The sequence below is a fragment of the Streptomyces sp. NPDC046197 genome (assembly GCF_040646295.1).
Classification (GTDB): Bacteria; Actinomycetota; Actinomycetes; order Streptomycetales; family Streptomycetaceae; genus Streptomyces.
Genome location: NZ_JBEYZY010000005.1, coordinates 186,387 through 228,297 on the forward strand (window position 1 = coordinate 186,387; position 41,911 = coordinate 228,297).

Consider the following 41,911-nt stretch of genomic DNA (forward strand, 5'->3'; position numbering starts at 1 on the left):
GCCACCCACACCCCCACCCCCGCGGGAACAGTGACCGCCGGATGAAGTGGTGGGCGCTTCGCCACCCACACCCCCACCCCCGCGGGAACAGTGACCGCCGGGTGAGGGGGCCCCGGCGGGGTGGCGGAACGGGGGTGTCCTGGGGGTGGGTGGATAGGCTCTGGCCATGGGTGCGCTTGGCCGGGCGCTCCAGGCGATGGGCATCGTCGGGATCCGGCACGGCCTCGGCACCTGGTGTCCCGGCTCGCGGGCCGGCCGGCCGCCGCGGACCTCGTTGAACTGGAATCGCTCGTCGCCCGTATGGAACAGCAGGCCGCCGACGCGTCCCAGGACCCGCGGGTCACGGTTCCGGCGATTCCCCGCGAGCGGAGGAGGCGATAGGAGACCACTTCGGCAACATCCGTACCCGACTGTCCACAACGGCTCCACAACCTCCCCACAGACGCCACAATGCGCGCGTTTGACCGGTAAACACCGCGTTTCGCATCTTGCGATCACGCGGAATGCCGTAGAACTCTGGATGCCAACATGCCGCTTTTACACGGCAGTTGGGGGGCAGGAATCCGGTTGCCGGAACTACGGGAGAGAAGGGGACCCCGTGCGTCGACGGGTGCCGAGGGGGGCAGCCATGCAACCGGAAGGTCGCGGTCACATGTCTGTACGGTGGAGAGGACGTGGTGCCTGCGACCACACCACGTAGACGTCTGTGCAGGTCAAGGGGGACCTCGAGCAGGCGAAAGAACTGACGAACACGCGCTGACCTGCGTGTGGGGGGATGACTCATGACGCCGACAGGCGCCGGGCACGATTTCGATCCTTCACAGACGACTCGGCTCAGGGTGCTCCCGCACCGGGCCGGCCACACGGGGACCATCCGCAGAATCAGGAAGACGCTGCCCAGATACGACTACGAGCACTACAGTCGCCTGGCCGGTCCCCTCACCCAGCCCGACCCGGACAAGCCCTACACGGTGCAGTACCGGTCACTGATCTCGCAGGAACCGCACCGCGTCCGCGTGGCGTTGATGCTCGCCGCGGCGCCACTGCTGTCGCTGGTCCTGCTCGCCTGGCTGCTGCAACCGGAACACTGGACCCAACGCGACTACCCGGCCTACGACTTCCTGCCGGTGCTCGACGTGGTGATGCTGGTCTCGATCGGCCTGATCGAGCTCTTCCGCTGCATGAACGTGCTCTCGAACGCGCACGCCACGCTGGTCGCCCGCGACCCGGTCCCGGTGGTGCCCGAGAACGGCACGCGCGTCGCCTTCGTGACCACGTACGTACCCGGCAAGGAACCGCTGGAGATGGTGACCAGGACCCTGGAGGCCGCCGTACGGCTGCGTCACCGGGGCCTGTTGCACGTCTGGCTGCTCGACGAGGGCGACGACCCGGAGGTGAGAAAGGTCTGCGAGCGCCTGGGCGTGCACCACTTCACCCGCAAGGGCGTCGAGCGCTGGAACCGGCCCAAGGGCCCGCACCGCGCCAAGACCAAGCACGGCAACTACAACGCCTGGCTGGAGGCGCACGGCGACGAGTACGACTTCTTCGCCTCCGTCGACACCGACCATGTGCCGCTGCCCAACTACCTTGAGCGCATGCTGGGTTACTTCCGCGACCCGGACGTCGGCTTCGTGATCGGCCCCCAGGTGTACGGCAACTACGACACGTTCGTCACCAAGGCCGCCGAGTCGCAGCAGTTCCTCTTCCACGCGCTGATCCAGCGGGCGGGCAACCGCTACGGCGCGCCGATGTTCGTCGGCACGTCGAACGCCGTGCGCATCAGGGCGATCAAGCAGATCGGCGGCCTGTACGACTCGATCACCGAGGACATGGCCACCGGCTTCGAGATGCACCGGGCCCAGAACCCGGCGACGGGCCGCAAGTGGCGGTCGGTGTACACGCCGGACGTGCTCGCGGTCGGTGAGGGTCCGGCCGCCTGGACGGACTTCTTCACCCAGCAGCTGCGCTGGTCACGGGGCACCTACGAGACGATCCTCAAGCAGTACTGGAAGGGCTTCGGCTCGCTGCCGCCGGGCAAGCTCTTCAACTACACGATGATGATCATCTTCTATCCCATGTCCGCCCTCAACTGGATCCTCGCCGCGGTGAGTTGCGCGCTGTTCCTGGGCCTGGGCGCCTCGGGTGTCGACATCGACCCGACCGTATGGCTGATGCTGTACGGCAACGCCTCGGCGCTCCAGATCGGGCTGTACGTCTGGAACCGCCGGCACAACGTGTCACCGCACGAGCCGGAGGGTTCCGGCGGTGTCGCCGGCATGGTGATGTCCGCGCTGTCGGCCCCGATCTACGCCCGGTCGCTGATGGACGCCGTGCTGCGCCGCAAGAGCAAGTTCGTGGTGACCCCGAAGGGCGAGTCGGCGAGCCCCGACACACTGTTCGGGACGTTCCGCGTGCACTGGTTCTTCATCCTGGTCTTCGGCGGTTCGATCGCCGCCGGTCTCGTCCTCGGGCACTCCCATCCCGCGATGATCACCTGGGCGGCGTTCGCGCTGCTGATCACCGCCTTCCCGATGTTCGCCTGGCGGTGGACGCTGCGGCAGGAGCGGAAGAAGCGCACGGCGGCGGCCGCCGCGCCGGAGCCGCAGGACGCGGTACCGGCGCACGGGGCACACACACCGGCGCAGGGGGTGCCGACACCGGCGGCGGAGCTGCCCTCGCCGTACGGGGCGCACGCCCCTCGGCGACGGCCGAGCTGGGCCGGGTCGTCGGACGGAACGGGCGAACACACCATGGAGATCGCCCTCGGTGGACTTGGGGGACGTAAGGAATGAGGGACCAGGCCGGCCTCCGCCGCGCCCGTCGACTCGGGATCGGCGCGGTGGTGGTACTCGCACTGGCCGGGATGAACGGGCCGTGGCTGTACCGCTTCGGCACCGAGCGCTACCACCAGTACGTGATCAACAAGCCCGAGTACAAGGCCGCCAACGGCCACTGGGACATCGTCGAGTTCCCCAAGGAGTACCGGCAGGACACCATTCACGCCGTGCTCCTGCACACGGGAAAGGTGCTGCTGGTCGCGGGCTCGGGCAACAACCAGGACAACTTCAACGCGAAGAAGTTCGACTCCCGCATCTGGGACCCGATCAAGGGCACCGTCAAGAAGGTGCCCACACCGAAGGACCTGTTCTGCACGGGCCACACGCAGCTGGCGAACGGCAACATCCTGATCGCCGGCGGCACCAAGCGGTACGAGAAACTCAAGGGCGACGTCACCAAGGCCGGCGGCCTGATGATCGTCCACAACGAGAACCCGGACAAGCCGATCACGCTGCCCGCGGGTACGAAGTTCACCGGCAAGGCGAACGGCAAGACGTTCGTGTCCAAGGACCCGGTGCTGGTACCGCGCGCCAAGAAGAACTTCGACAAGAGCGGCAGGTTCCTGGGCAACACCCCGGGCCTGGGCCGCATCTACGTCGAGGCGCAGCGCAGCGGCACCAAGTACGAGACGGGCACGCAGGACAACTACCGCATCCAGGGCCTGAGCGGAACCGACGCCCGCAACACCTACGGCATCGCGCAGAAGCTGGCCCTGGACAAGAAGGACTTCCAGGGGATCCGCGACGCCTACGAGTTCGACCCGGTCGCCGAGAAGTACATCAAGGTCGACCCGATGAACGAGGCCCGCTGGTACCCGACCCTCACCACCCTGGGCGACGGAAAGATCCTCAGCGTCTCCGGCCTCGACGACATCGGCCAGCTGGTCCCGGGCAAGAACGAGATCTTCGACCCGACGACCAGGAAGTGGACGTACACGCCGACGATCCGCCAGTTCCCGACCTACCCCGCGCTGTTCCTGCTGCAGAACGGCAAGTTGTTCTACTCGGGCTCCAACGCGGGCTACGGCCCGGACAACGTGGGCCGCGACCCGGGCATCTGGGACGTGAGCAGCAACCAGTTCACCAAGCTGCCCGGCCTGAGCGACCCCAACATGATGGAGACCTCCGGCACGGTCGTGCTGCCGCCGGCGCAGAACGAGAAGTTCCTGGTGATCGGGGGCGGCGGGGTCGGCGAGTCCAAGCTGTCCAGCAAGAAGACGCGGATCATCGACCTGAAGGCGAAGGACCCGCACTTCACGGACGGCCCGTCACTGGAGAAGGGCACCCGCTACCCGCAGTCCTCGGTCCTCCCCGACGACTCGGTGCTGATCTCCGGCGGTTCCGAGGACTACCGGGGCCGCAGCGACTCCAACATCAAGCAGGCGCGCCTTTACGACCCGGTGGGCAACACCTTCAAGCGGGTGGCCGACCCGCTGGTGGGCCGCAACTACCACTCCGGCTCGATCCTGCTGCCCGACGGCCGCGTGATGTTCTTCGGCTCCGACTCCCTGTACGGGGACAAGGCCAACACCAAGCCCGGCACGTTCGAGCAGCGCATCGAGATCTACACGCCGCCGTACCTGTACCGGGACTCGCGGCCGTCGCTCTCGGGCGGCCCGCAGACCATCGCACGCGGCGCGTCCGGCACCTTCACCTCGCAGCACGCCTCGACGATCAGGAAGGCGCGGCTGATCCGGCCGAGCGCGTCGACGCACGTGACGGACGTGGACCAGCGTTCGATCGCGCTGGACTTCAAGACGTCGAGCGACAAGGTGACGGTGACGGTGCCCAGGAGCCGGGATCTGGTGCAGTCGGGGTGGTACATGCTGTTCGTCGATGACGATCAGGGGACGCCGAGTGTCGCGCAGTGGGTGAAGGTGCCGTAGCGCTGCGTCGGCCCCGCGCCCCTAGGGGGTGTCGTCACATGCCCGTCGTCGCCCGGAGGGCCGCCTCGCGGCGTCATGGGGGTCCCCCCTGCTCGAGCGAAGCCGAGAGCTCGGGGGAGCGTGCTCTCGGCGTGCCGGCCGGAAGCCCTCGTACTGGATGTACTCGGGCTTTCGCCCGGTGCGGCGGTGGGGGCCCCGCCCGCTCGAGCGAAGCCGAGAGTGGGGGAGCGTGCATGGCGGCGTGAGGCAGACGGGCATGTGACGACAGGGCCCAGGGCGCGGGGATCCTCGCCGTTACTTCGAATCCCTGGCCAGTTTCAGCGCATAGTCCACCCACCAGTCGCCCGCCTTCGGGCCGCCCTTGCAGGTGCCGTCCGACTCCCCCGGGCGTTTGACCCAGAGGTAGGCGTCGACCAGGGGGTCCGCCGTCTTCGTCGTCGGGGGCTCGCCGAGCGCGCGGTCCGGAGGGTTGCACCAGCGCTCGTCGGGGGCGCCCTTCGTGTACGGGCCGTTGCCGTTGCGGCTGGTGTCGACGACGAAGTGCTGGGCGCCCAGCTTGGCGGAGAGCCGCTTGCCGTAGGCGACGGAGTCCTGGGTGGAGTAGAAGTTGGAGACGTTGACGGCGAAGCCGTCGGCCTGGTCGACGCCGGCGCGCCGAAGAGGCTGGAAGATCTGCTCGGGGTGGCCCCAGCCCACATTGCCGGCGTCCAGGTAGACCTTGGTGTTCTTCAGCGACTTGAGCTTGGTGATCGCGCCCTTGAGAAGGTCGTAGCGCTCCTCCTGGTACTGGGCCGGGGTGCAGCCGTCCACCAGGTGCAGCACGGCGTCCGGTTCCAGGATCACCGTGGCGGCGCGGTCCCCGATGCCACGGGCCACGGCGTCGAGCCAGGCGCGGTAGGCGTTGCCGTCGGCGGCGCCGCCCTGCGAGTACTGACCGCAGTCGCGGTGCGGGATGTTGTAGAGGACGAGGAGCGCGGTGCGGCCGGCCCGGTCGGCGGCCTCGGTGAAGCCGCGTGCCTCCCGCTCCGGGTTCTCCGGGCCGATCCACTCGCCGGTCGGCTGTTCGGCGATCTTCCGGATCTGCTCGGCGTCGGCCTTCTTGCCCGCCTTGACGTAGGCGGCGACCTGCCGGGCCGCGTTGCTGTCCGGGTTGACCCAGAACGGATCGGCCTCCTTGGGTTGCTGGGTGATCGTGGCGCTCGTGCCCTCGTCCTTGTCTCCCCCGCCGGAGGAACACCCCGCGACCAGCAGGGCCGCCCCCAGCACCAGCGCGGACGCCCGTGTTCCTGCCGAAGGGGCGCGCGACAGCGCCCCCCTCATGCCGTACATCCGACTCCCCCTTGGTGCGGCTTGGCCAACTCCCATGCTGGCACAGGTGATACGGCCGCCACGAGATCGCCCGGGCGTTGTCAAGGAGCTGTTACAGCGCCCGCCGCTCTGCCTCTAGGCCGGGGGCGCTCGTCCGTTCTAGAGTCGCTTGCGAAGGCCCCGGCCCCCGGCCGTGGTTCATCCCCTGAGGTCTTGAGGCCTCCCGCGCCGGTCGCCGGGTTACTCCCGCGGCCCGGTCGCGCGCGGTTGAGGACCGGCCCGGTCGGCGACCTCCGGGGGAGCAGGTCGTCGACCGGGCCAGGTGGGCCTCAGCGGCTGCTCCCCGTGAGGTACGCCGACACCACCACGTTCGCGGTGTAGCTGTGGCTCGCCCGGTCGAAGGTGCCGCCACAGGTGATCAGCCGCAGCTCGGCGCGGCCGGACTTCCTTTGCCCGTACGCCTGTTGGGCGTCGAAGTGGTCGCGCGGCAGGACCTTGACGTCCTCCACCGTGAAGTCGGCCACCTCGCCGTCGTCGCGCTGCACCCGGACCGTCTCGCCGGGCCGCAGCGCGCTGAGCCGGGAGAAGACGGCGGGCTTGGTCACGGTGTCGACGTGCCCGACCATCAGCGCGGTCCCGGGCGCCCCCGGTCTGGCCCCGGCGCCGTACCAGCCCACGACGTCGGCCCGGTCGAGGGGCGGCGGGTCGATCGCGCCCCGAGCGTCGAGGCCGCGGGCCTCCACGGGTGCCCGCACGCCCAGGTCGGGGATGTCCAGGCGCCGCGGCAGGGCGTCCTTCAGGGGCTTCGCCGCGGGCGGCAGCCGGTCCTGCGGGGGCCGGCCGGCCGCGGCCATGTCCCCCGTGGTCGGTCCCGACAGCTGCTGGCGTACGTCGGGCAGGTCGCAGCCCCACAGCCACAGCCCGAGCAGCAGCACCACCCAGGCCAGACCGGTCAGGAGGCGGCCGGTGCACCGGGAGCGTTCACCGTCGGACATCGTGATCGCATCCTCAGTCCGTCCCCCGGCGCCGGCGGGCGAGGGGGCATGCGCCCGCGCGGGCCGAGCCGAGAGCCCGGGGAAGCAGGACGACGGCGGCCGCGGCGGCGGCGGCGAGCAGCAGCCCGGCCACCGCGTGCCCCGCGCCCGGGGCGGCCGCGGCCAGGTGCGCGGTGCCGCCGCCACCCGCTGCCTCGGGGGCGACGGGCGAGGCGGGGGCGGTGCTCGGCCGGTCCGGCGGGGGCACGGTCGGCCGCGTCGGCCTCCGGGCCGAGGCGGACGCCGGCCCCGCTACGAGGGTGCGGGCGGGGGACGTCCGGGCCACCGGGACATCGGCCGCCTGGGCCGCCGGAACGAGCGCGGCGGCCGCCAGCAGCCCGGTACAGACAGTGAGGCGCAGTGAACCCATCGTGAGACCTCCGGGATCCAGCAGACTCCCGGAGGGCCGGACCCGCATCCGCTGCGGGCCCCCACTGCTCCGTTCGGGTGAGCGTACGTTTCAGGCGCGGTCGGCTAGGACGCGGTCGACTCAGACGCGGTCGACCAGGTCGGCGATCGAATCGACGACCCGGGACGGCCGGAACGGATAGCGGTCGACGTCGTCGGGCCGGGTCACACCGGTGAGCACCAGGAAGGTCCGCATACCGGCCTCGAGTCCCGCGAGGACGTCGGTGTCCATACGGTCGCCGATCATGGCGGAGGTCTCGGAGTGGGCGCCGATCGCGTTCAGCCCGGCCCGCATCATCAGCGGGTTGGGCTTGCCGACGAAGTACGGCTTCCTGCCGGTCGCCGCGGTGATGAGGGCGGCGACCGAGCCGGTGGCGGGCAGGGCGCCCTCGGCGGACGGGCCGACGTTGTCGGGGTTGGTGGCGATGAACCGGGCGCCGTCGTTGATGAGCCGCACGGCCTTGGTCATGGCCTCGAAGGAGTAGGTACGGGTCTCGCCGAGGATGACGAAGTCGGGCTCGTGGTCGGTCAGGACGTACCCGATGTCGTGCAGCGCGGTGGTCAGGCCCGCCTCGCCTATGACGTAGGCAGTGCCGCCGGGCCGCTGGTCGTCGAGGAACTGGGCCGTCGCCAGGGCGGAGGTCCAGATGTTCTCCTCGGGCACGTCCAGTCCCATGCGGCGCAGCCGGGCGTGCAGGTCGCGCTGGGTGTAGATGGAGTTGTTGGTGAGGACCAGGAAGGGTCGGCCGGACTCACGGAGCTTCTTGAGGAAGGCGTCGGCGCCGGGAATCGGTATTCCCTCGTGGATCAGGACTCCGTCCATGTCGGTGAGCCACGACTCGATCGGCTTGCGGTCTGCCATGTGCGGGTTCTCCTGCCGTACGCGGGCCTGCGTGAGCCCAGCCTAACCAGTGGCCGGATCTTGCCGGAACGGTCAGCTTCCGGTGGCCTGCTTCCACGCCTCGACGTACGAGGTCAGGTTCTTGTCGATGTCGGCCCAGTCCGCCCCCGCCTCGGCGGCGAGGGTGTCCGGGCAGGGGAAGCGGTCCAGGGTGACGAGACCGCGGCCGGGGGTGCGTCCCTGCCGCCGTACGCCCTCGGTGTAGCCGGCCAGGGACAGGGGCTGCTCCAGCTTGGGCCCCGCGACGACCGTGCCGCGGCCCTGGCGCCTCAGCTTTCCTTCGAGGACCAGTTCGCGCAGCGCCTGCCGCACGGTCTCGCGGGCGACCCCGTACTCCTCCGGCAGGTCACGCTCGGTGGGGATCGGCCGGCCCTCCCCCAGTTCGCCGATGAGGCGGTCGATCTGCGCCTTCACCGCGTAGTACTTGGGGATGCGGCCGTGCTCCGGGATGCCGGAGCGGACGGGGGCGCCGGGGGCCTGGTCGTTCGGGTAGTCCACGCAAGCGAGATCGTCGCAGACGCGGCCTTCGGCCTCAGCGGCGCCTCCAGGTCAGCACGATCGTGCCGCCGGCGGCGAGCAGCAGCGCGGTCGCCGTGATCACACCGAGTGGGGTGCCGAGGCCGGTGCGGGCGAGTTCCTCGGCGAACGGAAGCGGGTCGTGCGGTGCGGCGGGGCCCGCACTCGGGTCGGTCGCCGCGGTGCGGCTCGCGGTCGGGTCGCCCGGGGCGGTGCGGGCCGCGCCCGGATCGGTTCCCCCGTCGGCCATGGGTCGGGGCTCCGCGGCCGGATCGGTGCCCGGGCTCGAACCGGAGCCCGGGCCGATACGGAAGCGGTAGTCGTTGGACTGGCCGACCCAGTCGCCGTCGTCGTCGTGCCGCTGGACGACGGCGGCCTTGACGGTGACGTCGTTGGCCACGGCGTCAGGGGTGACCGCCAGCCGGACCTTCACGGTGACGGTCCTGCGCGGGGCGATGGTGAAGCCCGGCAGCCCGGCGTCGAACGGTCCGACGAGTTCCTTCTGGTCGGTGGTCTCCAGGTGCACCGGGTAGGCGCGGGCCCCGTCGTAGAACTCCAGGCGGGTCTGGCCGGCTCGGAGCACCCGCTTGGAGTCGACGAGCACGACGACCGGGTGGATGGCGGCGCAGGTGCGGTCGGTGGTGTTGGTCAGGTCGAGGGAGAAGGTGCCGTATCCGCCTCCGGGGTCGTACCTGCCGGGACCGTCGTGGATGCGGCTCGTGATGGGGAAATGACGGTCGTCCGGCCCGGCGCAGACCGGACGGGAGTCGGCCCGGGCCGGCCCGGACAGGAAGGCGGCGGCTGCGGCAAGGCAGAGGGACAGGGACGTGCACAGTCGCATGAACACATGACCTTGTCGGAGGGAGACCGCGGACGGGTGGCGCCCTGCTGAAGGCGGGCCTCGAACGGCGGTACGGATCCGCCCGACCGGCGCACCGGTTTCCGCAGTTTCCGCGGTTTCCGGCCGCCCGGAGCACCGCTCACGGTTCAGCCGTCGCCCCGCCCGAACAGCGGCGCGAGCAGCAACTGGGCCGCGCCCTCCGCGACGCCCCGGGCGCCGCCCGGCGCGACCCGCACCGGGACCGCGCCCTCCGGCGCCCCCTCCCGCCGGGCCCGGGCATCGAGCACCGCCGCGACCCCTGTCACGAACTCGTCCGGAGCCGCGGCCACCGTACGGCCACCCAGCAGCACCAGATCGATGTCCAGCAGCCCGGCCAGGTTCGCGGCCCCGGCTCCCAGCACACGCGCCGCCTCCCGGACCTCACCGCGGCCCACCGCGGCCAGGCACAACGCCTCGATGCAGCCCCGGTCGCCGCAGCCGCACCGCGGCCCGTCGAGCTGGATCACCTGGTGCCCGAACTCCCCCGCCCCGGTGCGCGCCCCCCGGTGCACGGCCCCCTCGATCACCAGCCCGGCCCCGAGTCCGGTCCCGAGGTGCAGATACGCGAAGGACGCGCCCTCGCCGGCCACCGCCAGCCCCAGGGCCGCCGCGTTGGTGTCCTTGTCGACCACGACCGGTACCCCGAGCCGCCGCCCCAGCGCGTCCCGCAGCGGAAACCCGTCCCACTCGGGGAACCCGGTGACCCGGTGCAGCACCCCGAGCCGGTGATCGAGCGGCCCGGGCAACGCCACCCCGACCCCGAGCAGCGAATCAACGCCGACAAGGGAAGCAGCACCGACAAGCGCAGCAGCACCACTCCCGCCCGACCACCCCCCGGTGAACCGCCCCGCGCCTGTCCTCCCCGTCGTCCACAGCACCTCCCCCACCAGTTCCTCGACCTCCCGCGCCACCGCCTCCACGACGGCCGGTGCCCCCGCGCCGAGGTCCAGCGGACGGCGGCGTTCCGCGGCCACGGACCCGTTGAGGTCGACCAGCACCGCCCGTAGCTCGTCCCGGTCGACATGCACCCCCACCGCGTGCCCCGCCTCCGGCACCAGCCGCAGCACGGTGCGGGGCTTGCCGCCGGTCGACGCCCGCCGGCCGGCCTCCGCCGCGAGCCCCTCCTCCCGCAGCCGCGCGGTGATCTTGCTGACTGCCTGCGGGGTGAGCCCGGTGCGCTCGGCGAGCTCAAGCCGGCTGATCCCCTCCGCCCCCGCCGCCCGCAGCAGATCCAGCACCAGCGCGGTGTTGTGGCTGCGCAGAGCCAGCAGATTCGCGCCCGCGGCCCCGCCGCCCGTCATCCCCGCCACTGTGCCTACCGCCCTTCCCACTGCCCACGCACCCCATTCTCCCCCGCGCTTGCACTTTGGCAACAGCGTTGCCAAAGTAGAGCCCATGACTGGTACGACTGGTACGCCCCTCCGCGTGGGCCTCGTCGGCTACGGCCTCGCGGGCTCCGTCTTCCACGCCCCACTGATCGCCGCGACCGAGGGCCTGACCCTCGACACGGTCGTCACCTCGAACCCCGAGCGGCAGGCCCAGGCCCGGGCGGAGTTCACGGACGTCCGCATGGCCGCCACCCCGGACGAGCTGCTGGCCCGCGCCGACGAGCTGGACCTGATCGTCATCGCCTCCCCGAACAAGACCCACGTCCCGCTCGCCACGGCCGCCCTCAAGGCCGGACTGCCGGTGGTCGTGGACAAGCCGATCGCCGGCACCGCGGCCGAGGCCCGCGACCTCGCGGCCCTGGCCGAGGAGCGCGGACTGCTCCTGTCGGTCTTCCAGAACCGCCGCTGGGACAACGACTTCCTGACCCTGCGCAAGCTGATCGCCGACGGCGAGCTGGGCGACGTATGGCGGTTCGAGTCCCGCTTCGAGCGCTGGCGGCCGCAGCCGAAGGGCGGCTGGCGCGAGTCCGGCGACCCCGCAGAGATCGGAGGTCTGCTCTACGACCTGGGGAGCCACCTCGTCGACCAGGCGCTGGTCCTCTTCGGCCGGGCCACCTCGGTGTACGCCGAGTCCGACATCCGCCGCGCGGGCGCCCGGACGGACGACGACACGTTCATCGCCCTCACGCACGAAAGCGGCGTCCGCTCCCACCTTTACGTCTCGGCGACGGCCGCCCAGCTCGGCCCGCGTCTGCGCGCACTGGGCTCGCGGGCGGGCTTCGTGAAGTACGGCCTCGACCCGCAGGAGGCGGCCCTGCGCGAGGGCAGCCGCCCCGGCTCGACGCCCGACTGGGGCACGGAACCCGAGTCCCTGTGGGGTCGCGTCGGCGCCGGGGAGTCCCCGGTGACCGGCGGCGGCCGCCCCGTACCGACCCTGCCCGGCGACTACCCCGCCTACTACGCGGCCGTGGCCGCCGCCCTCCGCGAGGGCGCGCCGAACCCGGTGACCGCGCTGGAGGCGGCCGCCGCCCTCGACGTACTGGAGGCGGCCCGCCGCTCGGCCCGCGACGCAGTGGTGGTGACCCTGTGACCGGCAACCCGAGGATCACCCCGAAGTTCGCCCCGGAGATCACCCCGAGCGTCGAGGAACTGGAGGCGCAGGAGCGCCGCCTGGTCTTCCGCCGGTTCACCCACGACGACGCCTGGGCGCTGGGTTCGCTGCTGGTGGAGCTGGCCCGGGAGCGGCAGGCGCCGGTCGCCGTCGACATCCACCGTGCCGGCCAGCAGCTCTTCCACGCGGCGCTGCCCGGCTCCACCCCCGACAACGACGCCTGGATCGCCCGCAAGCGCCGGGTGGTGGAGCGTTACGGCTGCGCGTCGTACCTGGTGGGTGCCCGGTTCCGGGCCAAGGGCACGACCTTCGAGGAGTCCTCGCGGCTCGACCCCGACCGCTACGCGGCGCACGGCGGTTCCTTCCCGGTCAACGTGGAGGGTGTGGGCGTGGTCGGCGCGGTGACGGTGTCCGGGCTGCCGCAGCTGCAGGACCACCGGTTCGTGGTGGAGGCACTGGAACAGTTCCTCGACCGTTAGTCCCGGCGGGGCATTGGTCCCGGCGGGGCATTGGTCCCGGCGGGGCATTGGTCCCGGCGGGGCATTGGTCCCGGCGGGGCATTGGTCCCGGCGGGGCATTGGTCCCGGCGGGGCATTGGTCCCGGCGAAGCATTGGTCCCGGCGAAGCATTGGTCCCGGCGGGGCATTGGTCCCGGCGAAGCATTGGTCCCGGCGGGGCATTGGTCCCGGCGGGGCATTGGTCCCGGCGGGGCGTTGGTCCCGTGGGGGGAAAGCCGGGGCCCAGGGGAATTACCTGCGGGCGCCCTCCGGTTGGGACTTGCCGTACGCGTGATGATCACAGGACAGCACCCCGCCCGGAGGGATCGGAACCGATGAGCGACACCGCAGGGCCCCTGAAGGAGAAGGTCGGCCGGTACGGCATCTGGAGCCTCGGGCTCCGATCGGAGGACCCGACCCGGCGCGGCGAACTCGCCGAGGCCGCGGCCGAGCTGGAGGAACTGGGGTACGGCGCCGTCTGGCTGGGCGGCAACAGCACGGCCCGCAACGTCGCTCCGCTCGTCGAGGCGACCTCGAAGATCGTCGTCGGCACCAGCATCCAGAGCATCTGGCAGGAGGAGGCCGCCGTCGCCGCGGCGAACTTCACGGAGCTGGAGGCGGCGCACCCCGGCCGCTTCGTCCTGGGCCTCGGGGTGAGCCACGGCCGGTTGGTGGACCGCTACCGCCGTCCGTACGCGGCGATGGTCGCCCACCTCGACGAGCTCGACAAGGCAGGCGTCCCCGCGGACCGGCGTCTGCTGGCCGCCCTCGGCCCGAAGATGCTGGAGCTGTCCCGGGACCGGGCGGCCGGCGCCATCCCGTACCTGGTCACGCCGGAGCACACGGCCCAGGCCCGCGAGATCCTGGGCGCCGGCCCGTTGCTGGCCCCGGAGTTCAAGGTCGTGACGGAGACCGACCCGTCCCGCGCCCGCGAGGTCGCCCGCGGCTACCTCGCCATGTACCTGGCGCTGCCCAACTACACCAACAACTTCCTGCGTCTCGGCTTCACCGAGGCGGACATCAGCGACGGGGGCAGCGACCGCCTGATCGACGCCGTCTTCGCCTGGGGCGACGAGTCCCGGATCCGCGCCCGTATCGAGGAGTTCCGGCAGGCGGGCGCGGACCACGTGGCCCTCCAGGTGGTGACGGACAACCCCCGCGAGGCCCTCCCCAGGGAGGAGTGGCGCCGCCTGGCCTCCGTGCTGGCGTGACCGGACCGGGCTGAAGGGGGCGCGGGGGGCCGCGCGACCGGCCGCCGCGAACCAGCGGCCGCTCGCCGCGGCCTTCCGCCCCTCAGGCGTCCTTGAGTTCCTGCCTCTGCCGGCCGAGCCCGGAGATCTCCAGCTCGACCACGTCCCCGGCCCGCAGATACGGCTTCGGCTCGGGCTGCCCCAGCGCCACCCCCGCCGGGGTCCCCGTGTTGATGACGTCCCCGGGATACAGGGTCATGAACTGGCTGACATAGCGCACGACTTCGGCCACCGGAAAGATCTGCTCGGCCGTCGTCCCGTCCTGCTTCAGCTCTCCGTTGACCCACAGCTTCAGCGGAAGGCCCTGCGGATCGGGCACCTCGTCCGCCGTCACCAGCCACGGCCCCAGCGGGTTGAACGTCTCGCAGTTCTTCCCCTTGTCCCAGGTCCCGCCCCGCTCGATCTGGAACTCCCGCTCGGAGACGTCGTGCGCCACCGCGTACCCGGCGACATGCGCGAGCGCCTCCTCCCGCGACGTGAGGTAACGGGCCGTACGCCCGATGACGACCGCCAGCTCCACCTCCCAGTCGGTCTTGCCGGACCCACGGGGAACGAGCACGGTGTCGTACGGGCCGACCACCGTGTCCGGCGCCTTGAAGAAGATCACCGGCTCGGCGGGCGGCTCGGCACCGGTCTCGCGGGCGTGGTCGTGGTAGTTCAGCCCGATGCACACGATCTTGCCGATCCGGGCCAGCGGCGGCCCGACGCGCAGCCCCGCCGCGTCCAGCGCGGGCAGCTCCCCCGTTTCGGCGGCGGCGCGGATCCGGCCCAGGGCGGCCTCGTCGGCGAGCAGGGCGCCGTCGATGTCCCGGACGATGCCCGACAGGTCCCGCAGGATCCCCTCGGCGTCGAGCAGCGCGGGCTGTTCGGCTCCCGCCGTACCGACTCGCAGCAGCTTCATGTTCCCCATCTCCCTCGATCGCGGGCGGCCCGCCCGATGAAGGCACCTGGGTGCGGCGGGCGCAGCCATCGGAGGACTGGTCGATCCTCCAAGGTCGAAGTCCAGTCCGCAACACCCCGTTCACGTACTGGACCGCCGCCCTGGCCGGTCAGGCCCGCCACCGGGCTGGTCAGGACCGCCACCGGGCCGGTCAGCGGTACAGCACCGCACGCTCCACCGCGCTCCACGTCGTGCTGGTCACCACGTACAGCGCGGCCGCCAGCGGCACCACGGCGACGGTGACCAGGGTGAAGAAGGACAGGAACGGCATCACCTTGCCGACCGCGCCGAGCCCGGGCACCTGGTCCCCGGCGTCGCCCGCGACCGCGAGCGCCCCGCCGTCGGCCGTCGTGCGCCTGGTCCGCAGGTAGTTGAAGGTGGCGACCGCGCCCACGACCGCGAACAGCCCGGCGTAGACGAGCCCGGCCGCGCCGAAGGCCTGGCCGTCGGCGAGCACGTCCGCCCACCGGCCGCTCAGCGGCGCGGCGAACAGCCGATGGCCGAGCAGCCCGCCGGTGCCGCCGCCGGCCGAACCGGAGAACAGGCGGTACAGCAGGAAGAAGGCGGGCAGCTGCAGCAGGCTGGGCAGGATGCCCGAGAGCGGCGACACCTTCTCCTCGGTGTGCAGCTCCAGCACCGCCTTGTTCAGCTTCTCGGGGTCCTTCCGGTACTTCCTCCGCAGCTCGGCGATCCGCGGCTGGAGGGCGGCGCGGGCCCGCTGTCCGCGCGCGGCGGCCCGGGCCAGGGGGTGGACGAGGAGGCGTACGAGGGCGGTGAACAGGACGATCGCGGCGGCGGCCGCGGAGGCGTGGAAGAGCGGCTGGAGCAGGTCGGCGAGCTGCTCGACCAGGTTGGCGAAAACGGACATGGGTGAGCCCTCCGGGGGTCTCGTCGTGCCGGAATGACGGAGATGGCGGCATGACGACCCGCGCGAGGTCACGGTCACGGGATCCGGCAGTTGCTGCCGGTGTCGTGGAGGTGCCCTACGCGGCGGTCGCCGGGAGGGCGTGCCCGGGTGCTCGCGGCCGTTGCCGGCCCGCGGCGTCGGGATCGCGCTGGGGCAGGAAGGCCGTACGGCGGGCACGGTCACGGATGGCCGTACGTACCCGGGTGGGCGGCACGGCGGGCGCGCAGCGCGAGGCCAGCAGCGCGCAGGCGACGAGCGCGGAACCGGCCGCCGCGGTCGCGGCCAGCGCCACGGTCGCGGAGAGGCTTCCGGTGTCGAGCACGGCGACCTGGAGGAGCACGAGGAGCACGAGGAGCAGGACCAGCGGTGCGGCGGCGGGACGCAGACCGACCCGACGGGCGACCCCGCCGGCGACCCGGCTGCGGATCATGACCGACTCCCCCTCCCCGTACGCGGACGCTGTCCTGACCTTCGTTTATACAGGATCGATCTCCAGCGGCTGCAACAGCCGCTTCGGCCTGAGCAGCGCCCGGCTGACCGGATCCGCCGGGTCCGGATCCAGTCCGGGTCCCGGCGCCATGAGGACGTCCTGGACCGGTACGACGGTTGCGTCGCCCGGAACCGCGCCACGACCCGCCCCGCGCCCCCGGGCCACCCTGGCCCTGCCCAGCGCGGCCACCGCCGTGGCGCTGATGACGTACACGGCACCGGCGGTCACCCTCCCCGGCACCGCGGCGGCCCTGCAGCGGAAAGGGAACCACCCGGCTCAACGCGGCCGCATCGAAAGGAGTTGGCCCCAGACCACGAGCCGGTACCGGGAGGTGTACTCCGGGGTGCATGTGGTGAGGGTGATGTAGTAGCCGGGCTCGGTGTACCCGTAGCCGGGCTCGGTGACGCTGCTGGGCACCGGCCGGAGCACCCCGCTGTCCTGCGCGGAGGTCTGCGGCAGGGTCCTGTCGACGGCGTAGGTGTAGACGGCGGCCCTGGTCTCCACCTCGACGACGTCGTGCGGCCGGAGCCGATTGAGGTACCGGAACGGCTCACCATGGGTGTTGCGATGCCCGGCGAGCGCGAAGTTGCCCGCCCGCCCGGGCTGTTGGGTTCCGGGATAGTGACCGACGTACCCCTTGTTGAGGACGTCCTGCTTCCCGACGCCCTCGGCGACCGGAACGCGGAGGTCGAGGCGGGGGATGGTGAGGACGGCGTAGGCCTGGGACCACTGAGGGCGGGGAGCGGAGACCAGCCGCTCCCGGGCAACCTGCTGCTCCCGGGCGCCAGGGACCGCCCCATCCCCGAAGGACGCACTGCCCCGGCCGCTCGCCGCCGAACCACCCGCCCCCGGGGTCGCGGAGATCACCGGTGCGGCACCCCACTCCCGCTCCAGCGCCTCGACCTTGCGCTCGGCACCCCGCTTGGCCTCCCGGTTGGTCCACCACAGCTGATGGACGACGAGCAGCAGGACCAGCACGCCCACTGTGACCAGCACCTCACCCCCGGTCCACAGCACACGCCGCCGCCGGGCACGCCGCCGCCGGTCGCGGTGCTGCACGACGGGAACCCGCATACGGCCGCCCCCTTCACCGGACTTCACCGGACTTCACCGGACTTCACCGGGCTTCACCGGATTCGCCGACGATAAGGGCGCAGGGACGAGGTCACCACCCCCGTGCACAGGGGTACGCCGGAAACGCGGCCGCCCTACGGCAGTGACACTGTGGCAGCGGCCGCCCGCGAGACCGGCCCGGTGGCGGCGGCCACCCCGCAACAGCGACCCGGTGGCGGCGGCCAGCCCGCGACAGCGGCCCGGTGGCGGCAGCCACCCCACGACAGCGGCCTGGTGGCAGAGGTCCTGCCCCTGGCCTGCAGGTCCCTCACTTTTGTCACCGCCCGGCAGTACGGTGTCCTGCATGCGCCCCGACACGCCCGCCGAAAACGTCGACCACGCCGCCGAAGCGGCCCGCCTGGAGCGGACCGCCGGCCTGTACCCCGAGGACGCCGAGGCCCTCCTCCTCCAGGCCGCGGCCCACCTGGAATTGTCCGGCGACCGCCCCGCCGCGACGACGCTGTACGACCGCCTGCTGTCATCCCCCGACGGCTTGGACAACCCCTACCTGGTCCGAGCTCTGAAGGCCTCGAACCTCTGGGAGTACGACCACGAGGCGGAAGCCAGGGCGATCATCGACGGAGTCCGCACCGCCGCCCCGCGTGACCCGGCCTCCTGGGTGATCGTCGCGGAGGCCCTGGAGTCCCACGACGAGCTGGAAATGGCGCACGAAACGTTCACGGAGGCGGCGAAACTCCTGCTCACCGACGTCTCCGAGCCCCCGTACGCGACACACCCCATCCTCTTCGGCCGCCACCGGGTGCGGCGCATGCTGGGCGCTTCGCACGACGACTGGGACAACCTGGCGGACACCCTCCACTCCTCCCCGGTCTCCCTGGACGAGCTCCACGACCCGAAGAGGGTCTGGTCGCTGGGCTCGGAGAACCCGGCGGAACTGGAAGCGGAGATCAACCGCCTGCGCGCGGAACTGGGCACCTACCGGGAGGCCCTCTCGCGCCCGTTCCCGGTGGCGATCCTGCACTGGCCGGCACAGGAGCTCGAGGAACTGCTGACGGCGTACCCGGCCCTGTCCGGCGAGTACCCGTCCCACGACGAGCACCTGAGCACGATAGAGACCTCACTGAGGGAGCTGTCCGCCTCGGGCACCGAGAACCTCGGCATCGTGACGGGCACGGTCCCGTCCTACGAGGCCTTCGCCGCCTCGGAGGCGTCCTCCCCCTCCGACGCGACCCTGCTGCCGCAGTACGCGACCACCCTTGCAGCCCGCGGCCGAGCGGTGGCCTGGCCTCCCCAGCGGGGAGCGGCCTGCTGGTGCGGCTCGGCCCGGGTGTACGAGGAGTGCCACGGGGCGGACGCCTGACCCCGAGGTGCGGGGCCGAGTCCAAGGTGCGGGGCGGCTGCTCTCCGCCCCGCACCGACCTCCGACAGGCGAGGCCCTGCCGCTAGTCGAACCGCACGCAGACCGTGACCGGCAGCTTCGGCGACCACCGCTGGGTGGTCCAGTCATAGGCGCGAGCGTAGGCGTTGCTGCCCGGGGCACAGGGGGCGGCGATGTTCGTCTCCACGTACACGGCACCGCCCGGAGTGATGGGGTGGGTGTGAGCGATCACGTTCCGCGCGAAGGCCACCCTGCCGTTGTTGTACATGACGGCGACGTAGACACGCCCTCCCACGGTGAAGTTGCCGCCACCCAGCTTGAGATGCTGATTGAAGTTGTAGCTGAACAGGAAGGGCTGGCCCTGGGGCGCCTGCGCAAGGGAAGCCGCCTTCTGCTGCGGGGCGTTCGGCGCGGCAGAGACTGTCGCAGGCGAGGCCGTACCAAGACCGACCACCGCGGCTGCACACACCGCGACCGTCACACGCCGGACGGCACGCCGGGTCATTGACGGGAGCGTTCGCATGACTGCTCCAAGAGGTCCTGAGAAATTCCCCGCGCCGACAGCCCACGGCCTCACCCGACCACAACACCGCAGCACGGAGAACGGGAAGAAGCAGGCACACATCCCCCGACCTCCTCGACCCGACCGGCCGAGCACCGCCCTGCTCCACCTCCCAGCCTAGGCCTGGCTCAGGGGGCCTACAACTTGCCGACGGGCCCGAGCCGCTTTCTCGTGGACGAGCGCGCCAACGGGGATGTCGTCGCACGACCGGGCCTGCGGCGCCCTCCCACCTCGGGATGAGCAACGGCGCGTATCCCGCGCAACTGGAGGGTGAGCACTTCGACTTCGGCGCATCCCGGTAGCGGGCGGAGTGGAGGAGGAGTCGGTGGCACGCACGGAGTATCACGACCGACTACCACGATCCATACGCCCCCGAACCCAACAGCCGGGTGGTCGCAGCCCAGGCCGTGGTGACGGACGAACAGGGCCACCGGTGAGACGGACGACGCATTCGCCGGAACTGCGACTCGTCGACCCCAGCGAGCCGGAGGCACTGCCCATGCACCACACACGGCGGCTCCGCCTGTGGCACACCTTCGAGCAGGGGGATGCTCCGTACCTCTGGTGAGGAGGCCGTCCCGCGACGTGTTGTCCCGAGTGTTGCCGCCGCCGGCAGAATGGCAGTGTGCCCGACGCCGTCCCGTCCTCGCCCGCCGTTTCAGCTCGCATGAGCCGCCAGGGCTCCCGTGACACGGCACCCGAGGTAGCGGTCCGCAAGCATTTGCATGCAGCAGGATTCCGCTACCGCATCAACGTGCCGGTACCCGGCATGCCGCGCCGCACGATCGACATAGTCTTCCCCAAGGCCAAGATCGCGGTCTTCCTGGACGGCTGCTTCTGGCACGGCTGCCCGAAACACGCAACGCATCCGAAGGCCAACGCAGCGTGGTGGCGCGCCAAGCTCGACAAGAACATGGCCCGCGACCTCGAAACGACTGAGCACCTGACCTCCACGGGTTGGACGGTACTGCGCTTCTGGGAACACGAGGCCGCCGAGGACGTGGCTCAGCGGATCGCCACCTCCCTGACCTCCGAACTGTCGTTCCCTCAAAGGCCCTGCCCGCCCCGGACGGAGGACTCAAAGAACTCGTATCAATCGTGACACGATCCTTGGTACCGGCAACTACCTGGCTCAATAATGTGCGGGAGCTGTGAAGGTGGATGCCGAGTTGCACCTGCACAGCCTCTGGATCCCTGAGCGATCCGGCGGGACCAAGGGGGCCTGAGGCCCAGCCGGCTTGACGAACGAGAGCGGGGGGCGGTCTGCACCCATGGCCGACGAATTCGATGGCATGTACGAGACGTTCAGGGCGCTCCTGGACGCCTTTCCCCCGTCCGAAGCGGTCAAACGGCTGGAGATGCTGGGCGTCAGCGCGGAGATCGTCCATGAGATCCGGGAGCACCACGAGCAGCAGACGATACGCATCAAGGAGCTCGAGGAACCCCACGCCGTCGTCCTCGGCAACCGTGACACCTGGTACACAGGCCCGCAGGACAGGGACAAGTGCTGGCCGGCGATAGTGGACCTGCTACGCAAGGACGGCTGGTCCGACGACCCCGCCATCCGGCATCTCGACGACTCCTCGACCCGCGTCGTCTCTCTCCTGAACCATCCGAAGGAAAAGACGTTCGCCACACGGGGGCTTGTCGTCGGGTATGTACAGTCCGGCAAGACGACCAATTTCACGTCGGTCATGGCAAAGGCAGCCGACCGTGGATACAAGCTCTTCATCGTCTTGGCCGGCATCCACAATGGGCTACGGCGCCAGACTCAAGCCCGCCTGGTCCGACAGATGGTGGAGCCCAACCCCTCCCTTTGGTCACAGCTGACCGGGCTCGACAAGGATTTCACTCCGCAGGAGAACCCGGCTTCGTACTTCGGCAAGAACAACAAGACGCACGTTCTGTGCGTGGTCAAGAAGAACGCGACGGTGCTGCGCAAGCTTGCCCTGTGGCTCGAGAAAGCCGCGGACTACCTCCAGGACTGCCCTGCGCTCATCATCGACGACGAAGCAGACCAGGCCACAGTTGCGACGAAGTCCATAAATCCTCTGATTCTGAGGATCATGAGCAGCCTCCCGAGGTCCGCATACGTGGGGTACACGGCATCGCCTTTCGCGAACCTGCTCATCGACCCCAGCGCGCAGGACCTCTATCCTCGCGACTTCGTGGTCAACCTCCCCAAGCCCGCAGGACACTTCGGTACAGAAGTTCTGTTCGGACGCTACGCACTCGACGGCGAGGACCCAGAACAGGTCGACGACGGACACGACATGATCCGTTCGGTTCCCGATGACGACGTTCCGTGCGTGCGCCCGGAGACCAGAGCCGACGTCGAGGGCTTCGAACCTGTCATCACCGACACCCTCCGCAGAGCCATCGAGTACTTCTGGCTGGTCACAGCAGCTCGTCGGGTACGTCGGACGGGCAACCCGCACAGCACAATGTTGATCCACACCAGCGTCAACACAGCTGTGCACGACAGCTTCAAGCGGCCGATGCAACACCTCATGGATCGCGCTGCACAATCCCTCGCCGACGCGAGCTTCATCTCACGACTGCGCAATCTCTGGGACGAGGAGACCGCGCGCGTCCCCGCCCAGGAGTTCGGAGAGAAGAAAGTACCGTTCGAGGACTTGGTCCCCGAGCTGCCCGGCGTGCTCAGTAGCTGCCGCATCATCATGGACAACTCCAATAGCGAGGACCGTCTCGACTACGAAAACGGCCCCGTCGTGGCCATCGCCGTTGGAGGCAACACGCTTTCCCGCGGGCTCACCCTCGAAGGCCTGTCCGTCAGCTACTTCGTCCGTGCGGTATCGGCATATGACACGCTGCTCCAGATGGGCCGTTGGTTCGGCTTCAGGAACGGCTACGCGGATCTGCCCCGCATCTGGATGACCGACGAACTGGCCGAATGGTTCCGGCACCTCGCAACGGTCGAGACCGAGATGCGTCGAGACATCGACATCTACATGACGGAGGCGGAGACGCCCCTCACCTTCGCCGTTCGTCTGCGTACGCATCCGGCTCTCCGCGTTACGGCTGCCGCCAAGATGCGAGACGCCGTAACCGCAGCCTCGTCGTACGGCGGCAAACGAGTTCAGACTCACTACTTCCACACCAACGCGGACTGGCTTCGCGGAAACATCTCCGCAGCGAGTGCCTTGGTCGCTGCCTCCATGTCGAACGCCGTCCGGGTCGAGGACCGCTCGGCCGAAGGCCGTTACATCTTCCGAGACGTGCCGTACGACGTAGTGACGGACTTCCTCGCCGCTTACAAGTTCCACGAGAAGTCGCCCGAGAACGACGCCGGCCTGATCAGCGAGTACATCAGGAAGCGGGTCACATCAGCAGGCTCACTGCGGCGGTGGAACGTTGCGATCGTCGGCAACCCGGCCGGTGAGCCCTTCACGTTTGCGCCGGGAGTGACCGTGGGCCGCAGCGTCCGTGCCCGAATTGCCGTCACCAACCCCGAAGCGGACTTCGCCGACATCAAGACGCTGATGAGCCGTCGGGACGCTGCGGTCGACCTGAGTGGAGACACGGCAAAGCTGACGGAGAAGGGCATCATGGACGAGCGGCGTGCCCAACTTCCGAACACCGGGCTGCTGGTCCTGTACCCGATCGACAAGACTTCCGAGCCGAGTCCGACCAAGGAGCGCCGCGCTCCCTTGAACGCGGACGAGCACGTGGTGGGCGTCGGCCTGGTCTTTCCCGAGCCGCAGTACGGAGACAGCACTGTGGAGAAGTACATCTCTGCCGACCTGTCCGGCGTGCGTCTGGAGGATGAGGACTACAGCCCGCTCGAGAGTGAAGACGCATGAGCGACGACTCCTTCAGAAACCTCATCGACGAACACTGGACCGCGCTCCAAGCGGAGCAGACCACGGATGAACGGCGCCTGAGAGTCTCGCAACTTCCGGTGGCCACCAGTCAGGGCTCGTTGGCCGTAGCCGTCGACCACGACGGGCATCGCCATGTCCTGGTGCCGGTTCACACACACCGGAAGATACGCTCCGGCCTCGACGGCCCGGTCCTCCAACTACGCAAGCGTCCGCTGGAGGACGAGGAGACTTATCAGACGTACGCCGATCTCGCCTGCTTGCGCTCGGACCTGAACGACCTATTCACGGAACTCTGCGTGGACGTACTGAGCGCAGTACAGGGAATGCCCGAGAACGCGGTCAAGGCCCTGTACAGAGTCCTCGATCGTTGGAAGGCTCTCTTCCAGTCACAGGGCGCTCCGCTCGGAGCAGAGCAGGTCGCAGGGCTCTTCGGCGAGTTGCTGGTTCTCAATCGACTCCTTCAACTCGACTCGAGCGCTCACCGGTTCTGGCGAGGTCCGCAAGGTCACCACCACGACTTCGTGGCCGGGGCGATGGCTGTCGAAGTCAAGACGAGCAGCGCGGGAGGAGCCCGCAGCCCTCGGATCCACGGACTCGACCAGCTCGATCCTCCAGAGGCAGGGACGCTTTGTCTGGTGTGGCTTCGATTGGATCGCCCCACCACGAGTGGTTCTGGACTCGGGTTCCTGGAATTGCTGGAGCAGACGCTTCACTCGTGCGACGACGAGAGCGCCCTCCTGGAACTACTCGCGGAAGCCGGCTACCGGCCGGTCGACGCAGAGCGCTACAGGGACATGTGCTTCGTGGTCACTGAAGAGCGGTGGTATCGAGTGACGTCCGATTTCCCACGCCTGACGACCCGGACACTCGCCGCGGCCGGCATCCCGGTTTCGGTTCTGGACGTTGAGTACACAATCGATTTGTCCGGGGATGTGCAGGCACGTATGACACCTGATGAGGTTTCCACTCTGATCGACTGCCTGATCCAGGAGTCCGTATGACTGGGCCCCGCTGGTTCTCCCAGCCCTACCCTCCGGAAGGCGCGAGTGCCGCAGAAGGCATTCGAAACCAACTGGGGCGCCCGGAACTGGATCTGCTCACCATCCTGGTGCGAGAGTCCGCTCAGAACAGCTGGGACGCGCGAATTCGGCAGTCTTCCGCGCCAGTCGACTACCGCATCGACGTATGGACGGTCGGACCCGCGCACACCGGTGCCTGGCGAGAGCTTCTGCTTACCGGCGCACCCAACGCCGACAGCTTTCCACTTCGCGACACGCTCAAACGCGCCTCGATCCGAGTCCTGGCCGTCTCCGACCGCGGTACTCGCGGTCTTGGGGGTCCGACTCGCGCTGACGATGCCGTGGGCCCGGACCGCGATTTCGTCTCCTTCATTCGCAACATCGGCGAACCTCGAGACACGGCGCTCGGTGGTGGCACTTACGGTTTCGGCAAGGGCATCTTCTACCTGCTGTCCAAGCCGGGAACCGTCCTCGTCCATTCCCGCTGCCGGACGGCACGCGGAGCGTACGAAACTCGCCTCATCGGCTGCACGCTGTGGAAGAGCTATGTGGCCGTCGAGGGCCAGGTGCAGCGCCGCTACACCGGCAGGCATTGGTGGGGTGACACCTCGAGCGAAGTCGTCGAACCACTCGTCGGTCGGGACGCGGAAGCCGCAGCCCAGCGCCTGGGTCTGAAGCCGTTCGGCCCGCAGGAAACCGGGACCACCGTCATCGTCATCGACCCCAGTCTGGATGGACTGGAAGCGCCGGAAGCAGCTGATTACCTGGGCGATGTCATCGCCTGGCATCTCTGGCCAAAGATGATCTCCACCGCAGGCAACCCGCCTGCCATGCGGTTCTCGGTGACGTGTAACGGCATCGAGCATCCGGTGCCAGATCCACGCACCACCCGCCCGCTCAACATGTTCGTGGCGGCGTACGAAGCGATGGTGGGCCCGGAGGGCAGCAACCTCGAGTGCCTCAAGCCGAAGAGACATCTGGGACGGCTGGGGCTGGTCAAGCGCATCATGCCGCCACTCGAACCGACACGGGCATCACGCATGGTGGACGTCGAGGACTTGATCCACCACGTCTGTCTGATGCGTCCCGCGGAGCTCGTCGTCACATACCATCCGGGGCCGAAGCCTCCCAGCATCAACCAGGGCTACGCAGGTGTCTTCCGAGCCGATGACGAGATGGACGACATCTACGCCAAGGCGGAGCCGCCCACGCACGACGCCTGGAATCCGCAATCCCTCGAAAGACCCGAAAGTACCTTTGTCCACACCACTTTTCGACGCATCAACGAAGCTCTGGACCGTCTGCTGTCTCTGAGTGGCGTGGCACGTCCCGGGGCCAGCAACGTGGCCCTCGGCGCAGCCAGTTCCATGTTCTCCGGCCTTGTGGGCGGCGCCTGGGGAATCGGGGGAGCCACCGCCTACTCAAAGCCCGGCAGTACCGCTGTGCGCCGTGACAAGTCGAACACCGAGGAGGTCCCAGGTCGTCGCGGCGCCGGAGGTCCCGTTCCAACTTCTCGAAAGACCGGTTCGGTGACGACTGACCCCGCGGGGCAGATGCCCCATGTCGACGGGCAGTCGTTCGCTCATGGTCCAGGAACCGTCGATCCGGGATCCCCCACCACCCGTCGGCCTCGAGTGCTGTACGTCGGCGATCCCTACTACGACGATCGCGGGAACGCCTCAGTTCTGATCCAGGAATTCCGACTTCCTGTGCCGGGGCCTCAGCGAGTACGCATCGACCTGGCGGTCACCCTGCCGGGGGCTGGTGGGCGCGAAACCGATCCGCCCATAGGAGCCAGCATGCCCGAACTGATCGGCTGGGAGGACGACACCGGCCGGCTGTTCACTTCCGATCCGCAAATGATCGAGGGTGGCGACTCCCTTTGGCGAGCCGTCGTGCGGCCGGCACCGGACACAATGACCGAGATTGGTATCAAAGTCGAGGCGGTGAAGGCCCCGTGACTCGTCGCGTCCTTCCCTACCGCGTGCCTTCCGAGAATGTCGTAGTCGCCGAGCCGTGGCGGCTGGTGCTGGAGGACGGCGAAGTCGGCCTGCCAGAGGCATTGCCGGACTGGGACTACCAAATGGATCTGCTCATGCGCAGGAGTGTCCGCGTCGACATGGATCGCGCCCGCCGGCAGTCGGGCCTGCCAAAGGATGCCTCACTCATGCTGTCGGCCGTGTGGACAGCCACGGGGTCCAACCTGAGCGGACCCGCGCAGCACGTGCGTTTGACGGAAGCAGGACACCTAACCGCCGAGTTCGATGTCTGCCTGCGCGGAGCCGATCTCGGTGGTCTGCTGCTCCTCGACACCGCACTCGTGTTGGCCGATCGGAGGAACGACGCGCGACCTTCGTCACCACGGCGGGCGGGCTCCGTACTGTGGAGCGACCGGGCGGAGTTGCGACTCCAGGGCGACGCCCCGCAGTTCCCCATGGCCGTGATCGACTTCGCCCGGACCTCATTTCCGGACGATGCGGCGTGGCACCTTCAAGTAAGCGGTGGCCTGGAGCACGCCACCATGGGGGCACTGCTTCTTTTGGTCAACGAGCGAAACACGGTCACCGCGACGGCATTTCAGAATGCCGCCAAGCCGCGGCCCGTCGATCGAATCGTTCTGTCCGCCGTGTACACGGATGCCGCCCGAATCATGATTGAGCACGCACTGACTCATGACGACTTCACCGAGGACGCCGAATTCCCGGACGGTTCACTCGGCGCCACCCTGCTGAGCCTGTTCGACCAACTTTTTCCGGACCAGTCGATCACCGACGTACGTCTGCGCCAACGGCAGTCGCCCGCTTTGTTCGCCTCGGACTTGCAAGCGGCCGTCAAGATCTTCGAGGTGTCATGATGGGCTTCCTCTATCCTCGGCTCCTCGCCGAGCAGGCGAGACCGCTCTTCGCCGAGTACCAGCACCTCACCGTCAGTGAGCTGTCCGGTCATGTGGACGTCAATCACGAGTCTGCGGTCTACGTGGCCACAGGCGGTGACCGGGTCTCCCCCGCTCAGCTCCGCGAACTGCGGGAAGGCGTCGTCGACCTGGCAAAGCAGGCGGGATTCCCGGACGACTCAGACCGGGCGCGCAACGCCGAGTTCGACCTGCAACTGGCTGCTCTCCTGCACGCCGAGATGGGCATGGTGCCCGCAGAAGCCGCGTCGCGGGACGTTTGGGCCTTCCTCGCACTGGTCCTCCTCCCGGACGTTGCATTCTGGCGCTACCCCCAGCCGCCCAAGGACCGCGTTCTCGGTACCGACCTCACGCGACACGTCTTCGGTCGACTGTGGTGGCGCGCTCAGCTTGTGCGCTCGCCAGACGATCCGGAACCGTACGCCGCCCTCAAGATTCTCGGCGAGGCCGCGTTCGATCAGATCTACGCAAGGCGAGCCGCGCTCGGCGGAAGCCCCCACCTGGTCCGCGCGATCCTGCGGGTATGGACGGACCTGGACTTCACCGGCCTGAACGAACGCGACACCCTTCGAGACTTCCTGAAGCGACTACTTCGGCTTGCCCCGTTCGTACTGTTCGACGGTATCGAAGAATGCTCTCTCGACAAGGAGTTGCGCGCAGTCGCCCAAGAGTCAGTGGATGCACAGCGTCCTGCCTCCGAGGCAGCCACCCGCGGCCCCGCGCAACGGGCGCAGGAGACGTCGCTGAGCGACACCCCGGGGATGCCGCCCTCGGTTGCCTCCGTACCGGAGGAACAGCCGGCTCCTGCCGCTCCGGCCTTTCAAGTCGACAGCGGACGGTTCAAGTCATTGGAAATCTGCGCCGGTGCCGGTGGACAGGCCCTTGGGCTGGAACGGGCCGGATTCGATCCTGTACTGCTCATGGACAGCAAGGCCGACGCCTGCTTCACCATCGATCTCAACCGCCCCCAATGGGACATCGTCTGCATCGACGTAGCTCAATTCCACCCGAGCATGCGCCCCGAGGTCCTCGGGGTGGACCTCGTCAGCGGTGGGCTTCCACGCGTGAAGTCGCTCGCGACGGTCGGTCGGGGCGAGGACGCCGAGGAACGTCGAGTACTACGCGCAGTGGTCGGCTTGTCATGTGAGATCAAGCCGAAGGCCGTCCTTTTCGAAAACGTTCCCGACCTCGTCGAAGGGCCTGATTTCGAGGACGACCGTGCTTGGATCGAAAGCGAACTGCGTCAAGCCGGACTGCGCTCGACCTGGAAAGTGCTCAATGCCGCAGACTTCAGCGTCCCGCAGAACCGCAACAGCGGTTTCCTGGTAGCCCTCCAGGACCCCTACTTCGCTCGGTTCTTCTGGCCCGAGCCAAGCGGAGCGTCTGCACCAACCGTGGGGCAAGTGCTTGGCCCATCCATGGCTGCTCATGGTTGGCCGGGGGCAGCGCATTGGGTTCGGAAAGCAAACCGCATCGCGCCTGCGCTTGTCGGAGGCTCGGACCGACGAGGCGGCGCAGACCTCGGCCCCACCGGCAGCAAGAAGGCCTGGGCTGTCCTCGGGGTGAACGGCAACAGCCTCGGCGACGAGCCGCCCGGTCCCGACTTCCCAGCCGATGGCGAGCCCAAGCTGACAGTCGAACAAGCAGCGATCGTTCAGGCGTTTCCTGCCGACTGGAAGCTCTCCGGCGGCAAGACGTCCCGGTATCGCCAGGTGGGTCATGCGATGCCTCCACCCTTGGCCACCGCTGTAGGTCTGGCCATCGCCGCCGCACTCCGAGGCTAAGATCGCCCCATGGCCACACCCCGTCCCGTCGCTCCGGAACCGATCACAGTCGTCGACTTGTTCAGCGGCTGCGGCGGCTTTACCCAGGGGTTTCATGAGTTTCGCCCCGCCGGGACGGACGAGGACGGGCCCGTCTTCCACAGTGTCGCGGCCGTCGAACACAACGTTGCCGCAGCAGCCACGTACGCCGCGAACTTCGGGAGTCTTCGACCGGACGAGCGGGTTCCCGCCGCTCGGGTGCACGTGGGCGACATCGAGGACTGGCAACCCACTCCGGAAGCACTTCACGCCGATGTCGTCGTCGGTGGTCCGCCGTGCCAGGGTTTCTCCGCCCTGAACCGCAAGAAGAAGGGCAGCGAGCGCAATCGCCTTTGGGAGGAGTACGTCAGAATCGTCGCCGAAATCCGCCCGAAGGTGTTCGTCATCGAGAATGTCGACCGCTTCCTCAAGTCGGACGAGTTTCGGAACCTCCTGAGCCAGGTGGAAGAGGGTGGACAGCTTGCCGAGTATCGACTGGTCGATCCTCTCGGCTACGACCCGTCCGACACAGAGGATGACAGGAGCAAGCGTTACCTCCTCAACGCCGCTGATTACGGTACGGCTCAAGCGCGCCGTCGAGCCATTGTCATCGGTGTCCGTCGCGACATCGAGAACGGCCGAGTGTTGACATACCCCCCCAAGACGCATCTGCGGCGACCGAAGGGATCGTCGGCCGTCGCCACCCGGCCGCTTGATGGTGTCGACGCGGCAATTTCGTACTGGCCGGCCGTCGATGGCATCTTCCGCGAATCGTCGGGACGCGCCATCCGCGGAACGGAGCTTCCGGACGGCAAGGAGTTCATCCCTGATGTGAATGCTGTGGTGCCGGGAGTTTTCACGACCTCCGATCTGCACTTCGGCCGTAACCCGGAACCTCTTTCGAGGGCGCGCTACATGGCCATTCCTCCGGGCGGCAACCGCAAGGACCTTCGTGACAAGTGGTTCACCTTGGACGAGCTGGGCGAGATCCACGTCTTCAACACGCCCAATCCTGCCGGCGTGAGGACGCCTGTCGAATATCTTTCGACCAAGAGTTGGGACAACCACAATACTGGTACCGGCGACGTCATGGGCCGACTACGTCTCGGTGAGCCATCTGTCACCATCCGGACCGAGTTTTTCAAACCCGAGAAGGGTCGGTACCTGCATCCGACTGAGTCCCGCCCCATCACGCACTATGAGGCAGCCCGGATCCAGGGTTTTCCCCTCGACTTCCGTTGGTGCGGCTCGAAGACTGAAATAGCCACGCAGATCGGCAACGCGGTGCCCATCCCACTCGGGAAGGCAATCGCTAGGGTCATCCACGCCTATCTGCGCGGCTGAGAATACAAAGCCGTACCTGCGCAGTCCGCGATCAACTTACCGGCCTCGATACCCTGCCCCCATGATTCGCGCAGTGGTCTTCGACGTCGGTGAGTGCCTTGTGGACGAGACCCGGGAGTACGGGACTTGGGCCGACTGGCTGGGGGTGCCTCGGCACACGTTCCATGCGATGTTCGGGGCTGTGATCGCCCAGGGGCGTGACTACCGGGAGACGTTCCAGGCGTTCCGGCCCGGGTTCGACCTCTACGAGGAGCGGGAGAAGCGGGCCGCGGTCGGTCGGCCGGAGACGTTCGGGGAGGACGATCTTTACGCGGACGTCCGCCCCGCCCTCGCGACGCTGCGGGCAGAGGGGCTGTGGCTCGGCATCGCCGGGAACCAGACCGTGCGAGCGGGGCGGATTCTGCGTGAACTCTTCTCACGCGACGTCGATCTGATCGGTACCTCGGACGACTGGGGGGCGAGCAAGCCGGATCCCGAGTTCTTCAAGCGGGTCGCCGAGGCCGTTCCGTTCGATGTCGACGAGGTTCTCTATGTCGGAGACCGCTGCGACAACGACATTCGCCCCGCCCGACTGGCCGGCATGCACACAGCGCTTGTGCGTCGTGGCCCCTGGGCCACCATTCAGTGGAACAGCGACGCAGCCACGGATCGGCCGACCTTCCGTATTGAAGGTCTATTGGAACTCCCGGGCAGAATCCGGGAGTTCAACCAAGCCGACCGTTGAGAACCGCGGGTCACCGCAGTGGCGAGTCGAGCCGTGGTTTGGGGGTCACGTGGCCTCCTTGTCGGTCTCTCGGGGTCGGGTGTCGGCGATCGCATTACGATGTGCTGTCGCCTCGCGCAGTGCGACTCGGTAAGGTCGCCCAGGCTGCCGTTGCCCGTGTGGATCTGCGCCGTCCGCTCACCGCGAAGAGCCTCACAGTCCGGACAGTCGCTTCTCACGGGGTACGGCTCTCGCCACCAGCCCGGCATCTGGGGCACCGACATGGCGGATAGGCGCTCGACAGTGGCAGCGGCGGGCTGCTCCGGTTTGTCGAGTGAATGATCACTCTGGCACGCTCCCGAACGACCATGCCGGTCTTGCTGTCAACCTGATACACGCGCATCGTCATGCCCATGCGGGTAATTCCTCTTTGCAGCTCGAATGATGCTGAAGCGGTGCAGTCCCAGTGCACCGCCTCCAGCGGGCCGACGGACGACGAGCGACCGGACGTTTGGGCGGACCTTTTCACCGTTGGCGGCGAGGTCAAATCCCTACGCTGGGACGTCACGTTCGCGGCCGCAAGGGGGAGACATGGCGGAGACGGGCACGAATGAGCTGACGCACTTACGGCAAGCAGCGGGGTTCACACAAGAGGCGTTCGTGGCGGCGTTCGATGAGGAGGCCTCGCGGATCGGCGTGGACGCCTCGGTGAGCGTGCGGCAGTTGCGCCGCTGGGAGCGTGAGACGCCACCGCCACTTCCACACCCGACTCAGCAGATCGTCCTGGAGACGATGTTCGGCGTACCACTTACCGAGATGGGGTTCCGCGTCCCCCGCCACCGCATGACGGTTTCGGCTCCGATCAGCGACCCTGGAACAGTGAAGCGGAGGACGTTCGTCGCCGACGCCGGTCTACTCGCTGCGGCGGCCCTGGTGCCCGCCCGACCGGGCCGACGGATCGGCGCTGCCGAGATCGCAGGCATTCGGGCCAGGCTGGACAGCCTGTACCAGACGGACCACACGGCGGGCAGCGTGCCGGCCGTAAGGCAGGCGGGCCACATTGAGGACGAAATCACGGGCGCTCTCAGGTCCGCCTCGTACACCAACCGCATCGGCCACGAGATGCAGACGATGCTCGCCGAACTGCACGGCCACCGCGCTTGGTACGGCTACGACTGCGGGCGTATCTCCGAGGGGCGTGCCGCCTGCACGGAAGCCCTCGCAGCGGCACAACTCGTGAACGACCCGCTGCTTCAGGTCTCCGTGCTGGAGACGCTGGTACTTCTGGCGATCAAGGCGGATCGGGCGTGGGAGGCCGCGAGCGCGGTCGAGAGCGCCCACCGAATCGCCAAGCGCGCGGGGGCCGGGAATACTGTGCACCTGGTCATCGCCCTCAGAGATGCCAATGTGGCCATCCATGTCGGAGACCTGGATGGGGCGCGCCGCGCGCTTAGTCGTGCAGTTACGCACCAGGGGCGCGCAGACACGGATTTCGAGGTGCCCAAATGGGCTCAGTTCGTCGGACCCTTCGAGGTCGACTACGCCACTGCGGACATGTACGTACGAGCCGGGCAGCCGAAGCGCGCCCTTCCGTTCCTACGGGCCGCTGTGCGAGGCATCAGTGGTGATCTCGTCCGCAACGGTGCTTCGTACCGCGTGAAGTTCGCAGGTGTACTCCTCGATGCCGGGGAAGTCGATGAGGCGTGCGCCGAGATGGGTGTGGTGCTTGGCGCGTGCGACGGTATCTCGTCGCCACGACTGGTGGACAGAATCCGGGAGTTCCGGAGAACTGTGATCGGGGTCGACAGCGTGGCAGCCCGGGAGTGCGGCGAACGCATTCGCGAGACCCTGGAGGGAGCGTGACGTGACGGGGGAGGGAGCCGTGACCGTGGAGACGCCGGACGGAAAAGCTGCTGCGGAGGCCGAAGAGGCGTTCCGGCTCGTCTACGCCGACGCGTTCGCCGGGCCGCCGTACAACGAGACCGAAGAGGATGTCGCAAGGGCCTTCCGGCGGTTTCGGTCTCAGACTCGGAAGTCCGGATTCCGTGCTGCTCTCGCTCGGACCGGGAGCGGGGAGCCGGTCGGCATGGCATACGGGTATCCGCTGGCGTCCAACACCGGCTGGTGGGACCAGCTGACCGAGCCGGTGCCCGTCGACATGCGGCACGAGGACGGGCGTCGCACCTTTGGGCTCATGGAACTCGCCGTGCGCGCACCGTGGCGCGGGCAGGGCATCGCACGGCGGCTGCATGTGACGCTGCTCGACGGAGTCCAGGCCGAGCGGGTGCTGCTGAATGTGCATCCCGAGAGCAAGGCGGCATCGGCCGCGTATCGGGCGTGGGGGTATCGCAATGTCGGGCAGGCCCGACCGTGGGAGGGTGCCGAGCTGCATGACGTGATGCTGCTCGACCTGGGGTGACCTTGTGTTGGCTTCAAGGTGCCCAAGGCCGACCCACTGGGTCGGTTTGTGGGGACGACAGGGCGCCGAGGACCAACGGGGCGTCTCGGCGGGTCGTGACTACGAGGACTGGCTGGTCGCCGTCCTGGGCTTCTATGACGATGGCGTCGTATTTGTAGGCCTCGTACCAGACGGCGGGGTCCCCGGGTTCCAGGGATCGGGCGTTCCGCACCTTCAGCGTCTCGGGAAGTGGTCTGCCGGCGAAGCGTCCGGTGGGGTCCGGGGTGGTGAGCGGACGGCCGTCTCCCACCACGAGTTGGTTGAAGCCGTCCACGCTGTAGGGGACTTCTCCGTGCACGGTCGCGCGCACGCGGCGCTTCTCCGTGGGGAGAACGGGGACGATGTCGCTGGTGTCGGCGGCACGCCTCACACGACGCCGAATCCACCACACGTACAGGCCGGCCAGGCCCACGGACGGCGGGATGCCTGCCGCCGTGATCAGGAACGCCTGTCCCACACCGTCGGCGGTGATGCCCGCGATGAAGCCGACACAACTCAGGAGCATGCCTGACACCTGCCACAACGCGATCCCCCAGGGAGCGATTCGCCGTGGGCGAGAGCCGCTACGGCGGTACCAGCACCCGGTCGAGAAGAACCCGAGCCCCAGGGGCAGTGCCATGAGGCCGATGGCCGTGGGGAGTCGCCAGTCGTCGTCCGGTGAGGCGTAGGTCTTCTGGTTGGCGGCGCCGAACCCTACGGCGCGGATCTCGCCGCGCCAGTACGTCAGTGTGACCCCGTCGCCGGCGCGTACGGCGTCGTACACCGGCCTGTCGCCCGTCATGCGTATGCGCAGCACGGTGTGCGCTCCGCGCTCCCTGGCGAGGAGCCAGTACTGGACGCTCTTGCCGTGGGGCTCGTCGTCCTTGCCCGCGACGGTTGCCGGAACCGTCGTCGTGCAGGAGTGAGACCCGGTGCCGGCCGTGCGGGCTGGGCAGGCGGGCGCGGCGGCGTACGCGTCTTTGTCCGCCAGCGCGCCCGGCACGACGGCGAACAGTACGGCGGAGAGCAGCAGGAGGAGGAGGCCGATGGCCGCGGGCAGCAGTGCGGACCATGTGCGCGGCTCGCTCTGTGTCCGGTCCTTCATCCCCGTGGTCCCCCTGCTGTTCCCTGCCCGCACGGCCGCGATCGGCCGTCAGTGTGCTCGTTCGCCGGGGAGAGACAGCGCTCCCGCAGCGTAAATGGCGGTCTTCAGTGTCTTAACGCCTCCCGTTCCCCTCGTTTCCGGCACCCCCCTGAGTGCCGGCATACAGGCGTTATCCGTTTTCTGTTGTGGAGTGCCAACACAGCGTTGTGGAGTGCCGACACAGTTGACGCGCCGTGGTCAGCGGCGCGGTGGTCGTAGGAAATCTACGGACGGGTAACCAACGGATCAACCTGAATTGATCAACATTTGAGGTTGATCCGGACAAGTCCGAAGTGCTTGTCGGCGGCTCGGCGGCGCGGCTCGGCCGGTTCAGCCCTGAACCTGTGCCTCCGCGCCCGAAGGACCGCCCGAAGGACAGTCCCCGGGGACGGACACGGACGGTGCGTGGGCCGGTGGCAGGCGGCGGGCCAGTGGGAGGACTGCCAGGGCCAGTACGAAGCCGTAGACGGTCACCAGGCCGTGGCCGTTGTCCTGGGTGAGCCACATGGCGAGGCCTGCTGCGGGTGCCGCCGACGCCAGCAGGCGGAGCTTGGTGTCCGTGGTGGTCAGCAGGAGCGCGCCCGCCAGGGTGGCCGCCAGGAAGTACGTCGCACCGGAGCTGCCCGCGAAGTTGCGCGGGTCGGTGCTGCGGGCGGTCTCGCCGAACAGGGCGTCGATCGGTTCGGGGAGGAGGATGCCCGCCGCGAACAGCCCCAGCATGAGCGGGCCCCGCCAGAACCACTGGGCCAGGGCCGCGACGACCGCGAGGGTGACGATGTTCCAGGCGGCACCGAAGAGGCCGCCGTTCTGCATGAAGACGGACGTCACCACCCGCCACCAGCCGGTCTTGCGCGGGTCGCTGTCCAGCGTGTCCATCGCACCGGACCAGCTGTGCTGGAGCACGACCCCGCCGACCGCCACTGCCGTGAGGGCGACCGCCGCCCAGGGGACCGGCCGGCGGCGGATGGTGTCCTCGCCGACCAGCGCCAGGCCGCTCTTGAACATCAGCACCATCAGTGCCGCGGTCGTCAGGTTGAAAAGTATGGCGCCCACGCCGATCGGTCCCCCGTTGAATGATCATCGCTTGTGGTCGGTGAGCACCATAACCCCACAGCTTCGGAGCCCATCAGCCGGTGACGCGGTCGGTTCGCTTCAACGGTCCGAGTACGTACGTCCGGGTCCGTCCGCCGGGCAACGGACGGACCCGGTCACGTGGTGTCCCGCGGGAGGGTCACCGGTCCCGCGGGACGGTTTCGGGGGCTCGGGCGGCCGTTGCGCTGCTCAACGCCTCACGGCGTCGGCGTCGGCGTCTCAGCGGCTCGACCCGGAGCCGCTCAGCTGCTGAGCTGCTTGCGCTCGGTGCCCCCGGTGATCTGGATCTTGCGCGGCTTGGCCTGCTCGGCCACCGGGATGCGCAGTATCAGGACACCGGCCTCGTACGACGCGTCGATGCGTTCGGTGTCGAGGGTCTCGCCGAGGAAGAGCTGACGGGTGAAGACGCCCGTGGGGCGTTCGGCGACGATCAGTTCCGCGCCCTCGGGGGCGGGGGACTTTCGCTCGGCACGGACGTTGAGGACGTTGCGTTCGACGTCGAGGTCGATGGTCTCGGGGTCCACGCCCGGAAGGTCGAAGTGGACGATGAAGTCGTCGCCGGACCTGTAGGCGTCCATCCCCATGGCACCGGGACGGGTGTTCCCGAAGACCTGCTGCGCGAGGCGGTCGAATTCGCGGAACGGGTCGGAGCGCATGAGCATCACTCGTCACTCCCTTCATGAGGCACTTGTCTGCGATGCCCTACGGCTACTTATATAGCTCGGGGGAGGAAAGTTGACAAGCACCGACTCAACAAGACCTACCGGGGGACCTGGCCCACGGGTTAGCCTCGGGCATCGAAAGGTACTTGGGAGGCAAGTGATGGCGAAGGTTCCCGGCGCAGTCGTCGCCGCGAGCGGGCTCGTGGGCGGGTACGGCGTGGCCCGCTGGACCGGGAAGCGGGAGCTTGGCGGGGCCGTGCTGGCCGTCGCCGGGGCCGCGGCCGCGCGGCAGTGGCGGCAGCGGGCGGGCGGCAAGGCCGCGGGCGCGCTCACGGCCGCGTATGTCGCGGCCTTCGCCGGGTCCCATCCACTGGCGAAGAAGGTGGGCGCCTGGCCGTCCGTCCTCGGCGTCGCCGGGGCGGTCGCGCTGGCCTCCTGGGCCGTCGCCGACCGACGGCACCCGTAACCGTCCTGGGAGACCCCGTAGTCCCCCGGCCTGACCGCGATCGCGGAGGGGCGGGGCTACGGGGAGGGCTCGGAGGGCGGCGGGACCGTCACCGTGACCCGGCGGACGACCGTCCGGCCGGCCATGTTCACCGGCCTGTTCAACCTGCAGCGGGCCACGGTGACGATCCTCATGATCGTCAGGCCGGGGTCGACGACGTACGCGCGTCAGCCAGCGTTCCGGCCAGGGGCGCCTGCGCAGTGGGCGAAGCAGCTTCACGGTTGTCTCGGTCATGCGTACGAGGCTTCCCGGCCGGCCTCGGGGGCGACAGAGTACGCGTACTCCGCGGCCGGGCAGAGTACGCGTACTCACACGTCCGCTCAGGCGGTCTTGGGGTGGTGGCGTCCCGTGGTCATGGCCTTCGCCTTCTCCGGCACCGCCGTCAGCGGCCTGGCGATGTCCTCCAGGGAGCGCCGCTCCGCGTTGACCGCGAGGAACGCGGCGACCAGGCCCGCCGCGCACATCAGGGCGGCGCCGATCTGGAAGGCGAGGACCGTGTCGGCGACCTTGCCGGTGCTGGTGAGGTCGGCGAACAGCAGGGGGCCGCTGATGCCGCCGGCGGCGGTGCCGAGGGCGTAGAAGAAGGCGATGGACATCGCGCGCGTCTCCATCGGGAAGATCTCGGACACGGTCAGGTAGGCGCTGGAGGCACCGGCCGAGGCGAAGAACAGCACCGCGCACCAGCAGGCCGTCAGCGTTCCGGCGCTCAACGAGCCGCGGTCGAACAGCCAGGCGGTGCCGAACAGCAGCAGGCCGGACAGCAGGTACGTGGACGAGATCATCACGCGGCGGCCGACCGTGTCGAAGAGCTTGCCGAGCAGCAGCGGGCCCATGAAGTTGCCGAGCGCGACGACGGCGAAGTAGTAGCCGGTGTGGCCGGAGGGAACGTTGAAGAACTTCGTCAGGATCGCGCCGAAGCCGAAGGTGATCGCGTTGTAGAGGAAGGCCTGGCCGATGAACAGGGAGAAGCCGAGGACCGCCCGCCTGCGGTAGTCGGCGAAGACCGTGCGGGCGATCTCGGCGAAGGTGACGCTGCGCCGCTGGTGGATGGTGATCTCGCCGTGCGGCTCCGCGAGCGGCTCGCCCTTCTCGGCCCGGACCTGCCGCTCGATCGCGGTGACCACCTCTTCGGCCTCGCGGTCCCTGCCGTGGATCAGCAGCCAGCGCGGGCTCTCCGGGACGTGCCGGCGTACCAGCAGGATCACCAGGGCGAGGACGGCGCCGAGGGCGAAGGTCAGCCGCCAGCCGAGGTTGGCGGGCAGGAGGTCGGTGTTCAGGGCGAGGATGGACAGCAGCGAACCGCCGATCGCGCCGAGCCAGAAGCTGCCGTTGATGATGAGGTCGACGCGGCCGCGGTAGTGCGACGGGATCAGTTCGTCGATCGCGGAGTTGATGGCCGCGTACTCGCCGCCGATGCCGAAGCCGGTCAGGAAGCGGAAGAGGAAGAACCACCAGGGGGCGAAGGAGAACGCGGTCAGGGCGGTGGCCGCCAGGTAGACCGCGAGTGTGATCATGAAGAGCTTCTTGCGGCCGTAGCGGTCGGTCAGGCGGCCCCAGAACAGGGCGCCGACGCAGGCTCCCGCCACATACAGGGCGGCCGCGATACCGGTGACCTGGCCGGAGGAGATCGACAGCCCGCTGCCGGGCTCCGACAGACGGCCGGCGATGTTGCCGACGACGGTGACCTCCAGGCCGTCGAGGATCCACACGGTGCCGAGGCCGATGACAATCGTCCAGTGCCAGCGCGACCACGGAAGGCGGTCCAGGCGGGCGGGGATGTTGGTGGTGACGGTACGGCCGGTGTCGGCCTCAGCGGTCGTCATGGGCTCCCTCCTCAGCGAAACGAACGCCCTCCGTGTGCCCTGGCGCCGCCGCTTTACGCCCTGGCGAGGGTGCGTCACGCAGCGTTCGCCTACGCCCCCAGCACCCGCGACACCGTGTAGATCAGCAGGCCCGCCAGCGAGCCCACCACCGTGCCGTTGATGCGGATGAACTGCAGGTCGCGGCCGATGTGGGCCTCGATCTTGCGAGTGGTGTGCTCCGCGTCCCAGCTCGCCACCGTGTCGGTGATGAGGGAGGTGATCTCCTTGCGGTAGGTCGTCACCACGTACACCGCCGCACCTTCGATCCAGCGGTCGACCTTGCCCTGGGCCCTGGGGTCGGTGGCCATCCGGGCGCCCAGCGAGAGCAGGGAGGCGCGCACCCGCAGGCGCAACTGGCTGCGCTCGTCCTCCGCCGCGGAGACGATCATGGATCGTACGGCGGTCCAGGCCGAGGCGATCAGGTCCTGGACCTCGCCGCGGCCCAGCACCTCGCCCTTGAGGTGCTCGACCCGCGCGCGTGTGTCGGTGTCGGACTGCAGGTCGGCGGCGAAGTCGGTGAGGAAGCGGTCGAGGGCGCCACGCGCCGGGTGGGTGGGCATGTCACGCATCTCGACGGTGAAGCGCAGCAGCTCCTTGTAGACCCGCTCGCCGACCTTCCGGTCGACGAACTTCGGGGTCCAGCCGGGCGCGCCGCCCGCGACGGCGTCCATCACGGAGTCGCTGTGCAGGACCAGCCAGTCGTGCGCCCGGGAGACGACCAGGTCGACGGCCCGCCGGTGGCCGCCGTCGGCGACGATGCCCTCCAGCGTCTTGCCGATGGCGGGCGCGATCTCCTGGGTACTGGCCCTGCGGGTGATCGCCTCGCCGACCACGGCCTGGACGTCGGAGTCCCGCAGGACGGCCAGGGCGCCGCGCAGGGCGGTCGCCAGTTCCGCCGTCACCCGGTCGGCGTGCTCGGGCACGGCCAGCCAGGCGCCGAGGCGGCTGCCGATACCGACGGCGCGCAGCCGCTGGCGCACGACGTCCTCGGAGAGGAAGTTCTCGCCGACGAACTCGCCCAGCGAGACGCCCAGCTGGTCCTTCTTGTTGGGGATGATCGCGGTGTGCGGGATGGGCAGGCCGAGGGGGTGGCGGAAGAGGGCGGTGACCGCGAACCAGTCGGCCAGCGCGCCGACCATGCCGGCCTCGGCGGCCGCCGCCACGTAGCCCGACCAGGCTCCGGCGCCCACGTTCTGTCCCCACTTGGCCAGGACGTACACCACCGCCACGCACAGCAGGAGCCCGGTCGCGGTCAGCTTCATACGGCGCACTCCGCGTCGCCGCTCCTCGTCGGCGGGACTGAAGATGGTCATGGCACGGTGGGAGACGGCACCCGCCGGTGCCGTCTCGGTCGCTGCTTCCGGTGTCGTACGTTCCATGCGCTCCGCCCGTCCGGTGATCCCGCACCCAATTGTCCCTTCCTGAGCGACTCCCGGAACGGAACAGGAGTTCCCGGTTGTCTTTACGGAGGGGCGAGTCGGGCAGGGGCCTGTCAAGTGCGCCGAGCCGATGGCGCATCATGGCCTCACAGATCCGGAGCCTCGGGCTCCCGTCGCCCGAGGAGAACGACATCCGCATGGCCAAGCGTCGCGGTCACGTCGCGCGGGCTGCGATCGTCGCGTTGATCGCAGTCCTGTCCGCCGCGCTCTACGCCGGATTCGTCGCCGACGGCACAAAGGCCCACGACGATCGCGCCGCCGGCCACGGCCCGCGCGACTCCGCCGCCCCGGCGTCCGCCGGTACCTGGGTCGGCGCCTGGTCCGCCGCCCCGGCGGGTGCCGAGCCCCGCACCGAGATCCGCGGCATGGCGGGCCGCTCGGTGCGCAACGTCGTGCACGCGGGCGTCGCGGGTACGAGTGCCCGCGTCACGCTGTCCAATCTCTACGGCCAGTCGCCGCTGACCATCACCCACGCCTCGATCGCGGTGGCCGCGGACGACGGCACCGTGTCGCCCGCGGCCACCGCTTTCTCCGCGGCCGCCGCGGCGGGGACGATGCGGCGGCTCACGTTCGGCGGGGATGCCTCCGTCGTCGTGCCGGCCGGCGAGCAGGTGATGAGCGACGCGGTCCGCATCGCCGTCCCGCAGGGCAGCGACGTGCTGATCACGACCTACTCCCCCACCGCGTCCGGCCCGGTCACCTACCACCCGCACGCGCGGCAGATCTCCTACGTCGCCCGGGGTGACCGCACCGAGGACGTGACGGGGACGCCGTACACCGGCCGGGCCGGGTGCTGGCGGTACGTGACCGCGCTGGACCTGCTCAGCAACGCGTCGGACGGGACGGTCGTCGTCCTCGGCGACTCGATCACCGACGGCATCTCCTCCACCATGGGCGCCAACCGCCGCTGGCCGGACGTCCTCTCGGACCGGCTGCGGGCCGCGGCCGGGGCGGGCACGGACGTGCCGCGCTACAGCGTCGTCAACGAGGGCATCAGCGGCAACCGGGTGCTGGCGAGCGGGCTGGGGCGGCCCGCCGACAACCCGAGCGGGCTCAGCCGGTTCGGCCGGGACGTGCTGGAGCGGACGAACGTCAAGGTCGTGGTCGTGGACCTCGGGGTGAACGACATCCTGCGCACCCCGAGTACCGCCGACCCGGCGGAGATCGCGGACGGTTTGCGGGCCCTGGTGCGTGAGGCCCATGCGCGGGGGCTGAGGGTCGTGGGCGCGACGCTGATGCCGTTCCAGGGGCACCGGGGGTACACGGCGGCCCGCGAGGCGGTGCGGCAGCGGGTCAACGCGCAGATACGGGCGGGCCGTGTGTACGACGCGGTGGTCGACTTCGACCGGGCGCTGCGGGACCCGTACCACCCGCGGCGGCTGCGCGCCGGCTACGACTGCGGGGACCATCTGCACCCCAGCGACCGGGGGTACCGGAAGATGGCCGAGGTGTTCGACCTGACTGACCTGAAGGGGGCGGGGAAGGCGGAGTCGTAGGTCCAGCGATTGCGGCGGGCTCGCGGCTCAGCGGCGGGCTCAGCGACCGGCACCCGGACTCGGCGACGGGGCACCCTGGCTCAGCGACGGGCACCCGGACTCGGCGACGGGGCACCCGGGCTCGGAGACGGCGGCGCGGGCTCGACGACTGGCGCACGGACCCAGCGGCAGCAGCCCGCCTCAGCGACCAGCACCCCCACACAGCGGCAGCAGCCCGCCTCAGCGACCAGCACCCCACTCAGCCGCAGCAGCCCGGCTCAGCGACGGACACCCCGGCTCGGAG

General features: G+C 69.2%; 34 protein-coding genes and 4 pseudogenes. 20 read left to right on the forward strand and 18 right to left on the reverse strand.

All coding sequences use genetic code 11. The features are described from left to right. Nucleotides 1-782 precede the first annotated feature (782 nt). Entirely contained in the window at nucleotides 783-2,792 is a 2,010-nt protein-coding gene (locus AB0A61_RS09525) for a glycosyltransferase family 2 protein (RefSeq protein WP_361288739.1), read from the forward strand. Further along, nucleotides 2,789-4,723 carry a kelch motif-containing protein gene (locus tag AB0A61_RS09530; protein ID WP_361288742.1) on the forward strand — a complete coding sequence of 645 codons (1,935 nt, stop codon included), beginning with the start codon at nucleotides 2,789-2,791 and terminating at the stop codon, nucleotides 4,721-4,723. Before AB0A61_RS09525 ends, AB0A61_RS09530 begins: the two co-directional genes overlap by 4 nt. A gap of 294 nt (nucleotides 4,724-5,017) precedes the next feature. Here the strand turns inward: AB0A61_RS09530 and AB0A61_RS09535 are convergent, their stop codons facing one another. From AB0A61_RS09535 to AB0A61_RS09565, 7 genes and pseudogenes are all read right to left on the reverse strand, one after another. After that, a complete protein-coding gene (locus tag AB0A61_RS09535) occupies nucleotides 5,018-6,052 on the reverse strand; it encodes a glycoside hydrolase family 6 protein (RefSeq protein WP_361288745.1) in 1,035 nt (344 codons plus the stop codon). A gap of 308 nt (nucleotides 6,053-6,360) precedes the next feature. Continuing rightward, nucleotides 6,361-7,026 (reverse strand): class F sortase, encoded by a 666-nt coding sequence (locus AB0A61_RS09540; RefSeq protein ID WP_361288748.1) that lies wholly within the window; start codon nucleotides 7,024-7,026, stop codon nucleotides 6,361-6,363. Between the two features lie 13 nt (nucleotides 7,027-7,039). Further along, on the reverse strand, nucleotides 7,040-7,435 hold the full coding sequence (locus tag AB0A61_RS09545) for a hypothetical protein (protein ID WP_361288751.1): 396 nt from the start codon (nucleotides 7,433-7,435) through the stop codon (nucleotides 7,040-7,042). 120 nt (nucleotides 7,436-7,555) lie between these two features. Continuing rightward, the gene (locus tag AB0A61_RS09550) at nucleotides 7,556-8,335 is read right to left on the reverse strand and encodes an HAD-IIA family hydrolase (RefSeq protein WP_361288754.1); all 780 of its coding nucleotides are present in this window, start codon (nucleotides 8,333-8,335) and stop codon (nucleotides 7,556-7,558) included. A gap of 150 nt (nucleotides 8,336-8,485) precedes the next feature. After that, nucleotides 8,486-8,872: pseudogene (locus AB0A61_RS09555) on the reverse strand (GntR family transcriptional regulator); the annotation flags it as partial. Nucleotides 8,873-8,906: 34 nt separating this feature from the next. Then, nucleotides 8,907-9,731, reverse strand: coding sequence for a hypothetical protein (locus tag AB0A61_RS09560; protein ID WP_361288757.1), 825 nt, complete (start codon nucleotides 9,729-9,731; stop codon nucleotides 8,907-8,909). A gap of 146 nt (nucleotides 9,732-9,877) precedes the next feature. Beyond that, complete coding sequence (locus AB0A61_RS09565) at nucleotides 9,878-11,071, reverse strand: ROK family transcriptional regulator (RefSeq protein WP_361288760.1); 1,194 nt, start codon at nucleotides 11,069-11,071, stop codon at nucleotides 9,878-9,880. 94 nt (nucleotides 11,072-11,165) lie between these two features. Between AB0A61_RS09565 and AB0A61_RS09570 the strand changes: the two genes are divergently transcribed. The 3 genes from AB0A61_RS09570 (at nucleotide 11,166) to AB0A61_RS09580 (ending at nucleotide 13,977) form a co-directional block, all read left to right on the forward strand. Continuing rightward, complete coding sequence (locus AB0A61_RS09570; RefSeq protein ID WP_361288763.1) at nucleotides 11,166-12,248, forward strand: Gfo/Idh/MocA family oxidoreductase; 1,083 nt, start codon at nucleotides 11,166-11,168, stop codon at nucleotides 12,246-12,248. Continuing rightward, a complete protein-coding gene (locus AB0A61_RS09575; protein ID WP_361288766.1) occupies nucleotides 12,245-12,748 on the forward strand; it encodes a heme-degrading domain-containing protein in 504 nt (167 codons plus the stop codon). The genes AB0A61_RS09570 and AB0A61_RS09575 overlap by 4 nt, the downstream gene beginning before the upstream one ends. Nucleotides 12,749-13,101: 353 nt before the next feature. Continuing rightward, the gene (locus AB0A61_RS09580; RefSeq protein ID WP_361288769.1) at nucleotides 13,102-13,977 is read left to right on the forward strand and encodes an LLM class F420-dependent oxidoreductase; all 876 of its coding nucleotides are present in this window, start codon (nucleotides 13,102-13,104) and stop codon (nucleotides 13,975-13,977) included. An 82-nt stretch (nucleotides 13,978-14,059) separates the two neighbouring features. Here AB0A61_RS09580 and AB0A61_RS09585 read toward each other — a convergent pair whose 3' ends face one another. The 5 genes and pseudogenes from AB0A61_RS09585 to AB0A61_RS09605 form a co-directional block, all read right to left on the reverse strand. Then, nucleotides 14,060-14,917 (reverse strand): fumarylacetoacetate hydrolase family protein, encoded by an 858-nt coding sequence (locus AB0A61_RS09585; protein WP_361288772.1) that lies wholly within the window; start codon nucleotides 14,915-14,917, stop codon nucleotides 14,060-14,062. Nucleotides 14,918-15,107: 190 nt separating this feature from the next. Next, nucleotides 15,108-15,824: a membrane protein insertase YidC gene (yidC, locus tag AB0A61_RS09590; protein ID WP_361288775.1), complete on the reverse strand. Its 717-nt coding sequence runs from the start codon at nucleotides 15,822-15,824 to the stop codon at nucleotides 15,108-15,110. 115 nt (nucleotides 15,825-15,939) lie between these two features. Beyond that, entirely contained in the window at nucleotides 15,940-16,293 is a 354-nt protein-coding gene (locus tag AB0A61_RS09595) for a DUF6412 domain-containing protein (RefSeq protein WP_361288778.1), read from the reverse strand. Between the two features lie 45 nt (nucleotides 16,294-16,338). Beyond that, nucleotides 16,339-16,470: pseudogene (locus AB0A61_RS09600) on the reverse strand (transcriptional regulator); the annotation flags it as partial. A 159-nt stretch (nucleotides 16,471-16,629) separates the two neighbouring features. Further along, nucleotides 16,630-17,427 carry a class E sortase gene (locus AB0A61_RS09605; protein ID WP_361288781.1) on the reverse strand — a complete coding sequence of 266 codons (798 nt, stop codon included), beginning with the start codon at nucleotides 17,425-17,427 and terminating at the stop codon, nucleotides 16,630-16,632. Nucleotides 17,428-17,770: 343 nt separating this feature from the next. Between AB0A61_RS09605 and AB0A61_RS09610 the strand changes: the two genes are divergently transcribed. Next, nucleotides 17,771-18,787, forward strand: coding sequence for an SEC-C domain-containing protein (locus tag AB0A61_RS09610; RefSeq protein ID WP_361288784.1), 1,017 nt, complete (start codon nucleotides 17,771-17,773; stop codon nucleotides 18,785-18,787). 82 nt (nucleotides 18,788-18,869) lie between these two features. On the opposite strand, the gene AB0A61_RS09615 is transcribed toward AB0A61_RS09610, so the two are convergent. Continuing rightward, nucleotides 18,870-19,310: a hypothetical protein gene (locus AB0A61_RS09615; RefSeq protein ID WP_361288787.1), complete on the reverse strand. Its 441-nt coding sequence runs from the start codon at nucleotides 19,308-19,310 to the stop codon at nucleotides 18,870-18,872. Between the two features lie 398 nt (nucleotides 19,311-19,708). Between AB0A61_RS09615 and AB0A61_RS09620 the strand changes: the two are divergent. From AB0A61_RS09620 to AB0A61_RS09670, 11 genes and pseudogenes are all read left to right on the forward strand, one after another. Further along, nucleotides 19,709-19,935 (forward strand): annotated as a pseudogene (locus AB0A61_RS09620) (hypothetical protein). Nucleotides 19,936-19,992: 57 nt separating this feature from the next. Then, nucleotides 19,993-20,469, forward strand: a complete 477-nt coding sequence (locus AB0A61_RS09625; RefSeq protein WP_361288790.1) for a very short patch repair endonuclease — start codon at nucleotides 19,993-19,995, stop codon at nucleotides 20,467-20,469. 169 nt (nucleotides 20,470-20,638) lie between these two features. Beyond that, nucleotides 20,639-23,191, forward strand: a complete 2,553-nt coding sequence (locus tag AB0A61_RS09630) for a Z1 domain-containing protein (protein ID WP_361288793.1) — start codon at nucleotides 20,639-20,641, stop codon at nucleotides 23,189-23,191. Further along, a complete protein-coding gene (locus AB0A61_RS09635; protein ID WP_361288796.1) occupies nucleotides 23,188-24,213 on the forward strand; it encodes a PD-(D/E)XK motif protein in 1,026 nt (341 codons plus the stop codon). The genes AB0A61_RS09630 and AB0A61_RS09635 overlap by 4 nt, the downstream gene beginning before the upstream one ends. Then, nucleotides 24,210-26,192, forward strand: a complete 1,983-nt coding sequence (locus tag AB0A61_RS09640) for a hypothetical protein (protein WP_361288799.1) — start codon at nucleotides 24,210-24,212, stop codon at nucleotides 26,190-26,192. Before AB0A61_RS09635 ends, AB0A61_RS09640 begins: the two co-directional genes overlap by 4 nt. After that, complete coding sequence (locus AB0A61_RS09645; protein WP_361288802.1) at nucleotides 26,189-27,085, forward strand: hypothetical protein; 897 nt, start codon at nucleotides 26,189-26,191, stop codon at nucleotides 27,083-27,085. The genes AB0A61_RS09640 and AB0A61_RS09645 overlap by 4 nt, the downstream gene beginning before the upstream one ends. After that, the gene (locus AB0A61_RS09650; protein WP_361288805.1) at nucleotides 27,082-28,926 is read left to right on the forward strand and encodes a DUF6339 family protein; all 1,845 of its coding nucleotides are present in this window, start codon (nucleotides 27,082-27,084) and stop codon (nucleotides 28,924-28,926) included. The genes AB0A61_RS09645 and AB0A61_RS09650 overlap by 4 nt, the downstream gene beginning before the upstream one ends. A 9-nt stretch (nucleotides 28,927-28,935) precedes the next feature. After that, a complete protein-coding gene (locus tag AB0A61_RS09655; protein WP_361288808.1) occupies nucleotides 28,936-30,288 on the forward strand; it encodes a DNA cytosine methyltransferase in 1,353 nt (450 codons plus the stop codon). Nucleotides 30,289-30,349: 61 nt separating this feature from the next. Then, nucleotides 30,350-31,012 (forward strand): HAD family hydrolase, encoded by a 663-nt coding sequence (locus AB0A61_RS09660; protein WP_361288811.1) that lies wholly within the window; start codon nucleotides 30,350-30,352, stop codon nucleotides 31,010-31,012. Nucleotides 31,013-31,582: 570 nt separating this feature from the next. Further along, complete coding sequence (locus AB0A61_RS09665; RefSeq protein ID WP_361288814.1) at nucleotides 31,583-32,854, forward strand: hypothetical protein; 1,272 nt, start codon at nucleotides 31,583-31,585, stop codon at nucleotides 32,852-32,854. A gap of 1 nt (nucleotide 32,855) precedes the next feature. After that, the gene (locus AB0A61_RS09670; RefSeq protein WP_361288817.1) at nucleotides 32,856-33,410 is read left to right on the forward strand and encodes a GNAT family N-acetyltransferase; all 555 of its coding nucleotides are present in this window, start codon (nucleotides 32,856-32,858) and stop codon (nucleotides 33,408-33,410) included. Between the two features lie 13 nt (nucleotides 33,411-33,423). Here AB0A61_RS09670 and AB0A61_RS09675 read toward each other — a convergent pair whose 3' ends face one another. The 3 genes from AB0A61_RS09675 to AB0A61_RS09685 all read right to left on the reverse strand — a co-directional run bounded on the left by AB0A61_RS09675 (nucleotide 33,424) and on the right by AB0A61_RS09685 (nucleotide 36,326). Next, nucleotides 33,424-34,533: a hypothetical protein gene (locus AB0A61_RS09675; RefSeq protein WP_361288820.1), complete on the reverse strand. Its 1,110-nt coding sequence runs from the start codon at nucleotides 34,531-34,533 to the stop codon at nucleotides 33,424-33,426. Between the two features lie 369 nt (nucleotides 34,534-34,902). Beyond that, a complete protein-coding gene (locus tag AB0A61_RS09680; protein ID WP_361288823.1) occupies nucleotides 34,903-35,625 on the reverse strand; it encodes a hypothetical protein in 723 nt (240 codons plus the stop codon). Between the two features lie 281 nt (nucleotides 35,626-35,906). Beyond that, nucleotides 35,907-36,326, reverse strand: coding sequence for an Hsp20/alpha crystallin family protein (locus AB0A61_RS09685; RefSeq protein WP_361288826.1), 420 nt, complete (start codon nucleotides 36,324-36,326; stop codon nucleotides 35,907-35,909). Between the two features lie 160 nt (nucleotides 36,327-36,486). Here AB0A61_RS09685 and AB0A61_RS09690 point away from each other — a divergent pair, with 160 nt between their 5' ends. Both AB0A61_RS09690 and AB0A61_RS09695 read left to right on the forward strand, forming a co-directional pair. Then, a complete protein-coding gene (locus tag AB0A61_RS09690; RefSeq protein WP_361288829.1) occupies nucleotides 36,487-36,792 on the forward strand; it encodes a hypothetical protein in 306 nt (101 codons plus the stop codon). 90 nt (nucleotides 36,793-36,882) lie between these two features. Next, nucleotides 36,883-36,996: pseudogene (locus tag AB0A61_RS09695) on the forward strand (protease); the annotation flags it as partial. A 155-nt stretch (nucleotides 36,997-37,151) separates the two neighbouring features. Here the strand turns inward: AB0A61_RS09695 and AB0A61_RS09700 are convergent. Together AB0A61_RS09700 and AB0A61_RS09705 are read right to left on the reverse strand one after the other, a co-directional pair. Continuing rightward, a complete protein-coding gene (locus AB0A61_RS09700) occupies nucleotides 37,152-38,654 on the reverse strand; it encodes an MFS transporter (protein WP_361288832.1) in 1,503 nt (500 codons plus the stop codon). 89 nt (nucleotides 38,655-38,743) lie between these two features. Next, on the reverse strand, nucleotides 38,744-40,072 hold the full coding sequence (locus AB0A61_RS09705) for a DUF445 domain-containing protein (protein WP_361288835.1): 1,329 nt from the start codon (nucleotides 40,070-40,072) through the stop codon (nucleotides 38,744-38,746). 197 nt (nucleotides 40,073-40,269) lie between these two features. Between AB0A61_RS09705 and AB0A61_RS09710 the strand changes: the two genes are divergently transcribed. Further along, entirely contained in the window at nucleotides 40,270-41,628 is a 1,359-nt protein-coding gene (locus AB0A61_RS09710; RefSeq protein ID WP_361289149.1) for an SGNH/GDSL hydrolase family protein, read from the forward strand. Nucleotides 41,629-41,911 lie beyond the last annotated feature (283 nt).

Bases quoted from the DNA above. Each gene is read 5' to 3' on its own strand.
- AB0A61_RS09525 (WP_361288739.1), top strand. From the start codon at position 783: ATGACGCCGACAGGCGCCGGGCACGATTTCGATCCTTCACAGACGACT.
- AB0A61_RS09530 (WP_361288742.1), top strand. From the start codon at position 2,789: ATGAGGGACCAGGCCGGCCTCCGCCGCGCCCGTCGACTCGGGATCGGC.
- AB0A61_RS09535 (WP_361288745.1), bottom strand. From the start codon at position 6,052: ATGTACGGCATGAGGGGGGCGCTGTCGCGCGCCCCTTCGGCAGGAACA.
- AB0A61_RS09540 (WP_361288748.1), bottom strand. From the start codon at position 7,026: ATGTCCGACGGTGAACGCTCCCGGTGCACCGGCCGCCTCCTGACCGGT.
- AB0A61_RS09545 (WP_361288751.1), bottom strand. From the start codon at position 7,435: ATGGGTTCACTGCGCCTCACTGTCTGTACCGGGCTGCTGGCGGCCGCC.
- AB0A61_RS09550 (WP_361288754.1), bottom strand. From the start codon at position 8,335: ATGGCAGACCGCAAGCCGATCGAGTCGTGGCTCACCGACATGGACGGA.
- AB0A61_RS09560 (WP_361288757.1), bottom strand. From the start codon at position 9,731: ATGCGACTGTGCACGTCCCTGTCCCTCTGCCTTGCCGCAGCCGCCGCC.
- AB0A61_RS09565 (WP_361288760.1), bottom strand. From the start codon at position 11,071: ATGACGGGCGGCGGGGCCGCGGGCGCGAATCTGCTGGCTCTGCGCAGC.
- AB0A61_RS09570 (WP_361288763.1), top strand. From the start codon at position 11,166: ATGACTGGTACGACTGGTACGCCCCTCCGCGTGGGCCTCGTCGGCTAC.
- AB0A61_RS09580 (WP_361288769.1), top strand. From the start codon at position 13,102: ATGAGCGACACCGCAGGGCCCCTGAAGGAGAAGGTCGGCCGGTACGGC.
- AB0A61_RS09585 (WP_361288772.1), bottom strand. From the start codon at position 14,917: ATGAAGCTGCTGCGAGTCGGTACGGCGGGAGCCGAACAGCCCGCGCTG.
- yidC (WP_361288775.1), bottom strand. From the start codon at position 15,824: ATGTCCGTTTTCGCCAACCTGGTCGAGCAGCTCGCCGACCTGCTCCAG.
- AB0A61_RS09595 (WP_361288778.1), bottom strand. From the start codon at position 16,293: ATGATCCGCAGCCGGGTCGCCGGCGGGGTCGCCCGTCGGGTCGGTCTG.
- AB0A61_RS09605 (WP_361288781.1), bottom strand. From the start codon at position 17,427: ATGCGGGTTCCCGTCGTGCAGCACCGCGACCGGCGGCGGCGTGCCCGG.
- AB0A61_RS09610 (WP_361288784.1), top strand. From the start codon at position 17,771: ATGCGCCCCGACACGCCCGCCGAAAACGTCGACCACGCCGCCGAAGCG.
- AB0A61_RS09615 (WP_361288787.1), bottom strand. From the start codon at position 19,310: ATGACCCGGCGTGCCGTCCGGCGTGTGACGGTCGCGGTGTGTGCAGCC.
- AB0A61_RS09630 (WP_361288793.1), top strand. From the start codon at position 20,639: ATGGCCGACGAATTCGATGGCATGTACGAGACGTTCAGGGCGCTCCTG.
- AB0A61_RS09635 (WP_361288796.1), top strand. From the start codon at position 23,188: ATGAGCGACGACTCCTTCAGAAACCTCATCGACGAACACTGGACCGCG.
- AB0A61_RS09640 (WP_361288799.1), top strand. From the start codon at position 24,210: ATGACTGGGCCCCGCTGGTTCTCCCAGCCCTACCCTCCGGAAGGCGCG.
- AB0A61_RS09650 (WP_361288805.1), top strand. From the start codon at position 27,082: ATGATGGGCTTCCTCTATCCTCGGCTCCTCGCCGAGCAGGCGAGACCG.
- AB0A61_RS09655 (WP_361288808.1), top strand. From the start codon at position 28,936: ATGGCCACACCCCGTCCCGTCGCTCCGGAACCGATCACAGTCGTCGAC.
- AB0A61_RS09660 (WP_361288811.1), top strand. From the start codon at position 30,350: ATGATTCGCGCAGTGGTCTTCGACGTCGGTGAGTGCCTTGTGGACGAG.
- AB0A61_RS09665 (WP_361288814.1), top strand. From the start codon at position 31,583: ATGGCGGAGACGGGCACGAATGAGCTGACGCACTTACGGCAAGCAGCG.
- AB0A61_RS09675 (WP_361288820.1), bottom strand. From the start codon at position 34,533: ATGAAGGACCGGACACAGAGCGAGCCGCGCACATGGTCCGCACTGCTG.
- AB0A61_RS09685 (WP_361288826.1), bottom strand. From the start codon at position 36,326: ATGCTCATGCGCTCCGACCCGTTCCGCGAATTCGACCGCCTCGCGCAG.
- AB0A61_RS09690 (WP_361288829.1), top strand. From the start codon at position 36,487: ATGGCGAAGGTTCCCGGCGCAGTCGTCGCCGCGAGCGGGCTCGTGGGC.
- AB0A61_RS09700 (WP_361288832.1), bottom strand. From the start codon at position 38,654: ATGACGACCGCTGAGGCCGACACCGGCCGTACCGTCACCACCAACATC.
- AB0A61_RS09705 (WP_361288835.1), bottom strand. From the start codon at position 40,072: ATGGAACGTACGACACCGGAAGCAGCGACCGAGACGGCACCGGCGGGT.
- AB0A61_RS09710 (WP_361289149.1), top strand. From the start codon at position 40,270: ATGGCCAAGCGTCGCGGTCACGTCGCGCGGGCTGCGATCGTCGCGTTG.